Below are 56515 nucleotides of genomic sequence, written 5' to 3' on the forward strand. Positions count from 1 at the left end.
CTCTGTGCACCTCCACCAAACAGAAGGAGTAAAATGTGGGAAAAAGTGACCTTGACAAAAAGCCCCATACAAGGTGGCCGAAGGCCGGATGAGGGCTCTTTCGTAACAATGTGCTCAAATCTCGACGAGAATCCCTCGCTGAGACAAAGAGCCCTCACCCGCCCTTCGGGCACCCTCTCCCATTGCTTCGCAACGGGAGAGGGGGAAGGACTGGAGAGGGCTCGCCTATTTAGAAATCGAATTGGCCGACATTCTCCTTGGTGAAGACGAAGGGCGCGCCGAGCAGGATCTCCGAGCCGTTGATGACCTGGAGATCGCCAAGCTTGCCGGCCTTGACCGAGGTGGCGCCGGCCTTCAGATCGCCATCGGCGACGGCGCGCAGCACATGCATCGCGGCGTAGCCTAGATCGACCGGGTTCCACAGCACCACCGACTTGACGCAGTCCTTCTCGACATAGGGCTTCATCGCATTGGGCGTGGCGAGGCCGACCACCGCGATCGTGCCGCACTTGTTCGCCTGCGTGACCGCTTCGGCGGAAGCCGGTGTCGCGACGCTGGTCATGCCGAAGATGCCTTTCAGCTCATCGCCATGCTTGTTGATCAGCGTCGTCGCCTGGTTGAAGGACAGCACATTGTCTTCCTGCGCCTCGACCGTCTCCAGCCATTTCATCTTGGGATGGCACTTCTCGGCATAGGCCCCCATCTCGGCGATCCAGCGCGCCTGGTTCGGCGTGGTGAAGGTCGAGGTGACGATGGCGAAAGCGCCCTCCTCGCCGATCTCCTTGGCCATGTTGTCGACCATCGCCTTGGCGATGCCGTTGAACTCGGCCTGGTTGACGAACCACTGGCGGGCCGAGGGCTCGGAATTCGCGTCATAGCCCACGACATTGATGCCCTTGCTCAGCGCCTTCTTCAACACCGGGGCGATCGCGACGGGATCGTTGGCGGCGAACAATATGCCGTCGACGCCGCTCGTTATGTAATTGTCGATGAAGGTGATCTGCTGGTCGATATTGGCCTGGGTCGGACCGTCGGTCTTGGCATCGACATTGCCGAGCTCCTTGGCCGCATCGGCGATGCCCTTCGAGGTGGCGTTGAAATAGCCGATGCCGATGAGCTTCGGTATATCGACGACGGTGATCTTCTTGCCCTTGCGGTCGGGGGCGCCGGTCGGCTCGCCGCCGTCATAGGGCTTGGCCACGGCGGCACCGGGCGTGCCGTCGCAGGCCAAGGGATTGGTCGGCAAATCGTCGCCCCCGGTCCAGGCCGAGGCGGCAAATGCGCTCCCCGTCATGGCGGTCAAGGCGACAGCGGCAATCAATGTCTTGTGTATCATGTCATGCTCCTTGCGCTTCACATCCGGACCTTGATTCTGCTGACGGCCCTGAGATCCGGACTCTCCCTTTTGGTCAACCGTCTGCATCCTTGCGAAACATATTGCTGATGAGGATCGTGCCGATGAGCACGGCGCCGATCACCACGATGGTGCCGTCGCCCTTGACGCCGGCGAGGGCAAGCCCGTTCTTCAGCGCCTGCATCAGGACGAGGCCGAGCAGCGTGCCGATGATCGTGCCGCGCCCGCCGAAGATGCTGGTGCCGCCCAAGACCACGGCGGTGATGACGTCAAGCTCGAGCCCGGTGCCCATGTCGGAGCGCGTGGTCGAGACTCGCGACACGAAGATCACCGCGGCGAGCCCGGCGATGAGGCCCGAGGCCGTATATATAAGAAGCAGCGTGCGATCGACGCTGAGGCCCGAAAAGCGCGAGGCGACGGCGTTGGAGCCGATCGCATAGGTGGCGCGCCCGAAGGTCGAGAGGCCGAGGATGATGGCGGCGATGAAAGCGAGGATGGCGAAGACCCACAATTGCGTGGGCACGCCCAGGAACTCACCCTGGCCCAGCGCGAAGAACCAGTCGGGATAGCCTCGCACCGAGCGCGCCTGGCTGATGCCCTCGGCGAGGCCGCGATAAAGCGCGAGCGTCGCCAGCGTCGCGATGAGCGGCGGCACGCCGAAGCGGGTGATGATGAGGCCGTTGACGAGGCCCGCCACCCCGCCGACGACGATGCCGAGCACCATGGCGAGCGGCAGCGGCAGGCCGAGCTTCTGCCAGAACACGCCGAGCAATATGGCGACGAGTCCCAGGATCGAGCCGACCGAGAGATCGATGCCGCCGGTGACGATGACGAAGGTCATGGCGAGCGCCACGAGGCCGACCTCGGCCATGAGCCGCCCCTGATTGAGCAGGTTGTCGGCGGTGAAGAAGCGGTCGGACTGGAAGGCGAGGATGACGAGCGCCGCGATGAGCAGGACGCCCAGGATCGCCTCGTGCCGCAGCAGCAATGATCGCAATGCGGCGGTCATGGGACGAGGCTCCGGCGCCGCCGCGCCATGTCGGCGAGCACGGTGGCGAGGATCAGGAGGCCCAGCACCGCGCGCAGCCAATAGGCCGACACATTGAGGAAGATCAGCGCCGAGCCGATGCAGGCGAAGAGGATGGCGGCGAGCGTCGAGCCGATCACCGTGCCGGTGCCGCCGAGGATCGAGACGCCGCCGATCACCGCCGCGGTGATGACGGTGAGTTCGAGATTGGGCGGCACGGTCGACTGGATGACCTGCAATTGCGTGGCGAAGAGCAAGGCCGCGATGCCGGCGAACAACCCGTGCAGCGCGAAGACGAGGACGCAGGTGCGCTCAGGGGAAAGCCCCGAGGCGCGCGCCGCTTCGGCATTGCCGCCGACCGCATAGATCGAGCGCCCCATCGCCGAATAGCGCATCCACAGCGCCATGACGATGGTGAGGATCACCATGAAGTAGACCGGCGCCGGAATGCCGAAGAGCCGCGCCTGGGCGATGAAGAATCCGGGCGGCATGCCGGTGATCCAGGTGCCGCCGGTCAGGCTGATGAGCCCGCCTTTGAGGATCGACAGCATGCCGAGCGATGCGACGATCGAGGGCACGCGCATATAGGCGATGAGCGCGCCGAGGAAAGTGTTGATGACGATGCCGACCAGGATCGGGACGATCCACGCGACCCAGATCGGATAGCCCTGGACCGCGAGCGTCCCGGCGATGGTGGCGAGCACGCCGATAAGCGAGCCGACCGAGACGTCGATATGGCCGGAGATGATGACCATCGCCATGCCGATCGCCGCCACCGCGATATAGGCATTGCCGGAAAAGATGCTGGTGAGGTTGGTGTCGGAGAGGAAGCGCGGATTGTAGAGGCCGACGACGATGAACAGCACCACGATGGCGGCGAGGACGACGATCTCCTGGCCATAGGCTTCGAAGAGACGCGCGAAATAGGCGGGGCGGCGCCGCGGCAGGGCGATGTCGCTCATGCCGCCTCCTCCGCTTGCGCCAGCGTCATGGCGGCGCCGACCGTTTCGGCCGTGGCATCCTCGCGCGCGATCTCGGCGACGATGCGCCCGCCATTCATCACCAGCACCCGGTCGCTCATGCCGAGCACTTCCGGCAGTTCGCTCGAGATCATCAGGATGGCGAGGCCGCTTTGCGCCAGCTTCGACATGAGCGCATGGATCTCCGACTTGGCGCCGACATCGATGCCGCGCGTCGGCTCGTCCATGATGAGGATCCGGGGCTCGGCCGCGAGCCACTTGGCGAGGACGACCTTCTGCTGGTTGCCGCCCGAGAGCTGGCGCGCCGCTTGTCCAGGCCCCCGCGCCCTGATCCCCAGGCGCTTGATGAAATCGCGCGCCAGCCGGTCTTCCTTGCCGCGATCGACGATCAATGCGCGCGCCAGCTTCTTGAGCACGGTGAGCGAGATGTTCTCGGCAATGGTCTGCGGCCTGACCAGGCCCTGCAGGCCGCGGTCCTCCGGCACATAGGCGATGCCGAGATCGCGCGCCTGGCTCGGCGACTTGATATGGACTGGCTTGCCGTCGATGAGGATCTCGCCCGACGTCTTGGGCGTGATGCCGAAGATGGTGAGCGCCGTCTCGGTGCGCCCCGAGCCGACGAGGCCGGCAATGCCGACGATCTCGCCGGCGCGCAAGGTGAAGGAGACATTGCGCACCCCCTTGCCATGCGACACGTCGCGAAGCTCGAGCCGCGGCGGCCCGATCTTCGCCTCTTCCTTGGGGAAGAGCTGGTCGATCGAGCGCCCGACCATCATCGCGACCAGCGAGCGCTCGCTGACGTCCTTGATATCCTTCGTGCCGACATGGTTGCCGTCGCGCAGGACCGTCACCCGGTCGGCGAGCGCGAAGATCTCCGGCAGCTTGTGGCTGACATAGACGATGCCGACACCCCTGTCGCGCAAGCGCCGGATGATGGTCATCAATTGCTGGACGTCGGCTTCGGCGAGCGACGCGGTGGGCTCGTCCATGATGACGACGCGGGCATTCTGCGACAGCGCCTTGGCGATCTCGATGCGCTGCCGGTTGGCGACCGACAGGGATCCGACCTTGGTATCGACATCGAGATGATGCGAATCGAGATCGTCCAGGAGTTGCCGCGAGCGCTCGCGCATCTGCGCCCAGTCGAGGCCGCCCCAGCGATTGCGCGGCGCGTGATTGAGGAAGATGTTCTCGGCGACCGAGAGCTCGGGGAAGAGAAGCAGTTCCTGATAGACGATGGCGATGCCGGCTTTCACCGCCTGGCCGGGATTGGCGAATTTCACCTGATCGCCGCCGATCCGGATCTCGCCTTCATCGGGCGCATGCACCCCGGCGATGATCTTGATGAGGGTCGACTTGCCCGCACCATTCTCGCCCAAGAGCGCATGCACCTCGCCCGGCCTGACGTCGAAATCGACCGCATTGAGGACGCGCACGCCGACGAAGGATTTGGAGATGTTTTTGAGCTCGACCAGCGCGGTCATGGCGGGTTTCTCCGCCCAGCGCAGCCATGATCACAGTGAGCGAGATTAATCAACTCTCTCAGGTCGGGAGCCGGGAATGCGATCGGGGCGATCCCGCAGAATGCTTTCCGGGAAATACCGCCAATGCAGTCCATCCGCATCTTCCTCCCACCCGGATATGTCCGTTTTTATTGATTTCCCGCGGGGCTATCCGGCGCCGCCGCAGAGGGCTTCGAGACCAGGCTTGCCATTGCCTGAGGGCCTCATCATGATTAAGATTGAACAATGATGAGCAATTATGGTCAAGCCATGAATCGCAATCATCTGACAAATAAGCGTGAGTGCACGCTCACGCCTGTGATCATCGCTGATCAAACTTGCGGCCCTCCCCAGGTTTCCCCCTCTCCCGTTGCGCAGCAATGGGAGAGGGTGCCCGAAGGGCGGGTGAGGGCTCTTTGTCTCAGCAAGGAGTGCTCTCCGAGATCAGAGCACACTGCACGAAAGAGCCCTCATCCGGCCTGTCGGCCACCTTCTCCCACGCTGCGCGCGGGAGAAGGGGCAACTTTCCAGCAGCACCATCATGGATGAGAGCGAACGTCACCGTCTCATCCTCGATGCGCTGAAGGAGCGGCCTTTCGCGACGGTGAAGGACCTGCTCGACGTCCTGAGAGTGTCGCCCGCCACCATTCGCCGCGACATCGCCAAGCTGCATGCGGCGGGCAATGTGCGCAAGGTCTTCGGCGGCATTGCCTCAGGCCTGCATGATTCATCGCCCGAGCGTCTGGCCGCGCGCCCCTTCGAGGAGAACCGCATGCTGGCGGTCGATGCCAAGCGCGCCATTGCGCGCGAGGCCGAAGCCCTGGTGCGCGACGGCGACGCCCTCATCATCCATGGCGGCACCACCTGCTATCTCTTCGCGCTCAGGCTCGCGCGCCGCAATGTGAAGATCTACACCAACTCCATGCCGCTCGCGGCGCGCCTGTGGGAGGACGGCTCCTGTCATTTGACCCTTGCCGGCGGCGAGCTCTATCGCGAGCCCGGCATCATCTATGCGCAAGGCTCGGGCCCGCCCGATTTCTATGCCTCGAAATTGTTCCTCGGCGCGCAAGGCATCGGTCCCAACGGCATCATGGAATCGCATCCTTTGATCGCGCGCGAGTCGGAGCGACTGCTGTCCCGCGCCGATGAATTGGTGCTCCTCGCCGACAGCCGCAAATTCGCGATCCGCACCCGCTATAGCGTCCTGCCGCTGTCGCGCATCTCGACTCTCATCACCGATGACGGCCTGTCGGGCGAGCATGCCAGGATGCTGGAAGACGCCGGCATCCGCACCATCATCGCCAAGGTCGGCAAGGATGATACCCTCGCCCCGCGCAGCGGGGAGAGGGAGGGGCCCGGTGCGTAGCACCGGGAGGGTGAGGGGCGCCTTTACTTCTTCACTGGGATCCAGATCTCGAAGCCGCCGAGACCGGAATGGGGATCGAATTTCGCGTCATAGCGCTCGAAGCCCGGCGCGTCCGCGGCCTCGTATTCCGATTGCGGCAGCCAGCTGTTCCAGATGGCGTTCATCGTGCCGCGGATGGTCGAGATGTGCCCCTCATGGGCGAATACCGCATAGAGATGCTGCGGCACGCGCAATCGCGCGAAAGTCTTCGGCAGGTCGGAGAAATCGGCGACTTCGACGCCGGTCATGTAATCCATATTGCCGCTGTCGTCGGTATTGTAGAAGACGCCATAGGCGACATTGCCGATCTGGCCGGGCACATGGCCGATATGCGGCTGGAACTGCTGCCATTGCGAGGGAATGGCGGCGCTCGACGCATGCGTATAGCGTTCGCTCAGTCCGGCGATGAGCAGGGTCTTGCCGGTTTCGATGCGCGGCGGCTTGAGGGCGTTGGGCGGTGTATCGTTCATGGCAATGGGCTCCACGAGTTGGACGATGTCGAGGATGCGCCCTCCCCGCAGCTGTTCCGGCGTCAGGCCGAACTGGTCGCGGAAGGCGCGGGTGAAGGCTTCGTGGGACCCATAGCCCGCCTCGAGAGCGACGGTGAGGATGTCGGGGGCACCGTGGCTGAGCTTCTTCGCCGCCTCGCTCAGGCGCCGCGCCTTGGCATAGGCAATGACCGACATGCCGGTCGCCGCCGCAAAAGCGCGCGTCATGTGATAGCGCGAGACGCCGCCGACCGCCGCTACCTCGTCGAGGGAAATGTCCTGGGCGAAGTGGCTTTCGACGAACCAGAGCGCTCTTTCCGCGGGATTCATGGCAATCCTCACAAAGCCTGGCCGGCATCATGCCCGCTGAGCCAAGCGCTTGTTTGACCGATATTGCGCTTTTCTTCCAATTCGACCCACCGCTTGTGCATCGCGGTCGAGGGCGATGGACCTTGGTCCAACTATATAGAGGCGTTGGGCGAAGGTTTAATGCCGGGAGGGTCCGCCGACGGGCGGGCAGGCCGGCAAGGGTCTCGACGATCACCGAAAGAGAAGCTGACGACAATCCCCACTCGCATCGTCAGTGACGCATTGCTTCCGGGGCTGGGGGCAATGCCGGTCGCCGAGGCGCCTGCCGCGGAATCGGCGTTGGGCATGTATGGGCCCGGTTTCCGCCATGGCTTCGCCGGGCTCATGCCCGTGGCCCGGCGCCTTTTCGTGAGTTATCCTTGCGCCCGCTGTCGGGCATCCCGCCCTTGATGGACTTATCCGATGTCGACAAGACTTCCGAATACCCTTCCGGCCATCGATGCCCCGGCTGGATATCGCCGGCGCGATGTTGTCCTTGGTGCCGCTTCATTGACGGCGAGCGCCTTCATGCCGATGACGGCAAAGGCGCAATCCCTCTCTCCGTCCGCAGCCAGGCCGATTACCCAGGAAGCCTATATCTACGGCTTCCCGATGGTGGACAGCTATCGCGTCCAATATTCCTATTTTGTCGATCGGGGCGGACCCGAATTCAAGGCGCCGTGGAACACCATTTTCAACAATGCGCGCGTCTACACGCCCGACGACAAGGCCATCCAGACGCCGAATTCGGACACGCCCTATTCCTATGTCGGCGCCGATCTCAGGGCCGAGCCCTTGGTGTTCACGGTGCCGGAGATCGAGAAGGACCGCTACTATTCGCTCCAGTTCATCGACATGTACACTTTCAATTTCGCCTATGTCGGCAGCCGCGCCACGGGAAATGCGGCAGGAAATTTCATCCTCGCCGGCCCTGGCTGGAAAGGCGAGACGCCGCCTGGCATCAAGGCGGTGATACCGTGTGAGACGCAATTCGCCTTCGTCCTTTATCGCACCCAGCTCTTCGGCCCCGACGACATCGAGAACGTCAAGAAGGTCCAGGCCGGCTACAAGGTTCAGCCGCTATCGTCCTTTCTGAACCAGCCGAAGCCCGCCCCGGCACCGAAGATCGATTTTCTCAAGCCCTTGAGCCCGGAAGCGGAGAAGACGTCGCCCGCCTTCTTCACGGTCCTGAATTTTCTGCTGCAATTCTGTCCGACACATCCTTCCGAAACCGAGCTGATGGCGCGCTTCGCCACGCTTGGCATCGGCGCCGGCAAGACCTTCGATCCGCAGGCGCTTTCCCCCGAGCTTCGCGCTGCCGTCACCGACGGGATGGCAGATGCGTGGAATACCTTCAAGCAATTCAAGAGAACCCAGCTCGACACCCACAAGCGCAGCGCCGATTGCTTCGGAACACGCGAGCATCTGAAGGGCAGCTATATCGACCGCATGGCGGGAGCCGTCCTCGGCATCTATGGCAATTCGAAGGAAGAAGCCATCTATCCGGTCTACTTCGTCGATTCCCAAGGAAAGCCACTGAGCGGGGCCAAACAATACACCTTGCGTCTCGCCCCCGGACAATTGCCGCCGGTCAACGCCTTCTGGTCATTGACGCTTTACGCGCTGCCCGCAAGCCTTCTTTCCGCCAATCCGCTCAATCGCTATCTGATCAATTCGCCGATGCTGCCGAATCTGAAGACGGACGCGGATGGCGGGCTCACGCTTTACGTCCAGAACCAGACTCCCGGCATGGACAAGGAGTCGAACTGGTTGCCCGCACCTGCCGGACCGTTTTTCCTCGTCATGCGCCTCTATTGGCCGAAGCCCGAGGCGCTTGACGGCAAATGGGAAACGCCACCGCTTGAGCGCGCGAAATGAGCAAGAGGACAGCCGATGATGGTTTGCGCGCTGACTGTTGGCATCGGCATGTCAGGCCTTGCGGCCCGGCTCGTGCGGTAACTGGATAACAGGATGATGATCTTACAAACTGCATAAAAACCTGCGCTTGTTGGCTATCCTTCAAATATAGCGCTTGGTAAATGAGGAACCCCTCGCCTAGAGTTACCCTCGCCAGAATCGGGATGGCATATTTTTTGAGAGGGTATTCCATGGTTGTCTGTTCAAGCCGCTTCGTGCTGGCCGTTTCTCTTTCGGCCTTGCTCATCGTTGGACCTTCCATCGCCGGTCATTCGGATCTGTTGTCCTATGATCAGGCTTTCGCCGAAAAGGGCGGAAATGGCGGGGGCAATGGTGGTGGCAAGGGTGGTAGCGGCGGAAACGGCGGCGGCGGCAGCGGTGGCGCGCAAGGCAATGCCGGCGCAAGCAGTGCCGGCGGGGGAAGCCAGTCGGCGAATGCCGGCCAGGCGGGCAAGTCGTCATCGAGCAAGGCGTCCGAAAAGAGCAAGGACAAGAGCCTCGCCAACGAGCTCGGCGCCTTGAATGCGGCGCATGCATCGTCGAAAGCCCTGGCCAATGCCTCGCCCAATTCGCGCGTCGGCAAGATCGCCGCTTATAAGGCTGCGAATGACGCCGCGATCGACGCCCAGGCGGAGGCGGACGAGGCCGCTGCCGCGGCCATCGCGGGCAATCCAGCGGCGGTGGCTGCGGCCGCGGAGACCAAGCTGGCTGCCGACGATCTCGCGGCCAAGCAGCAGACCCTTACGGGCCTGCAGGTCGCCGGCGCAGATCAGACTGAGATCGACGCCGCGCAACAGGCGGTCGATGACGCCGCCGATGCCTTGGCCGCGGCGCAAGCGACCCAAGCTGCGGCGGAGGCTGCCGCTATAGCGGCCGACCCAGCCGCGCAGCAGGCGCAAGCCGAAGCCGATGCCGCAGCCGAGGTCGCGAATACCGCGCTCGAGACGGCGGCGAACAAGCCGGTAACCCCGGAAGTCAAGGCTGCCGTCGACGCGCTTCTCGCAGGCAAATAAGCCGCGACATCCGAAAAGCTCCGTTGTCCCGCGATGCGACCATCGCGGGACAATGCTGTCCGGCATGTCCTACGCTGTTCATCCCGGCCGCCTGAGGTATAGTCTTTCCGTCGGGGGCGAGACCAGGCTGATGCCGATCCCAAGGGAGGATGAAATGCAGCGCCGTCTCCTCAAACTACTTTCCGTGTCGCCGGCCGTTTCCTTCGTCATTTTCGCAGCCGGCCTGTTCGCCGTCACCTTGCCTGCCGGCAGCGCGAAGACAACCCGCCTCGACGTCATCGAGCATGCGACGACCGACACCGTCACCGATACTGGCGCCAAGGGCGACAGCGTGGGCGACCTCCTGACCTTCGCCAATGAGGTCTTCGACGCGAAGGATGCCCAGAAGGTCGGCACTAGCACCGGCTGGTGCATCCGCACCGTCGCCGGCAAATCCTGGGAATGCTTCTGGACGCTGACGCTCGCCGACGGCCAGATCACCGTCGCGGGTCCTTTCCTTGATGCCGGCGACTCCGTGCTGGCGGTCACCGGCGGCACCGGCAAATATGCCGGCGCTCGCGGCGAAATGGCGCTCCACGCACGGGACGCCAAGGGCAGCGCCTATGACTTCAAATACAGCCTGATCAAGTAAAGCGCCTAGCCCCAGTCCTGCGCAAACCTATTTCAACTTGGCGAGCACCGCCGCCTTGCCGTCGCTGCCGTCCCAGGCGGTGACGCCCGCGAGCCACTGGTCGAGCACGCCCGGATTCGCCGTGAGCCACATCGTCGCCGATTGCGCGGCATCCTTGTTGGCGAGGATGTCCTCCATCACAGCACCTTCCATCTCGACGGTGAACTTCAGGTTCTTCAGGAAGCGCGCCACATTGGCGCATTCCTCGCCATAGCCGGAGCGGACCAGCGTATGGATGGTCGCCGGCCCGAAACCGTCCTTCTCGAAACCTGAAAGATAGCTGATCGGCATCTTGCCCATCACCGGATGCGGCGTCCAGGCGAGGAAGATGATCCAGTTCTTTTTGCCGAGCTCTTTTTCGGCCTGCGCCAGCATGCCCTGTTCGCTCGACTCGACGAGGCTCCAGTCCTTGAGCCCGTTAGCCGGATCATCGATCTTGCCTTGCAGGATTCGATTGCCGTCATTGCCCGGCTCGATGCCATACATCTTGCGGCCGAATCTCTCGCCTTGCGCCGCGAGGTCGGCGAGCGACCTGACGCCGGCCTCCGCCACATAGGCGGGCACCACGGGACCATAGCCCGCTCCCTCGAGGTTCACGGCAAAGCTCTCGATCGTCTTGGCGTCGAGATAGGGGCGCACCTCGGTGGTCTGGCTTGGCATCCAATTGTCGAGCCAGATGTCGATCTGCTTGTTCTTGAGGCTTTCAAGGATGACGGGCACGCTCAAGAGCTGGTCCTTCGGCTCATAGCCGAGATGGCGCAGGACCGTCATCGCCAGGGCGTTCTGCGCGGTATTGTCGGTCCAGCCGCCATCGGCGATGCGCGGCGCGCGGCAGCTGTCGGGCTCCTTGCCGGCGGCTGCCGATGTGAGAAGCAGAAAGGAAATACCGGCGAGCATGATGAGTTTGAGCATGGCTGTCTCCTCCTGTGCCAGAGCATCGGACCGAAAAGTGCGAAGCGGTTTTCGGGTAATCCGATGCGCAAACAAAAAATAGAGCGCCGGGGCGATTCTATGAGAATCGCCAGGCGCTCTATGTGGCTGTTTCCCAGTGTTTTGGCCAGTTGCCGGGCACTCTGAGATCCACTCCCGCCTGTTGCTCGATGGCCCGGCACACGCTGAGTTCGCCTTCACTTCCGCCATAGCGCCGCCGGGCCGCCTCGAACTTGGCGCGCACGAGGCGCGTCAGATCCGCATCGACTGTCTGTTCCTCGGCAAGACCGGCGATCAGCGCCAGGTCCTTGCAGCACAGATCGAGCGTGAAGGAGGGATCATAGTGGCCGGCGAAGATCGACGGGACGTCATGCCGGCAAACGAAACTGTCGGCGGCGCCTGATTTCATCGCTTCCCACAAGGCAAGCAGATCCACGCCGGCCTTGCGCGCCGTCACCATCGCTTCGCCGATTGCCGCGGCATGAATGAACCACAACTGATTGGTGACGAGCTTGACGACACCTCCCGAGCCGAGGGGCCCGACGAAGATGATACGTCCTGCCGCGCCCAGGATGGGACGGACGCTTTCCACCAGATCGGCGGAACCGCCGGCAAACAAAGTGAGCTCGCCCTTGATCGCGCCGTCGATCGCGCCAGTGACCGGTGCGTCGATCGTGGAAACTCCCTTGTCGCCGAGAAGTGTTGCCAGATGCCGGAGAAGGCTCGGGCGGTTGGTCGTCATGTCGACCCAGACGAGACCGTGCCGCGCCGCTGACAGCAGTCCGTCCGGTCCTGTCACGATGGCCTCCACTTCGGCCGGGCCAAACACCATGGTGATCACGCAATCGGCATGGGCCGCGCACTCTGCCGGGCTTGCCGCCCATCGGGCGCCCTCCGCGACGAGGGTGTCAGCGGCTTCGGGACGGATGTCGTGGACGGTAAGCTGATGGCCAGCCCGCAGGATATTGCGCGCGACCGCGCAACCCATCCTGCCCAGCCCAATGAAACCGACTTTCATCTGCGTCGCGCCGCCTCTTATTTGCCGGCGAGCCTGACCCATGGCTATAGTGAGCACAAGCAAATTGCGTTGATGCCCACCATAAGAGGCGATGATGCGATGAATATCGAAATCAGGCTGTTGCGCAGTTTTGTCGAGATCTACGAGGCGGGGTCGCTGTCGCGCGCCGCCGTGGCGCTCGGCTGCACTCAGGCAGCGATGAGCATGCGTCTCAAGATGCTGGAAGACGAGTTGGCGCGCCCGCTCTTCATCCGTCGCCATCATCGGCTGGACCCGACCCCGTTTGCCGCCGATTTCTACGCCAAGGCGCTGGTCGTGCTCGCCTCTTATGACGAGTTGATCTCGGCCAGCCGAAGCCGCGCCGTCGTCGAACGCGTGCGGATCGGCATACCGGACGATTATGCGCTTGGTTTTTTGCCGGATGTGATCGCCGCTCTGCTCGGCGCCCAGGCCAGGATCGACTTCGATATCAGATGCGATCTGAGCGCCAATCTTGCCGCCGCCGTAGAGAAGCAGGATCTCGACATAGCCATTGCGACTCTCGCCAATCCTCCGGAAACCGCGATCCTGCTCGGCGAGCCGGCGCTCTACTGGGTCGGCAGCGCCGCGCGGGTGATGGATGTGTCACCACCCATCGCCCTTGCCGCCTATCCTGAGGGCTGTGTCTTCCGCAAGGCGATGATCACCGCTCTGGAAGCCGCCGGTCTCGGCTGGCGCGTCGCCATCCAAAGCCGCAATCACGCCGGCATCATTGCCGGCATACGCTCTGGGGCAGCGGTGACGGCCATGGCGCAGGGCACGATACCTGCAGGCCTCGTCTGCATCGACGACCCCTACTGTCTGCCGCCGCTCGGCCATGCCCCGATCTACGCGCTGAGAGGCCGCACCGGCATCCGCCACATCGATGAGTTGGAAGCGGCATTGCATAAAGTCATATCGGCATTCTCCGGCGACGACACTCCCGCCGATCTTACTCGTGATGGAACACTTCCTCCATCGGCGCCCACCATTCGCTTTTCTTGCGCGACGACAGCGGCACCTGCATCGGGTCGGTGATGCGCCACCAGTCCTGCATGCGGGGATCGGCGCGCATCAGCGCCATGTCGGCGGCGAAATCCTCTCCATGATATTCCCAAGATGCGAAAAGCAGGTTCTCGGGCTCGCGCAGGAAGATCGTATAGTTGCGGATATTGCAGCGGCTGATCAGCGCCAGGATCTCGGGCCAGACTTGCGCATGGATCCTCTTATATTCGGGGATGACCTCAGGCCTGAGGCCGATGACGAGACCCATTCGCTGCATGCGCTGTTCCCTTCCGTTGCACTATGTTATTGTAACACAAATGGAAACGAGCGGTCAGGGAGTGAGACACGATGACGATGACGCATGCTGAGGAGAAAACGATGGCCAAGGCTCTGCCTTTCGATCAGGCAAAGCTCGACGGTCTCATGGACAAGGCCGGGATCGATGTCCTCCTCCTCACCTCCAAGCACAATATCCAGTATCTGCTCGGCGGCTATCGTTTCTTCTTCTTCGATTTCATGGATGCGATCGGCGTCAGCCGCTATCTGCCGGTGATGATCTATCGCAAGGGCCGCCCCGATCAGGCCGCCTATTTCGGCAATGGGCTCGAGATTTATGAGCGCCAGCTCGACAAGTTCTGGCCTTCGACGGTCGAGACCAAGTCCTGGGGCACGCTCGATGTGATGCGGCTCGCCGCCGACCACCTGAAGAAGCTCGGGCCCATTCGCACCTTGGGGGTCGAGATGGGCTTCCTCCCGGCCGATGCCCATGCCGCCCTGCGTGACGCGGCGCCCAATGTCGAGATCGTCGATGCGCTCTTCCCGCTGGAGCGGCTGCGCGCGGTCAAGACGCCGGAAGAGCTCGAGCTCCTCAAGAAGGCGTCGGAAGGCGTCGTCTCATCCATGCTCGCGGTCATGGGCGCGCACGGGCCCGGCTCGACCAAGAAGCAATTGGCGGAGGCCTTGCGGCTCGAAGAGGTCAAGCGCGGCCTCACTTTCGAATATTGTCTCATCACCGTGGGATCGAGCCACAACCGCTCGCCCTCGCCCGACAGCTGGAACAAGGGCGAGGTGCTCTCGCTCGATTCCGGCGGCAATTATAAAGGCTATATCGGCGATCTCTGCCGCATGGCCGTGCTCGGCGAGCCCGACCAGGAGCTGAAGGACCTGCTCGCCGAGGTCGACATGATCCAGCAGGCGGCGCGCAGGCCGATCCGGGCCGGCGCCCGCGGCGGTGACATCTATGTCGAGGCCGACAAGGTGTTCAAGACGGCGCCGCACCGGAACATCATGCATTTCTGCGCCCATGGCATGGGCATGATCCCGCATGAGGCGCCGCGCCTCACGGGCTCAGGTCCCGTGCCCTATCCCGCCTATGACGAGGATCTGCCGCTCGAAGAAGGCATGGTCATCTCGATCGAGACCACTCTGCCCCATCCCAAGCGCGGCTATGTGAAGCTCGAGGACACGGTCGCCGTGACCAAGACGGGCTATGAGCCCTATGGCGATGGCGGCCGCGGCTGGAATCGCGGCAAGGTCTGACCCCTTGCAATCGTGGGCCAAGCCGTGAGATTTGGGAAATATCAGCGTGGAACATTGCGCTTGGCCGTGTGACGCTCTGACGTGCAAATTCCCTGCTCGAATTGGCAAATTCCCTGCTCGAGATTCTAACCCCTTGATATTGCTGGAGTGGGTAATTTTTTCAAAAATTCCCTGATATTCCCTGCAAATCCCTGAAACGGGCCGTCCCTAGCGGCGATGCATCACTTGCGGCGTCGCCTCGGGAAGTCTGAGCGCCAGCAGGCCTTGCCGGCGCAGCGTGTCGAGCCTGGCGAGCTTCTCCGGCAATCGGGCCGGGCGCTCGCCCCATTCCTCGTAGAGCGCCTGCGCATTGCGCAGCAGCCTTTCGGGCGAATCCCAGGCAGCGAAAGGCGTGGCCTGGAATTTGGCGCTGAGCAGGAGATCGGCAGCCGCCGCATCGGCGCGCCTGCCCTGCCTGCGGCGGCGATCGAGCTCCTCCTGGATGAGCTCCCAATAAGCGAGCTGCAGCTCGACATCGGCGCGCGTCGCGAGCGGCCCGTGGCCGGCGACGATGACGTCGGCATCGAGGCTCAGCACCTTGCGTAAGGCGCCGGTGATGTTGGCGACCGGCCCCGCCCAGACCACCGGCGTTGAGGAGGTGAAGACGATGTCGCCGGCATAGAGCACTTTCTCGCAAGGGACGAAGATCATCGCATCGCCCGGCGTATGCGCCGGTCCCATTTCCATGAGCACGACGTCGATGCCGTTGAGCGTGATGGTCCTCTCGCCGGAAAAGCCCTGGTTCGGCGCGACGATATGGATGCCGGTGAAATCGTAAGGCGCCACCATCGCGCTCACATAATGGCCAAGGACGTCGATGCCCGCCACCGGCAGGATTTTCATCACGCGCGCCGCCCTGGCGAGAAGCTGCATCGTCTTGGGCTCGACATGATGCATATGGCCGATGCAGGCATGGGTGGCGATGATCGGCACATTGCCGAAGAGCTGGTTGCCCCAGCAGTGATCGCCATCGGCATGGGTATTGATGACGCTGTCGACCGGCGAGCGCGCCAGAAGGTCGGCCGCGCCGTCGAGAAATTCATGCGCGCAACGGAGGTCCCAGCCGGTGTCGATCACGATGCTTTTACCGCCGCAGTCGATGAGGCCGAAATTGGTTTCGCCCCACGAACCGTTCGGCACCATCCAGGCATAGGTCTTGGGACTGAGGCGATAGAGGCCTTCGCGGAATTTCGCGCGTTCGCCGAAGCGCGTCACGTTGCGGTCGGGGCCGTTGAGCCAGGCAGCCTTGCGCATCGCCTCGCTCATCAGACGATCCGGTGGACGATCTCGCCCACCTCCTCGATGACGAGCCGCAATTCATCGCCGCTCTCGAGGAGGCGGCCCGCTTCCAGGCCGGAACCGCCAGGGAGCGTGCCGCTCGCGATCAATTCGCCCGGATGCAGCGGTTCGTCGCGCGAGAGATGCGCCAGCACTTCGCCGATGGAATAGCGCATGCCCGCGGAGCCCGGCGTCGAGACGAGTTTGCCATTGATCTCGACGCGGGCCTTGAGTGCATCGATTTTCGGTAAGATGGCGTCGGCCGTGACCATTGTCGCCGACATGGAGTTCAGGAAATGCTTGCTCTTCTGCGGTCCGAAGCCCGAGCGCATTTCGGCGCGCTGCACGTCGCGGGCGGAAAAGTCGTTGACCACGACGAAGCCGCCCACCGCCGCGAGCGCCTCTTGCGGTGTCGCGTTGAGCAAGGGTTTCGCCAGCACCCAGCCGAGCTCGAGCTCGTAATCGAGCGCCTTTGTGTAGGACGGTATTTTGACCGGCGTGCCGCTTGGCACAATGGTGAGATGATTGCCGAAATAATAGACCGGTTGCCGGGCGAGGAGCTTCGGCGGCCGGAAGGCGGGAAAGATCGTGCCGGTCAGCTTTTCGTAGAGTGCCGTCACCTGGAACGCCGCCGGCATGAACCGCCGGACATAGCCGCGCGAGGACTGGACCCAATGATCTTCGTAGAGCAGCACGTCGCGAAAGGAGCGCGGCCCGAAGGGCAGGATCTCCGGCCCTTGCGTGAGCGGTGGCGGCAAGGCCGTGAGCCAGCCGAGCTGCAACGCCGCGGCCTCGCTTTCGGCCAGTTCGGCCCAGGCGCCATCCCTCTCGATCTGAAGGACGCTGCCACCTGGCCGATATTCGCGACGTATCTTCATTTCACTGTCGGCTTGAGGATGCGTGTCAGGATTTCGCGCAAGACCGGTCCCTGATCGGTTGGATCGAAATGTGGATCGAGCGCCGCGCGGCCGAAGGCGCCGTCGATCATGGCGGCAATCCAGGTCGCGTGCTTGTTCATGTCGAGCGACGCATCGATCTGGCCGCGCGCCCCCGCCTTCTTGAGGAGATCCATCAAGGCGGCATTAGCCTCTGCGTCGCGGCGCGCTGCAAGCCGGCCGATCGCCGGATTGCGCATCGCCTCGGCGAAGATTTCGATGCCGATCTGGCGATGGACCGGTTCAACCACCTTGGCGAGACGTTTTTCCATGAGCTTGCAGATTTCTTCGAAGAGATCCTCGGCCTGGCTGGCTTTCTCGTGGAGTTCCGCCGTCTCGCGCCGATCCCGCTCGACGATCGCTTCGATGATGGCATTCTTGGTCTTGAAATAGTGGAAGAGATTGCCGGGGCTCATTTGGGCCTCGGCGCAGATCTCCGCGGTGGTCGTCTTGTGGAATCCGCTCTTGGCAAAGCAGGTGACGGCGGCGTCCAGGATTTGGCGTTTCCTGGCCTCGTATTTCTGGGAGTCGACTTTTCGCATGATCTGCTTGCGGGCTAAAGCTCGGTCCGGACGTCCCACAATTCGGGGAACAGCACGACTTCCAGCATGCGCCGCAGATAGGCGACGCCGGATGTCCCGCCGGTGCCGCGCTTGAAGCCGATGACGCGCTCGACCGTCGTCACATGATTGAAGCGCCAGCGGCGGAAGTAATCTTCGAAATCGACCAGCTTCTCGGCGAGCTCATAGAGCTCCCAATATTGCGCCGGATCGCGATAGACCCTGGCCCAGGCCGCCTTGACGCTGTCATTGCGCTGATAGGGCTCGGCCTTGTCGCGCTCGAGCACCGTTTCGTCGATGGTGAAGCCGCGCCGCGCCAATATGGCGATGGCTTCATCATAGAGGCTGGGCTTGCGCCTGATGCCGTCGAGCCAGTCATAGAGCTCTTGCCGGTGCTCATGCGGCTTCAGCATCGCAACATTCTTGTTGCCGGCGAGATATTCGATGGCGCGATATTGATAGGATTGGAGCCCCGAGGACTGGCCGAGACTCGAGCGGAAATGCGTATATTCGCTGGGCGTCATGGTGCGCAAGACATCCCAGGCGGAATTGAGCTGCTCCATGATGCGCGCCACGCGCGCCAGCATCTTGAAAGCGGGCTGCAGATCATCACTGGCAATGGCGCGCGCCGCGGCGCTCAATTCATGGATGGCGAGCTTCATCCATAATTCGGAGGTCTGGTGCTGGATGATGAACAAAAGCTCGTCATGCGCCTGCGACAAGGGCTCTTGCGCGTTCAATATCCGGTCGAGCTTGAGATAGTCGCCATAGGACATCCGGCTCGTGAAATCGGTGAGCGCCCCGTCCTTTTTCGGATCGAAGGGCTCGGTGCTCATGTGACTTGGGCCTTCTTCTTGAAATCGGCGCGGTCCCACAGGCCTTCGGCCAGCACGCGCTCGAGGATGTGGGCGGCGTCCCATACATCGGCGAAGCCGATATAGAGCGGCGTCAGGCCGAAGCGGATGATGTCGGGCGCGCGGAAGTCGCCGATGACGCCATGGGCGATGAGCGCCTGCATGACGGCATAGCCGTCGGTGCAATGGAACGACACCTGGCTGCCGCGCCCCGCGGCGTCACGCGGGCTCGCGAGCTTCAGCCCATGGGAAGCGCAGCGGCCCTCGACTTCGGAAATGAAGAGATTGGCCAGGCGGACGGACTTGTCGCGCACCGCCTGCATGTCGACGCCGTCCCACACATCGAGGGCGGAATCGAGCGCGATCATCGACAAGACGCCCGGTGTCCCGGCCCTGAGGCGATCGATGCCTTTGGCCGGGCGATAATCGAGATCGAAAGCGAAAGGTGCCGCATGTCCCATCCAGCCGGCAAGCGACGGCTCGACTCTGTCCTGGAGATCGGGCCGCACATAGACAAAGGCCGGCGCCCCCGGCCCGCCATTGAGATATTTGTAGCCGCAGCCGACCGCGAAATCGGCATGGCCATCCGTGAGGTCGACCGGGAAAGCACCGGCCGAATGACAGAGATCCCAGATCGCGAACGCGCCCGCCTGATGCGCCTTGGCTATGAGCTTCTTCATGTCGTGCCGGCGTCCGGTGCGGTAATCGACCTCGGTGAGCATGAGCACCGCGAGATCGTCGCCGATGGCGCCTTCGACCGATTCCGGCTCAACGATGCGCAATTCCCACGCGCCGCCCAAGGCCTTGATGACGCCTTGCGCGACATAGAGATCGCTCGGGAAATTGCCGCTGTCCGAGAGGATGACATGGCGCCCCGGCTTCAGCTTGAGCGCCGCGGTCAGCACTTTCACCAGGTTGATCGAGGTCGAATCCGCAGCGATCACGGTGCCGGGCCTGGCGCCGATGAGCCTGCCGATCCGGTCGCCCAGCGTGCGCGGCAGATCGAACCAGCCATGCGCGTTCCAGCCGCGAATGAGGCTCTGGCCCCATTCCTCGCTGACCGCGTTGCCCAAGCGCTTCGCCACATGGCGCGGCAAGGGGCCGAGCGAATTGCCGTCGAGATAGATGGTGTTTTGGGGAATGACGAAGAGCTCACGCCGCGCGCCGAGCGGATCGGCTCGGTCCAGCGCCTCGGCTTCCTCGCGGGTGATCATTTGCGCGCCTCTTCGTCGCGGAGGGCGAAGCGCTGCAATTTGCCGGTCTGGGTCTTGGGCAGCGTGTCGCGGAACTCGATGCGGCGCGGATATTTGTAGGGCGCGATTTCTCTTTTCACATGGTCCTGCAACGTCTTCACCATTTGCGCATCCCCCTTGTGGCCGGATCTCAGCACGATGAAGGCCTTGGGCACCATGCCGCGCTCCTCATCGGCAACGCCGACGACCGCACATTCGGCGATCGCCGGATGGGTCAGAAGCGCATTCTCGATCTCGGGTCCGGAGATGTTATAGCCGGCCGAGATGATCATGTCGTCGGAGCGGGCCTGGTACCAGAAATAGCCCTCTTCATCCTGGGTGAAGGTGTCGCCGGTGATGTTCCAGCCCTTTTCGACATAGTTGCCCTGGCGCGGATCGTCGAGATAGCGGCAGCCGATCGGACCTTTGACGGCGAGGCGTCCGGGCGTGCCGCGCGGCACCTCGTTCCCCTCGGAATCGATGATCTTCGCCTGATAGCCCGGCACCGGCAGGCCGGTCGAGCCGGCGCGGATCTTCTCTTCCGGCGCGCCGATGAAGATGTGCAGCATCTCGGTGGCGCCGATGCCGTCCATGAGCTTGATCCGGGTCGCTTCGTGCCAGGCCTCGTATACCGCCTTGGGCAAAGTCTCGCCGGCCGAGACGCATTTGCGCAACGAGCCGCAGGATCCGGGCTTGAGCCTCGCCAGCATGGCGCGATAGGCGGTTGGCGCGGTGAAGGTGACCGTCGCCTTGTGCTGGTCGATGGCGGCGATGAGATCGTCCGGTGTCGCCTTTTCGAGGAGGATGGAGGAGGCCCCGACCCGCATCGGGAAGACGACGAGGCCGCCCAGGCCGAAAGTAAAGGCGAGTGGCGGCGAGCCGATGAACCGGTCGCTGTCTCGGGCCTTGAGCACATGCTTGCCATAGCCGTCGGCGATGAGGAGCACGTCGCGATGGAAATGCATCGTGCCCTTGGGCTCGCCCGTCGTGCCCGAGGTGAAGCCGATCAGGCAGACATCGTCCGCCGCCGTATCGAAAGCGGTGAACTCGGGCGAAGCTTTGCGCATCAAGGCTTCGAGCCCCCGGTCTTCGGGGCTGTTGAAATAGACGATGCGCTGGAGAGCGGGCGCCAGCGTTCTCGCCTTTTCCATTTCCTCGGCGAGCCTGACGTCGCACAAAGCGAGCGTGATCCAGGCCTTGTTGATCGGGTAGGCGAGCTCCTTGGCGCGCAGCAACGGCATGGTGGCGACGGCGATGCCGCCCGCTTTCATGACGGCGAGATAGGCGGCGACGAATTGAGGGTTGTTGGCCGAGCGCAGGAGCACGCGGTTGCCGCTCTCGAGGCCGAATTCCTTGACCAGCACATTGGCGATGCGGTTCACGCGCTCCGCCAGCATGCCATAGGTGACGGTCTCGGCTCCGGTGATCAGGCAGGGACGATCTTGCCAGTCTTTGGCGAGCCAGCGGTCGAGGAGCTCGGTCACGCAATTGAGCCGCTGGGGATAGCGATAGTCGGAAAGCTCGAAGATCAGATCAGGCCATTGCCCAGCCGGCGGCAGATGATCGCGGGCGAATGTATCGACATAGGCACTTGGAATCATTGCATCCAATCCTCGCGGGTTTAGTGCGAATAATCGCGGCCGCTTCGATAGTTTAATTCTAAAATAATTGCCTTCAATGTCAATCGCGCTATCATAAACCATAACGATGATCATGGAGGGGACTACCGATGGCCCGCAGGCCCAACCGCATGTTCGACAAGGATCAGTTTCTCCTGGGCACATTCGCGTCCAACTGCTCGAGCGGCATGACCGTGACCAAGGTCGAGGAGCGCTGGGACAACAGCTGGGACAACAATCTGAAGCTGGCGCGGCTCCTCGATCAGGCGGGGATCGACTTCATGCTGCCGATCGCGCGCTGGATCGGCTATGGCGGGGAGACGAACTTCCATCACAATGTGCTGGAGACGATCACCTGGGCGGCGGGCCTCCTCAGCTCTACACGCGACATCACGGTCTTCGCCACCATCCACACCGCCGCCAATCACCCGGTGGTCGCCGCCAAGCAGCTCGCCACCATCGATCACATCAGCAATGGCCGCATCGGCATCGGTCTCAATATCGTGGCGGGCTGGAACAAGCCCGAATATGAAGCGCTCGGACTCACTCTGCCGGACAAGCATGAGGTGCGCTACGGCTATGCGCAGGAATGGTTCGACATCGTCAAGGCGCTGTGGCGCGAGGACCAGAGTTTTGACTGGGACGGCACCTATTTCCAATTGAAGCAGGTGCTGGGCGCGCCAAAACCCTTGAGCCCGGTGCCGATCATCAATGCGGCGGGATCCGGCGAAGGGCGAAACTTCGCCACCCGCAATGCCAATTTCCTGTTCACGCCCGCCATCGATCTCGCCCGCTCGAAGGACGAGATCGCAGAGCTCAAGGCGATGGGAGAGAGCAATGGCCGCCATATCGACGTGCTCACCTTCTCGCATGTCGTCTGCCGGCCGAAGGAAGAGGACGCCAAGGATTATCTCGAGCACTTCGGCCGCAAGCACGCCGATTGGGAGGCCGTCGACAATTTGGTGCGCCTGCAATTCGCCCATGCGCAGTCCTTTCCGCATGACCTGCTGGCTTTGATCCGCGACCGCATGGCGGCGGGCCATGGCGGCTTCCCGCTCGTCGGCACGCCCGAGCACGTGGCGGAAGGCATCATCTCGCTCCATGAAGCGGGCTTCAAAGGCACGACCTTGTCCTTCGTCGACTATGTCGAGGAATTCCCCTATTTCCGCGACACCGTTTTGCCGATCCTGGCCGAGCGGGGCCTGCGCCACGCGCATCAGGAGGTCGCCGCGGCGTGAGCGGTTTGACGGAGCGGAATGGCCGCCATTGGAAATCGCTTTAGACTTGAAATAATTTCCGTCTCGCCCCTACAATCGCCAAAAGCGAGCGATTGGAATGTCGGAACAGAGAGCACTCGTCACAGGCGGCAGCCGGGGCATTGGCCGCGCCATAGCGCTGGCGCTCTCCGCCTCGGGCTATGAGGTGACGATCATGGGCCGCTCGGAAGAGGCTTTGGCCGGAGCGATCGCCGAAGGCGTGGCGCGGAAATCGCGCGCCGTCGATGTCACGGACGAGGCTGCCTTGCGCCAGGCGGTGGCGGAAACCGGCCCCTATCACGTGCTGATCAACAATGCCGGAGCGGCCGAATCGGCGCCGCTCGCGGCAACCGACCTCGCCCTCATCCGCCGCATGATGGCGGTCAATGTGGAGAGCGCTTTCACCGCCTCGCGCGCGGCTCTGCCCGGCATGAAGAAGCTCGGCTCGGGCCGCATCATCAATGTCGCTTCGATCGCCGGCCTCAAGGGCTATGCCTATGTCTCGGCCTATTGCGCGGCGAAGCATGCCGTCATCGGGATGACGAAGGCGCTGGCGGCCGAGCTCGTCAAGTCGAACATCACCGTCAACGCCCTTTGTCCGGGCTACACTGACACCGATCTCATCGCCAATGCGGCCGACGCCATAGCCCAGAAGACCGGTCGCGGCACCGCCGAGGCGATCGACCATTTTGCCAAGACCAATCCGTCCGGCCGATTGGTCACGCCGGAGGAAGTCGCCAATGCGGCTTTATGGCTCGTCTCCGAGGGCGCCTCTGCCGTGACCGGCCAGGCGATCACCATCGCCGGAGGTGATCCATGACCGACGAGCCCCTGTGGATCGATGCCGAAACGACGGTCTCGGCAAGGCCCGCCGATCACAAGATGGAGCTGCGCCTGTGGCTCAGGCTCTTCTCCTGCTCGCGCCTCATCGAGAACGACATCCGCCGCCATCTCAATGGCGAATTCGAATTCAGCCTGCCGCGCTTCGACATCTTGGCGCAGCTCGACCGCGCCGATGACGGCCTGGTGCTGGGCGAAGTGTCGAAGCGGCTGATGGTCTCGGCCGGCAATATCACCAGCCTCGTAGACGGCCTGGTGAAGTCGGGCCACATCACCCGCACCACCTCGAGCGGCGACCGCCGGGCGCAGGTCATCCGCCTCACCGATAAGGGCCGGCGGGAATTCCGCCGCATGGCCAAGGTGCACAGCGACTGGATCGCCGCCTATTTCGAGCATATGTCGCAAAAGGACATCGACAGGTTGATGGACCTTCTGGCGGTGCTGAAGGAGTCGGCGCGCCGCAGCATCATAGCGAAGCAGGATTCATGAACCGCACACATGCGATAGCGCCGCCCTTGCGCGACTACACAGCCCGCCATGTGCTGCTCGCCGTCGAAGGCGGCATCGCCCATATCACGCTCAACCGGCCTGAGAAAAAGAATCCGCTCACTTTCGACTCCTATGACGAGCTCACGGCGATCTTTTCGGCGGCGCGCAAGGACGACGGCGTCCATGCTTTCGTGATCTCGGGCTCAGGCGGCAATTTCAGCTCCGGCGGCGATGTCTTCGAGATCATCGGGCCCCTGACCCAGATGAATGTGCCGCAATTGCTGCGCTTCACCGAGATGACCGGCGATCTCGTCAAGACGATGCGCGCCTGTCCCCAGCCGATCATTGCCGCAATCGACGGCATTTGCGCCGGCGCCGGCGCCATCATCGCCATGGCGTCCGACATCAGGCTCGGCACCGCTGAGGCGAAGGTGGCCTTCCTGTTCAACCGTGTCGGGTTAGCCGGCTGCGACATGGGCGCTTGCGCCATGCTGCCGCGTCTCATCGGCCAGGGCCGCGCCTCGGAACTGCTCTATACCGGCCGGTCCCTCGGCGGCGCCGAGGCCGAGCGCTGGGGCTTCTTCAACCGGCTCGTCGAGCCTTCGGCCATTCTCGAAGAGGCGCTGAGGCTCGCGGGCCAGATCGTCCAGGGCCCGACCTTCGCCAATGGCATGACCAAGCGCATGCTGCAGGCCGAATGGGCAATGAGTATCGACGATGCGGTGGAGGCGGAAGCCATTGCCCAGGCGCTGTGCATGAAGACCGAGGATTTCAAGCGCGCCTATGAGGCATTCGCGCAAAAGCAGAAACCGGTCTTCAAGGGCGATTGAGCGATGGCCGATCAAAGCTTCCTCACCTGGCCGTTCTTCGAAAAGCGGCATCGCGACCTCAGAAGCGAAATGGAGGATTTCGCCAAAAGCGTCGTCCCGCCGCTCATCGACCACCACGATCCGGATGCCTCCTGCCGCAAGCTGGTCAAGGCGCTCGGCAAGAGCGGCGTCTTGCGCCATGCGGTGACGGCACCCCATGGCGGGCTATCGGAAAAGTTCGACGTGCGCTCGCTCTGCCTCATTCGCGAGACATTGAGCTACGCCGACGGACTGGCCGATTTCGCTTTCGCCATGCAGGGCTTGGGCACCGGTCCCGTCACTTTGTTCGGCACCGAGGAGCAGAAGCGCCAGTGGCTTCCGCCCATCGCCGAGGGCAAGGCGATCTCGGCCTTCGCTCTGTCTGAGCCGGAAGCAGGCTCCGATGTCGCAGCGCTTGCCTGCAGCGCCAGGCCGGACGGCAATGACCATGTCGTTATCGAGGGCGAGAAGACCTGGATATCCAATGGCGGCATCGCCGATCGCTATGTCGTCTTCTGCCGCACCGGCGAGGCGCCGGGCGCCCGTGGCCTCTCGGCTTTCATGGTCGAAGCCGGCACGCCCGGCCTCACCATCGCCGAACGGCTCGAGACCATCTCGCCTCACCCCTTGGCAAGGCTTCGCTTCGAGAATTGTCGCGTGCCCATTGCCAACCGCATCGGCCAGGGCGGCGAAGGTTTCAAGATCGCCATGGCGACGCTCGACATCTTCCGTTCGAGCGTCGGCGCCGCCGCTCTGGGCTTCGCCCGCCGCGCCCTCGATGAAGCCCTCGCCCATGTGACGAGCCGGCGCATGATGGGCGGCGTGCTCGCCGACCTGCAGATTGTGCAGGGCCAGCTTGCCGATATGGCGCTCGATGTCGATCAATCCGCCTTGATGGTCTATCGCGCCGCCTGGACCAAGGATCAGGGGGCGGAGCGCATCACGCGTGAGGCCGCCATGGCGAAATATACCGCGACCGAGGCGGCGCAGCGCGTGATCGACACGGCGGTGCAGCTTTTCGGCGGGCTCGGCGTCAAGAGCGGCTTGCGGCCCGAACAGCTCTATCGCGAGATCCGCGCCTTACGCATCTATGAAGGCGCGAGCGCCGTGCAGAAGGTCATCATCGCCCGCTCGCTTCTTTCCGGCAAAGCCTGAGATCATGACGACATCCCCCGTAACGCTCACGCGTGAAGACGGCATCGCCGTCATCACCATCGACAACCCGCCGGTGAATGCCCTTTCGCAAGCCGTGCGGCAGGGACTCTTCGACGCCGTTCAGGCGATTGCCGCCGATGCCGCGATCAAGGGCGTCGTCCTCGCCTGCGCCGGCAAGACTTTCGTCGCCGGCGCCGATATCCGTGAATTCGGCAAGCCGCCGGTGCCGCCGATGTTGCGTGACGTGATCGCCGGCCTCGAAGCCCTCGACCGGCCGGTCGTCGCCGCCATCCAGGGCACGGCCTTGGGCGGCGGATTTGAACTGGCGCTCGGCTGTCATCATCGCGTGATGGACGCGCGCGCCTTTGTCGGCCTGCCGGAAGTGACGCTCGGCATTATTCCGGGCGCCGGCGGAACCCAGCGCTTGCCGCGCCTCATCGGCATGGCGGCCGCCATCGACATGATCACGTCCGGCCGGCGCGTCGATGCGGCGGAAGCATTGAAGCTCGGCATCGCCGATGCCGTCGCCGAGAATGACCTTCTGTCAGAAGCCAAAGCAAAATTGGCTTTGCCCGCTTCACGTCTCTCCAAGCGCACGCCGCCGGCAACATCACCCGAGGTCTTCGCGCAGGCGCGCAAGCAGATTGCCGCCAGGTCGCGCGGACAGATCAGCCCCTTGCGCGCGCTCGATCTTTTGGAAGAAACAGCCACGGCGAGCTTCGATGCCGGCATGGCGCGCGAGGCCGAGGTCTTCGTGGGCTTGCGCAATTCGGACCAGGCCCAGGCACTGCGCTATGCCTTCTTCGCCGAGCGCGAGATCGCGAAAATCCCCGAGGCCGACGCCAAGCCCATGACCGTTGCGCAACTGGGTGTCGTCGGCGGCGGGCTGATGGGCACCGGCATCGCCGCCGCAGCCCTTCTCGCCGGATTGCCGGTCACGCTGGTCGAGCGCGATCAGGCCTCGGCCGATCTCGCCAGGGAACGAGCCCTGGGCTTGCTCAAGGCCTCGGTCGAGCGCGGCAAGCTCAAAGCGTCCGACTATGATGCCATCGCGGCGGGCCGGCTCCGCACCACCGCCGCCTATGCCGATCTCGCCTCCGCCGATCTGGTGATCGAAGCGGCTTTCGAGGACTTAGGCGTCAAGCAGGCGATTTTCCGCGAGCTCGACAAGGCCGCGAAGCCGGAGGCGATCCTCGCCAGCAACACATCCTATCTCGATGTCGGCGCGATCGCCGAGGCGACAAGGCGGCCGGGGAAAGTCATCGGCCTGCATTTCTTCTCGCCCGCCCATATCATGAAATTGCTGGAAGTGGTCGTGCCTGAAGGTGCTACGCCTGAGACCGTGGCGACGGGCTTCGCGCTTGGTCGCAAGCTCGGCAAGATCGCGGTCAGGGCGCAAGTCTGCGACGGCTTCATCGGCAACCGCATCCTCTCGGCCTATCGCAAGCAGGCCGAATATCTGATGGAGGACGGCGCGGCGCCGGCGGAGATCGATAAGGCTTTCCGAAATTTCGGCCTGCCCATGGGCGTGTTCGAGATGCAGGACATGGCAGGGCTCGACATCGTCTGGGCCAATCGCAAGGCGCTCAGCGTCAGGCGCGATCCCCGGGAGCGCTATGTCCGCATCGTCGATCTCATTTGCGAGCGCGGCCGCTTCGGCCGCAAGACCGGCAGCGGCTATTATAACTATGCGAACACGCCTCCCACGCCGGACGAAGAAACCCTCGCCATCATCGCCGAGGAGCGTCGACGCAAAGGCATATCACCGCGCAAATTCACCGCCGATGAGATCATGGACCGCATCCTGCTGGCCATGATCAATGAAGGGGCGCGCATCCTCGATGGGGGCATCGCGCTGCGTGCGAGCGACATCGATGTGGTCATGGTCAACGGCTATGGCTTCCCGCGCTGGCGCGGCGGGCCGATGTTCATGGCCGACGAGATGGGCATGGCTGAGGTCCTGCGCCGCATCGAAGCTTACGTAAAGGACGATGCTTATTTCTGGAAGCCTTCCGCTCTGCTCAAGCGTCTTGCGCAAACTGGCGATGGTTTTCGCAGCACAGCGATCCGCTTGACCGCGAATTAGATGTGTTCCTGGCCACCTGATTGTGCGATAGTGCGCTATCGTCAGAATCATGCATTCGACGACTGAGAGCAGACTTCGCTCCCGCTATGCAGAAGGAGCGGAGAGAATGGTAAGCCGCACGGCCAGGGAATCCAAAGCGCAGTCAACCCATGTTGCGGCGATGCGGATCATCGAAGCCGAAAAGGCGCAGCAGCAACTGAAAACTGCTCGCTTGCGCAAATTGCGACTGGCGCGGCAGGGGGAAGCCGATAAGAAGGACAGATCACCAGAAGCAGGCACTGCCTTGAGCGGCGGGGCCGTCCGAGATTGATGGCGCCTCTCGGAATCTCTTAGGATTGGAACAAGAATGATTGAACCTGTCACGAAGGATATAGGGCGCGAGGTGCTTTACACGGGCACGCGGGGACGCGATCGAACCGCCAAAGTAGGTGTGATCACCAGCTTCGATCTGCATTGCGTCTATGTGCGCTATGGCCAGCACACCACATCCGAGGGCAATCGTCGTCAGGATCTCGAATGGGTCGAGACACAACCAAACTGGACCGCGCCACGAATTAGTGCCGCCTGACAATTATTTGTGCTTGCACATCTGGGTGAAAGCGCCCATATGGGGTGCTTCGAGTTTCGGCCGCATTGATTATCGGTCGCGCGCAGAGGGCAAAAGCCCGGCGCCAACTGACGACCTCTCTCCTGAACATCGATCGTTTAAGCGGACGCGATGATGCGTTCCCGCGACGCCTGTCTTATGAAAGGTACAATCATGCAGGTAGGAACTGTTAAGTTCTTCAATACTCAGAAAGGCTTCGGCTTCATTCAGCCCGAAGACGGAAGCAAGGACGTTTTCGTCCATATCAGCGCCGTCGAGCGGTCCAATATGGGCACGCTCAGCGAAGGCCAAACGGTTCGCTTCGAGCTGGTCACCGACCGCCGAACGGGCAAGACCTCCGCCGGCAATCTGGAAAGAGCGGCTTAGAGCATCGGCCCGAAAAGTGTGCACGGTTTTCGGATAAGCCGATGCGCAAAACGCTCTAACGCTGCTGTTGGCAGGGCAGACCGCGGATGTACCGGCTGTTCTGCCACTTGCTTCCTTGGTGATTTGATGGGGCTCGAGCCCGAGAGGTGCGCATGCAGGTGTTCGTACGCGACAACAATGTCGACCAGGCGCTCAGGATCCTGAAGAAGAAAATGCAGCGCGAGGGTCTCTTCCGCGAGATCAAGAAGCGTGCTGCCTATGAGAAGCCGTCCGAGCGGAAGTCGCGCGAGAAAGCCGAGGCGATACGACGGATAAGAAAGCTGGCGCGCAAGAAAGCCCAGCGTGAAGGGTTGCTGCCGGCGCCCAAGCCGAAAGAGAAGCCGGCACGGCCGCGCGACATCTTCCGTTCACCGCAACCCGCCAAAACTGCCGCGGCCCCAGGCACACCGCCCGAGGCGGCGACCTGATCTGCGCCACGGCCCCGTTGGGTCGATCTCGTGCGCTCACACTCCTCGCGCCGGGCGAAATTCCAACGGACCATGCGCGAGGCGCTCCACACCAATCATTCGATGCGTCGGGTCTTGCCGGATCGAAGCCGATCTGCGCTTCCCGCAGAAACGCCTATCTGAGCAGTTCATCGGGAACCATGTTTCCCTCGCTATCCGGTCTCGGCTCCAGAGCACCAATTTAGAGAGGAACGACGTTTGGCACCGCTACCCAACTACAGGCAAAACCGGATGGACCGGACACGCGCCAAGAACAGAAAGGCGCAGGAAAAGCAGGCGCGCCGCGATGAGCGGCGCAAATCGCATCAGGCCGAAGAAGAAAAGCCGGACGCCAGCGAGAAAACGGCGAAGGAGCCGGAATAATGGGAAAGCGAAGAACGCGTGTCACGAACGACTTCATACTGTTCGACATAGTCTATGAGGACGGCACCAGGTCGTCTCGGCGCAAGATACCCGCTGCGCATGTCGGGGGATTTGACGGCGACAAGGCCGTTGGTGCGCTGATCGAAGAGCAGGATCGCAAGATTGCCGAGATGTCCGGTGTGAGGCGCGGTCCGGTCAAATCCTTCGTCAGATCGCCCGGCCAGTGATTCTACGAGATTTGCCCAGGAAGGGACATGACATGTATGATGTATATCGGCACGCCGTGCGGAAGCAATTCCACCTGACGGTGCTTCAGGGTACCGAACTGCCGGAAAAGGCATCTGGTGCAATGTGGCTGCTGCTTGCCAATCGCAAGCTGGTCCCAAAGATTGTCCGTGATGAGATCGGCCGGGCGGGCTACTGCGTCACCAGACCGAAGCGACGGATGGGATAATCCGGAAGATCGCAATCTGGATCCATAACCTCGGGGCCTCATCGCGCTTTAGCTGCGGCTGCGCAGAGACTCGGGATCATAGGGCGACTCTGCGATCACCTGGGCCTTGCGCCTTTCCGCAAGGATGGGCACTTCGAGCTCGGTCCCGACCGTGCACAGCTCGACCGGCAGCAGAGCCAACGCCACATCATGACCGAGCGTGTGGGCGAAGCCGCCGGAGGTTATCCGCCCGACCAGCCTGCTCTGATGATAGACGCTCTCATGCGCCAGCGTGCTTGCGCCTTTGGTCTCGATCTTGAGCGTCACCAGCCGTCGCACAATGCCGCTCAACTTTTGCTGGACGAGCGCATCGCGGCCGATGAAGTCGCCTTTGTCGAGGGCAATGAAGCGGTCGAGACTGCTTTCCCACGCCGTCAGCTCCGGGTTCATGTCGCGATACATGGCCCTGAACGATTTTTCGAGTCTGAACGATTCGAGCGCGTAGAGTCCGACCAGCCGGAGTCCATGCACTTGTCCGGCGGCCATCAGCTCATCCAGCAGATGCCGCTGATAGCTGAGCGGATAATAGAGCTCCCAGCCGAGCTCACCTTCGTAGTTGACACGCAGGATGCGTACATCGCTGGCAAGCCCAACCGTGCCTGAGCGCAGGCTGAACCACGGAAATGCCTCGTTGGACAGATCGATTTCCGTCACTGCCTGCAACACGTCGCGGGCCTTGGGCCCGACGATGGTGAAGCAGCCGCGATCATTGGTGACATTGCGGAGCTCTACGCCGCCGTCGTCGGGCACGAGTTTCGACAGGTCGTCGAAATTCCAGCGCTCAGCGCGTGGTGTAGAGATGAGGTAGAAAACATCGTCGGCGAGGCGCGCCACCATATATTCCGCCTGGACGCCGCCGCTCTTCGTCAGCTGATGGCAGAGCTTCGTCCTGCCGGCCTTCGGAAGGCGATTGGCGAGGATGCCATCGAGCCATCTTTCGGCAGCGGAACCACTGACCTCGAATTTGGTCATCGGCGAAATATCGACCAGGCCGACGCCGTTCCTGACCGCATGGACCTCCTCGCCGATATATTTGTCGTAAGGCGTCCAGCGCCAGCTATAGCTGTCGGGCAATTCGACGCCTTTGGGCGCATACCAATTGGCGATCTCCCAGCCATTGAGGACGCCCCATCGGGCGCCGAGCGCCGTCAGGCGGTCATAGGCGGGACCGGTCTTCTGCGGCCGCGCCGCCGGCAGGCTTTCGCCGGGATAGTGGAGAAGAGCATGCGTGCCCCAAGCCTCGCGCACCTTCTGCCGCGTCCAGTTCTTGTTGGCATGATCGCCGAAGCGGCGTGGATCGAGGTCCGACACATCGAGGCTGTTGCCGCCTTCGACGATGCGCTCGGAAAGATAATAGCCGATGGCCCCGCCCCACAGGATTCCGCCGGGCACACCCTCGGCGAGCCACACATTCTTGAGGCCCCAGGCCTGCCCCATCAGGGGCAACTCGTCCGCCGTCATCTGGAAGGGACCGCGAACATTGGCCTTGATACCGGCCTTTCCGAGGACGGGCAGCAATTCGACGGCGCGCTCCCAGTTCACCGAGACGGAATCGAAATCCTCTTCCAGCAGATCGGCGCCGAACCACTCGGGCACGCCGTCTTCGGCGAAGAGCTTCAGCTTTTCGGTGCGCTCATAGGGCCCGAACATCAGCCCGTCGCCTTCCTGGCGGACATAGCCTTCGACATCCTCGTCCCTGAGGATCGGCATTTCGGGAAGGCCCTTCTGCTTGCGCTCGATAAGCTCGGGGATGGCGTCGGTGATCCAATATTGATGGATGATGGGGATGGCCGGAATGTCGAGCCCCAGCATGGCACCCGTCTGCCGCGCATAGTTGCCGGTGGCGCAGATGACATGCTCGCAGGTGATGTCGCCCTTGTTGGTCTTGATCTTCCACTCGCCGGAGGGCGTCCTCTCGAAGCCGCGGACCTCTGTCTCGAGATAGACCTTGGCGCCGCGGTCGCGCGCCCCCTTGGCCATCGCCTGCGTCACATCGGCCGGCGCGATGTGGCCGTCATCGGGATTGTAGAGCGCGGCCAGCATGCGCTCACCGGTGACGAGCGGCCAGAGCTTGCGCGCCTCCTCCGGGCTCATGAGCTCGGCCCTGGTCCCTTGCGCTTCGCAGACGCTCATATAGCTCTTGAACTCATCGAGCCTTTCGCGGCTGTTCGCCAGGCGAAGCTGGCCGCATTTGTGCCAGCCGACGCTCTGCCCCGTATCGGCTTCGAGACCCTCATAGATCTCGATCGTCTTGGCGATCATGCGGCCGATATTGAAATTGCGCGTATAGGACGGCACCAGGCCGGCGGCATGCCAGGTAGAGCCCGCGGTCAGCTGCGTCCGTTCGAGGAGGGCTATGTCCGACCAGCCTCGTCGTGCGAGACCATAGAGGATTCCCGCACCCACGCACCCGCCGCCAATGACCACCGCTCTTGCATGCTGCTGCATCAGATTTTTCCCACACTGCTCCTGGTTTGCCTAGCCAATCTCAGCATGGCCGACAAGGCATGGAAAGCTAGGGAACGACCGCCGTCGCCTCGATCTCGACCAGCGCCTTGGGCTCGACCAGGCGCGTGACCTCGACGGTCGCCATCGCCGGGTAGTGTTTGCCGATGATCTCGCGATAGGCGGCTCCCAGGCCTTGCGGATCGGCGAGATATTGCTCGACCGAGGTGACATACCAGGTGAGGCGCACCAGATGTTCCGGTCCCGCGCCCGCTTCCTCCAGCACCGCCCTGATATTGAGGAGTGTCTGGCGTGTTTGCGGCACGAAGCCTTCGGGGAACACGCCCGCTTCGTTCCAGCCGACGAGGCCGCCGGTGAAGATGAGCCGGCCTTCCGCCAGGATGCCATTGGCATAGCCCCGGGGTCTGGGCCATCCCTTAGGCTGCAGGATGCGATGCAAGGGCGCTGCGCCCGCATGCTTCTTCACGTCGTTCATGTCACGCGCTCCCTTCATCCAGCGCATGACGTTTCGGCCGCGCCTTGGTCTGCAATTCCATCTGTTTCTGCCGGGTCCGCTCCTGCTCGCGGAAGACCTGATTGCGTCCCGGCAGATATTGCTTGGGCCAGCCCTGCTCGCGTGCGCCATACCAGGCCTGCGCCTGATGGGCGAAATAGGGGTTCCACAGATGCGGCCGCGCCAGCGCCACCAGATCGGCGCGACGGGTGTGGAGGATGGTGTTGACTTGTGCGGGCTCGGTGATGGCGCCGACCGCCATGGTCGCCATCTTCGGCACATTGCGGATCGCCTCGGCGAAAGGCACTTGATACATGCGGCCATAGACGGGCTTCTGGTCGGGCACCGTCTGGCCGGACGAGACATCGATCAGGTCGCAGCCCGCCGCGCGGAACGTCTCGGCAATGACGAAGAGGTCGGCCTCGCTGACGCCACCCGGCTTCCAGTCGGAGGCCGAGATGCGCACCGACATCGGCCGTTCAACGGGCCACGCCCTGCGCATCGCCTGGAACACTTCCAGGGGGAAGCGCAAGCGGTTCTCGATGGTGCCGCCATATTCGTCCTGGCGGTGATTGGTGAGCGGCGAGATGAACGAGGCGAAGAGATAGCCATGGGCGCAATGGAGCTCGAGCATATCGAAGCCGGCGCGCGCGGCGCGCTCCGTGGCGGAAACGAACTCGCACCTGATGCGCTCCATGCCGGCGCGATCGAGCTCGGCCGGCAGATCGCTGATCGCTTCGAAATAGGGGATGGGCGAGGCCGAGACCAGGGGCCAGTTGTCTTGCGCGTCGGGCAGCGGATGATCGGCATCTTCCCAGCCCAGTTGCGTCGAGCCTTTGCGCCCGGCATGGCCGAGCTGCATGCAGATCTTCGCATCGGAATTCGCATGGACGAATTCGACGATGCGCTTCCATTGCGCCTCATGCCCGTCCGTCCATAGACCGGTACAGCCGGGCGTGATCCGCGCATCGGGCGACGGACAGGTCATCTCGACGAAGATCAAGCCCATGCCGCCCAGCGCATGCGAGGCATAGTGCACAAGATGCCAGTCGGTCAGATTGCCCTGGGCATCGGCGGAATATTGCGCCATGGGCGACATCACCACCCGGTTCACGACCTCCATGTCGCGCAGGCGGAATTTGGTGAACATCGGCGTCGGCCGCGATTCGCGGTAGTCATAACCGGTCTCGCGGTAATAGCGCTCATACCATTCGGTATCGGCCTTGGCGACGAAGCCCGGGTCGCGGACCAGGAGATTGTCATAGGTGATCGTCTTGGCGCGGCACATGACCACCATGGCGAATTGCATCGGCTCCATGTCGAAGGAGCGTTTCATATGCTCGAACCAGGCAAGCGACACATCGGCATTGTGCTGGACGATCTGGCAGGGCGTGCGGCGCGCCGCGTCATAGGCGGCGAAGGCCTCCTTCACGCTTGTCTCCGCATGCTTGACGGTCGCTTCGGACAGGCCGATGGCGCATTCCATGGCGAGCTTGGTGCCGGAGCCTATGGAGAAATGCGCCGAGGCCTTGGCGTCGCCCAAGAGCACGATATTCTTGTGCGACCAGTTCTCGCAGAAGATGCGCGGGAAGCGCCGCCAGTGCGAGCGGTTGAGCAAGAGCCCGTGCCCGTCGAGCTCTTGGGCGTAGAGAGCTTCGAGCTTGGCCCTCGAATCCTCTTCATCGGTCTCCTTGAAGCCGTGGCCATGCCAGCAGGCTTCGTCCATCTCGAAGACCCAGGTCGATTTGCCCTTCTCATATTGATAGGTATGGGCGCAGATCACGCCATGCGGCGTCTGCTTGAAGAAATAGTTGAATTCGTCCATCGGCCGGGTCGAGCCCATCCAGCAGAAGCGGTTGGCCTTGAGCGACACCGTCGGCTGGAAATGCTCCTTATAGTGCTCGCGGATCACCGAATTGATGCCGTCCGCCGCCACCACGATATCGGCCGATGAGCACAGCTGCTCGATCTCTTCCGGATCGATGCGGCGGCTGAAGGTCAGATGGACGCCCTCCTCGCGGCAGCGCGCATGCAGGAGCTTGAGCAAAGTGATGCGCGACAGGCCGCAGAAGCCATTGCCGCCGCAGCGCGCCTCATGGCCTTTGTAATGGATCGCGACATCGTCCCAATAGGCGAACTGCTTGCGGATGCGCGCATAGGATTGGGGATCATGGCACAGGAATTCATCGAGCGTGTCGTCGGAGAAGACGACACCGAAGCCGAAGGTGTCGTCATCCCGGTTCTGCTCGATGACCTCGATGTCCCAGTTGGGCTTCGCCTTCTTGGTCAGAAGGGCGAAATAGAGGCCGCCGGGTCCACCGCCAATCACCTTGATCCGCATCATTCAGTCTCACGCGTTCGGGCTTATTTCGCCGGATCCTTGGGCGACCATAATATCGTGCCGCCGTCTTTTTCATACGCCATGCCCTTGGGATAGCTGATGGCCTCGAACTGCAGGCCCCAGGGCGCCATGAAATAGAGAATCGACTGGCCGGCCGCCGGACCCTGATCGACCGGCAAGGGTCCCATCATGGTCTTCACATTGTTGGCCTTGAGATAGTCGGCCGCCGCCTTGATGTCATCGACATAGAAGGCGATGTGATAGCCGCCGATATCGCTGTTCTTCGGTGTTGCGTCCTTCTGGTCGGGCGATGAATATTGGAAGAGCTCGATATTGGAGCCATAGCCGCAGCGCACCAGCGAGATCTGCTCGATCTTGGCGCGCGGATTAACGTTGAGCAGATCCTGCATGAAGGTGCCCTTGTCGTCGGAAAAAGGCCCGAAGGTCATCGCATGCTGGCAGCCCAGCACATTGGTGAAGAAATCGAGCGCCTGCTTGATGTCGGGAACCGTGACGCCGGTGTGGTCATGGCCGCGAAGGCCCGGCAGCGATCCGGCCATCGCAGGCGTGATGAGGTAGAAGGCAAGCGACAAAGATGCGGCAAATCTTTTCAGCATGATGCTTCCTCCGGGACAGGCCGGTGCCGGGCCGGTCCGTTGTCTCGCGAACGGCACCTGGGAAATTACTATAGAACTAAAATAATTCCCGAACAATGCTATAGGTCTAAACTAATTCTTGCGCGCGCCGCCTCACCACCGCATTTCCCCTACCCTTGCGGGGAGGGTAAATTCCATCAAAGGCTCTCCACCGTCTTGAGCGCGCCTTCGAGGGCATTGCCGTTCTCGTCCTTCAGCGCCGCTTCGCGCAGGCGGCGCAGCCATTCGGCGCCGTCATCGCGCCCCTCCAATATCGGCAGCGCCGAGAGCACGCGATCATAGCGCGACAGCCCGCGTACATGGGTGTCGCTGTAGCCCTTGATCAGCCTCCGGCAGCGCAGCACCTCGACGGCGAGATCGTAGTTTCCCCGCGCCAGCCTTTCGACCTCACCGAGCCAGTGCGCGAGATGCGCCTGCTCCACTTCATGGCGCAGCAGCTTGCGGCGGAAGCGTGAGAAGCCGCCCAATATATAAAGTATGGTGAACCAGAAGATCGAATCGGTGCGTACTTGGCGGCCGCGATTGACCAGACGATCCATCGCCTTGAACAGGCGCGGCCGGTTTTCGATATAACGACCGAGGCGGGCCGGCAGCATGCCGCACACTTCCTCCATGCGCGGATGCATGAATTCGGTGAGCTTGAGCAGCTGGCCGTCGCGCAGCCGCATCTCCTTGCGCACCTGCGCAAAGCGGCGACTCTGTGTTTTTATCCGCGCGACTCGGATGACATCGTCATAGGCCATGGCATTGGCGATGTATTTCGCGGCCTCGCGCGTCAAGGCGCGACCCTTGCCGTCGCCGCCGAGATCGTGGTCGAGGGCCGAGATCCGCACCAGGCGGCTCAGATATTCTTCGCCATAGGCGATGTCCTGGAACTCCACCACCTTGGCGAGGCCGGCGCGGGCCATCTCCTGGGCCTCGGGCGGCATCGCGTCCTTGACGCGCAGCACGAGGTCCTGGTAGCGCGCCGTGAGCTGGTCGGGCCCTTTGGTGATGGAAAGCTTGGGCTTCTTTTCGGGCGGTGCCGCCGGCACCGGCGCCAGGGCCGCATCGAAGGCTTCATGGAAGGCCCTGAGGCTCGCCTCGATGCCCTTGCCGCCGCTCCGGATCGTCGCTTCGAAACCGTCGCGGCTGAAGGGCAGCACGCCCGAGGCCGCCAGCGCGCCAAACAGGCTTGCCGAGATCACGCTGCCGTTTCTGACCGCGATCCGCTCGAGATCGGCGGCGATGAAGCGCCGCGCCGTCTTGCGCGCCGTCTCGATGACCTGGCCGCCATCGCTGATGCCGTCACCCGGTACGACTTTCTCCGACACGGCATAGGCGCGGTGCGACGAAGCGATCAGGGTGGTGCGCTCCGGCGTCACCAGGCCGCGCATCATGGCGCGCCCGGCCTCCATGAGCTCGGCGGCAAGCACGATGTCGACATCGCCGGGCGACGGCATCAGCGCGAGGATCGGCGTCTTGCCGCGATCGGGCACCATCTCGATATAGTAGATCGTGGCGCCGGTGCGCTGCGCGACACCCGGCACCGAGGTCGCCTGCGCATACCAGCCGTTTTCCTCGGCGAGATGCACGATCCAGTCCGACACCACGCCGCCACCTTGCCCGCCGACCGCCAGGATCGCGAGTTTGATGATCTGATTCTGGCGTGACGCCTGAATATTCACGGGGCTTGCCCCACTTTCGCGAAGCTGAGCGACTTCCGGTCGCGCCGTCTCTGCAGCCAGGAGATGACTGTCCGCCGCATTAAGGACACGAAACGCTCGAACAATCCCGGATTGTTGACGACATCGGCGCGATAGAAGGAGGGACACAGCACCGCGGCGTCGGCGACCTCGCCGCAATTGCCGCAGCCGACGCAGGACTGGTCGATCGATGCCACCGGATCGTCACGCAAAGGGTCATCGAGCTTCTTCACGCTGAGCGAGGGACAGCCTGACAGCCTGATGCAGGCGTGATCGCCGGTGCACACATCCTCATCGACGCCGAAGCGCGGCTTCACCACCCGCTTGCCGTCATGGATCGCCTTGGCTAACAACGGCCTCTCGCGCCTTTGCTTGTTGAGCATGCATTCCGACGAAGCGACGATGACCTTGGGCCCTTTCTCCTTGGTGGTCAGCGCCTCGCGCAAAGTATCGCGCATGCGTGTGACGTCATAGGTGCGATCGATCCGGCGCACCCAACTGACGCCCACCCCTTTGACTGCATCCTCGATCGGATGTTTCGTCGAGCGTGTCCGGTTGTTGGCGCGCGAGGACAATATGTCCTGCCCGCCGGTCGCCGCCGAATAGTAATTGTCGACGACCAGGATGACGCCGTCGCTCTTGTTGAAGACGGCGTTGCCGACGCCCGACGCAAGACCATTATGCCAGAAGCCGCCATCGCCCATGATGGCGATCGAGCGCTTCTTCGCCGGCACGTTGAAGGCGGAGGCCGAGGCGGGACCCAGGCCATAGCCCATGGTGGTCGCCCCGATATTGAAGGGCGGCATGATCGAGAACAGATGGCAGCCGATATCGGCCGCGACATGGTGGGGCCCGAGCTCCCTCTCGACCAGCTTCATGGCCGAGAAGATCGGCCGCTCCGGACAGCCGGTGCAGAAGCCGGGTGGGCGCATCGGCACGACCTGCGCCAGATGCGAGACATCGGGCGGCGCTACCGGCGCATTGGGCAGACGGATCTTGGCGATGAGGAGCTCCGGCGCATGGGCGCGCAGGAATCCCGACAGGCCGTCGAGCATCACCTGCCCGGTATATTCGCCGGCCATCGGCAGGAAATCCTTGCCATGGAGCCGGGTCGGGGCGGCGGCCTTGTGCAGCATATGGCCGAAGGCCTGCTCGAGATGATCGGGCTGGCCCTCCTCGACGACCAGCACCGCGTCCTTGTCCGTGCAGAAGCCGAGGAACTCGTCATCGACCAGCGGATAGGTGACATTGAGGATGTAGAGCGGCACCATCGATGTGCCGTAGAGGTCGGCCAGTCCCAGACGCTGCAGCGCCCGGATCACGCTGTTATACATGCCGCCCTGCAGCACGATGCCGACCTTGCCGCGCTTCGGTCCTGTCATCTCGTTGAGCTTGCGCGATTTGATGAAGTCGATCGCCGCCGGCCAGCGCTTCTTGACCTTCTCCTGCTCATGCAGGAAGGACGCGGGCGGCAGCACGATGCGCTGCGTGTCGCGGCGCGGCGCCTCGAGCGCTTCCGCCACCGACATGAGGGGGCGCTGATTGTCCTTGGCGATGAAGCGGCCATGCACATGGCAGGACCTGATCCTGACTTCCAGCATCACCGGCGTGTTGGTCGCTTCCGAAAGCGCAAAACCGTCTTCGACCGCCTTCACGATCGCTTCCAGATTGGGCTTGGGATCGAGCAGCCAGATCTGCGATTTCATCGCGAAGGAATGGCTGCGCTCCTGCATGATGGAAGAGCCTTCGCCGTAATCCTCACCGACGATGATGAGCGCACCGCCAGTGACGCCGCCGGAAGAGAGATTGGCGAGCGCGTCGGAGGCGACATTGGTGCCGACCGTCGATTTCCAGGTCGCCGCCCCGCGAATGGGATAGTGCACGGAAGCCGCGAGCGCCGCCGCGGCTGCCGCTTCGCTGGCGCTCGCTTCGAAATGGACTCCGAGCTCGCCCAATATGTCCTGCGCATCGGCGAGCACGTCCATTAGGTGCGAAATTGGCGCGCCCTGATAGCCGACGACATAGCCGACACCGCATTGCAGGAGCGCCTTGGTGATGGCGAGGATGCCCTCGCCGCGGAACTCCTCGCCGGCGCCGATCTTGAGTTGCTGGACTTCTTTTGCGAAGGAACGTTCGGCCATAGTGAGCCTCCGTCAATCTTGGTTCATATTCTGCAGCATCTTATGCAGGACGGAAATGAAGCTTTCATATTCGGCCTCGCTGACGCCGGCGAACACGTCGGAATAGCGCCGATACATGGCGGGCCAGAATTTGGCGAAGAGCTGCCGGCCCTCTTCCGTCAGATAGACCTCGCGCACGCGCAGATCCTCCTTGCGCGGCCGGCTCTTGATCAGCCCCTGCTCCTCCATCGCATCGAGGGTGCGGCTCATGGTCGACTGCTCGGTGATCGTATGCAGCGCCAGGTCGTTCGCGGTCATGCCGGGCGTGATCGAGAGCACGGCGAGGGTGCGCATCTTCGCGGTGGTGAGGTCGAAGGACTTCAGCACCTCCAGCATGTCGGCATTCCAGCGCGCCGAAACGCGGTTGATGAGATAGGGCGCGAAATGATTGAGCCCGATCTCGCCGATCGATGGCGTAGCGTCCTGATCGGCATTGGCCGGCTTGAGCAAGGCAGTTCCGAAGCGCCCGACCATGGTGATCACCTCAAAGCTTGCGCCAGCATGAAACCCGAGCCGCCGCCGAGGCCGGCGCCGGGATGGGTTGACGCGCCAATATGATAGAGATTGGGAATGAAGGTGCGGTGATTGACCGAGGACTTGAACGGCCGCCACAGGAAGGACTGGTCGAGGCCGCAGAAGCCGCCATAGGGATCGCCGCCGACGAGATTGATGTTCAGCCTTTCGAGATCGGCCGGTGAATAGGCCTTGCGGGCGAGCTTGTTGGCCCTGAAATCGGCGATGTGCCGGGCGAGGATCGCTTCGATGCGCTCCGCATAGGCTTCGCGCACGGTCTCGGTCCATTGACCGTCGGCCGGCACGGCGATCTCGCCCGCCGCATCGCCCTTGATATGCCGCGGCGCTTCCGGCAGCTGCAGCCAGAGTATGGCGGTCCCCTCGGGGCAGCGGCTCGGATCGAGAGCATGGGGCTGCCCGACACAAATGGTGGGCACTTCCGGCAGCATGCCGCGCTCGGCTTCATTCGCGGCCTTGGACACGCCGTCGAGGCCCGGCGTCAGATGCAGGAGCGCCACTTTCTCGAGACCGGCGGTCAGCCATCGAGGCGGCGATTTCAGCGCGTAGTGAAGCTGGAAATTGCCTTTGCCATAGCGGTAATTGCGCAGCGCGGTCTTGAGCTCGCCCGGCACCGTCCAGCCGTTGAGCAGCCGGTCATAGAGCTGGTTCGGCGTGACCGAGCAGATGACGCCTTGGCGCGCCACGATCTCCGCGCCGTCGGCGAGCTTCACGCCCCGCGCCGCGCCACCAGAGCCGGCGAGCACCGCGGCGACATCGGCCTTCGTCCTGATCTCGCCACCCGCCTCGCGGATGAGAGCGGCAAAGGCATCGAGCAATTTCTGCCCGCCGCCTTTGACGATGGGGGCACCCGCCGCCTCCAGCGCGAAGGCGATCACCTTTGCCATTTGCGCCGAATAGGCGCTTTCGGGCGAGAGGCCGGTATGCAACACCCAGGGCGCCCACAAGGCGCGGGCGACATCGGACTGGTAGTTCGATTCGAGCCAGGCCCGCGCCGTGGTGAGCGCTTCGCCGAAGAACTGCGCGAGCTGCCGGGGTCCCCGTCCCCAGGCCTCGCGCGCGAGGAGCTTGGCGGTCGGCCAACTCCACAGCTGGCCGCCGAGAAGCGCGAAGAGCAGGTGAGCATTGCGCTCGACCCCGCCGACATCGGCAAGATGCTGGGCGCCGTCGCCGGGGCTCAGCCGGTCGAGGGCTAAGCCATTGTCGGCACGCTTCATGCTGACGATGGCCGAGCGCCCGTCCGGCAGGAGCACCCCCGAAGGATGCTCGCTGTGGCAGAATTCGAGCCCATGCCGGCCGAGATCGGCGGCGAGCGCCGCATAGCCCGGCGATGTGATGAAGAGGACGAAGGTCGTCGCCATCACATCATGGATATAGCCGGGGGCGGTGATCTCTTCGGTGCGGATGCAGCCGCCGATGCGATCATTGCGCTCGAGCATCAGGACGCGCTTGCCGTTCTTGCCGAGCATGGCGGCGGCGACCAGCGCGTTGATGCCGCTGCCGATGATCACATAGTCAGGATCGGACATGTCCTCCTCCTGAGCGATGGGCGTCGCCCCTAGCGCGCCACCAGCGCCAGCACGCGCAGCGGGCTGCCGGTGCCGTTCACGATCTTGAGCGGTGCCGCGATGAGGATGGCGCCCTTGGGCGGCAGCTTGTCGAGATTGCACAGGCTCGCCAAGCCGTAGCGATTCGACTTGTGCATCAGATTATGCGCCGGGAAGGGCGGCGTCATGCCGCCGGCGGAACCCGCATCGGTGCCGACCGTCTCGCTGCCCCAGCCGATGGCGCCCTTCGACAGGATATATTCGATGCAATCGACGGTCGGTCCCGGCGAATGCGGGCCCTTGTCATCGGCATTGAGGAACTCCTTCTCGCTGCCATTGCGGGTGTACCAGTCGGTGCGCATCAGGACCCAGCTGCCCTTTGCGATGTCGCCATGCTTTTTCTCCCAGGCGCGCACGCCGTCGGCCGAGAGCAGGAAGTCCGGGTTCTTCTTCACTTCGGCGCTGCAGTCGATGACATTGGCCGGCGCCACGAAATTCTTCGGATTGATCTTGTCGGTCGAGCCGTCGGCATAATCCTTGCCACTGATCCAGTGGATCGGCGCATCGAAATGCGTGCCGGAATGCTCGCCGAGCTTGAGCCAGTTCCATGACCAGAAGGGTCCGTTCTTGTCATAGTTGGAGATGTTGTGGATCTCGATCGCGGGCGTGTTCTTGGCGAAGTCGGGCGGCAGCTTGATGAGCGGCGTCTGGGGCCCGAGCGGTGCCGAGAGATCGACCACCTCGACCGAGCCCGACAGAAGGGCTTCGGCCAATGAACTCAAATCTGCTTTCTGCGCCATGATTTCCTCCGCTGCGGCTTGCTGTTGTTTGCCTCATCCTATGCCCAATACTTGCAATTGCAAGTAAGATTTAGGGCATTTGACTGCTACAGTGGAATCTCATGGACAGATTATATGCATATGCCAGTATGTGCGTCAGGGAAGGAAGCGCGCATGACCTATGACGCCATCATCGTGGGCAGCGGCCATAATGGTCTGGCCTCGGCCATCCATCTGGCGAAGCAGGGCTGGAAGGTCTCCGTCTTCGAGCGCAACAAGGTGGCGGGCGGCGCCGTGCAGACTCGCGAAGTGACGCTTCCGGGCTTCCGCCATGATCTCTTCGCCATGAATCTGGGTCTCTTTGCCGGCTCCCCGTTCATGCGCATGCATGGCGAGGCGCTGATGCGGCACGGGCTCGCTTTCGCCGCGGCGAGTGATTGCTTCGCGACACCTTTTGCCGATGGCTCCTGGTTCGGGGTCTCCAAGGACATGGAGAAGAACATCTCCCGCGCCCGGTCCTTCTCCGAAGAGGATGCGGAAAGCTGGCGCCGGATGAGCGAAGCTTTCGGCCAGGATGCGCCGCACATATTTTCCCTTCTCGGCAGCCCAATGCCGTCGCGCGACCTCATCTCCATCGGCTGGAAAGCCTGGCGCGCCCGGGGACTGCCCTGGATCATCGACACGCTGCGACTCCTGGTGTCGTCCCCACGCGCGTTCCTCGATGCGAACTTCGAGTCCGACAAGATCAAGGCGACGCTTGCCGCCTGGGGAATGCATCTCGATTTCGCCCCCGACATAGCGGGCGGCGCCCTCTTTCCCTATCTCGAAGCTATGGCCGATCAGAGCTTTGGCATGGCGCTGGGCCGAGACGGCGCCGATGTGATGATCAAATCCATGACCGCCTATTTGAAAGAGCTTGGCGGCGAGATCCATCTCGACGCCGAGGTCGCGCGCATCGACAAGGCGAATGGCCGCGCCGCGGGCGTCACCCTCACGGATGGTCGAAGCTTTGCCGCCAAGCGCGCCGTCATCGCCAATGTCGTGCCGCAGATCGTCTTCGGAAAACTTCTCGCCGGCGGCAGCGGCAATGCGGAAGCCGACCGGCAGATGACGTCCTTCCGTGCCGGCCCGGGCACGATGATGATCCATGTCGCTGCCGATGGGCTTCCCGACTGGGCGGCGGGGGCCGAGCTTCAGCGTTTCGCCTATGTCCATCTCGCCCCCTCGCTCGACATGATGAGCCGCGCCTATCATGAAGCGCTCGCCGGATTGCTGCCGGCAGAGCCGGTGCTGGTGGTGGGCCAGCCGACCGCCGTCGATCCGAGCCGCGCGCCCGAAGGCAAGCACATCCTCTGGATTCAAGTCCGTGTGCTTCCCGCGACTGCGGACTGGAGCCAGATCAAAGAGACCTATGCCGACCGGGTCATGACCATTCTCGAAAGCTACGCGCCGGGCTTCAGCAAGAAGATCCTCGGCCGCGCCGTCTTCTCACCACTCGATCTGGAAAAGGAGAATCCCAATCTTCTGGGCGGTGACAATCTCGGCGGCAGCCATCATCTGAGCCAGAATTTTCTGTTCCGCCCGGCGCCCGGCTGGTCGCGCTACAAGACACCATTGGACGGGCTCTATCTCGTCGGCGCGTCCACCTGGCCGGGTGCTGGCGTTGGGGCGGGATCGGGCTTCATGCTCGCGAAGATGCTGACCAGATGATCTTGCGGTGGTTTTATTTTAGACCTAAAGTATCTTGATAAATACAGAACGACAGGGAGAGGAAACATGACGACATCCAGGCGGGAAGTATTGAAACTTGGGGCGTTTGGCGGTGCGGCGCTGTTTGGCGGCCTTGCCGCCACGACTGTCTCGGCGCAAGGCTCCGAGCTCACCATTGCCTATAATGTGAACCTACCCTCCTGGGATCCGACCGTCGGTCCTTCCGCCGTCAATCCGACGATCCAGGCGATCTACCGGTCGGTCTTCGACATGTATATCGCGCAGAATCCCGACCTCTCCTTCGCGCCGGGCCTCATCACCAAATGGGGCTGGAACGACGACAAGACGCAGATCATGTTGGAGGTGCGGGACGGCGTCACCTGGCATGACGGCTCGCCCTTCACGGCCGAAGACGTCGTCTGGTCGCTCGAGCGCGCCGGCAAGCCCGAGACCGGCAATCCGATCCAGTTCGTGTGGAGCAAGATCGGCAATTTCAAGGTCGACGGCAACAAGATCACCGCCGATGTGAAGGAGTTCGAGCCGGTCCTGTTCAAATGGATGGCATTCCTCACGGGCTATGTGTTGCCCAAGGCCTATTATGAGAAGGTCGGCGCCGAAGGCTTCGAGAAGGCGCCGATCGGCACTGGCCCCTATATGATGGAGAAATTCGAGCGCAACGCCTTCATGCGGCTCAAGGCCAATCCGAATTACTGGGGCGGCAAGCCTGCCTATGACACGGTGATCATCAAATTCGTGCCCGATGCCTCGAGCCGCGTCGCCGAGATCGAATCCGGCTCCTCGCAAGTGACGCTCGAAATTCCTTATGACGAGTTCGATCGCCTCAAGGCCAAGGAGGGGCTTGCCGGTGTCACCACGCCGATCTCCGATATCGGCATGATCTTCCTCAACGACATCGACGTGATGCTCGACAAGAATGTGCGCCTCGCCGCCCATCATGCGATCGACAAGCAACTCATCATCGACCGCCTGCTCAACGGCTATGGCATCGCCATCGACACGCTCCAGACGCCGCAATACACAGCCTATGATCCCTCGATCAAGGTCGGCTACGACCCCGAGAAGGCGAAGCAGCTCCTCGCCGCCTCGGGCTACAGCCCGGACAAGCCGGTGAAGTTCAAGATCCAGACCACCAAGGGCTTCAAGTCCAAGGATTACGAGATGATCCAGGCCATTGTCGGCATGTGGCGCAAGGTCGGCATCGAGGCCGAGATCGAGATCTACGAGATCGCGAAGCATTTCGAATTGCGCGCCGCCGACACGCTGGCGCCGGCCGCCTTCTACAATTGGGGCAATGCCCTTGCCGATCCCAGCGTCTCGACCGGCTACGCCATGTTCGGGCCGAGCCCGCATTCGGTGTGGGATTCCAAGGACCTGATCGACAAGATCATCCCGCTGTGGGGCGAGAAGGACGAGACGAAGCGCATCGAGGGCTGGAAGGCGGTCGACAGATACATCGCCGAGGAAGGCTATGTCATTCCGCTCCTGCAATATGTGCAGCCGATCATCCATGTCAAAACGGTCAAGGTCACGCCGAATGTATCGGGGGCGCTCTTGCCAGCGCTGATGTCACCGGCCTAGGTGTAGCGGAGAGGATCGCCTCGGCGATCCTCTCCGACTGCTCTGGCAAGGTTCTGAGTTGGCATGGGCCGAAACCTCCTGATCCGCCTCGGCTCGACTGTGGTCACGCTTTTCGGCGTGGCTCTCATCGTCTTCATCCTGGTGCGCGTCGTCCCCGGCAACCCCATCGCCATGATGCTGCCGCCCGGCGCCTCCGACGCCGACATCGCCCTACTCACCGCCCATTACGGCCTCGACAAGCCGATCATGACGCAGTTCTGGATCTGGCTCGGTCGCGCCTTGCAAGGCGATTTCGGCACTTCCATCTCCTTGCGCCAGGATGTGATGGGGCTGATCTTCGGCCGTCTGCCGGCGACGCTCGAGCTCGCGACACTGGCGCTCGTCATCGCCGTGGCCTTGGGGGGCAGCCTTGCCGTCATAGCGGCGCGCTATCGCGGCACGGCGGCCGAGACCGGCATCGACCTCTTCAATGGCGCAAGCCTCGCCATGCCGGATTTCCTCTGGGGTCTCACCCTCATTTTGCTCCTCGGCGTCGCCTTTCCGGTCTTTGCCATATCGGGCCGCGTCTCGCCGACCCTCGATCTCAATTTCGTCTCGGGCTTCTATCTCATCGAAAGCATCCTGCGTCTGCGCTTCGACATCTTTCTCGACCTCATGCGCCATATGCTGATGCCGGCCCTGGCGCTGGCGCTGCCTCTGGCGGCGGTCATCGCCCAGCTCCTGAAAACCTCACTCAAGGAGGCGATGCAGCAGGATTATGTGATGCTCGCCCGCACCAAGGGCTTTTCCGAGACCCGCGTGCTCTTGTCGGAAGCGCTGCGCAACGCCGTCATCCCCACCCTCACTCTGGCCGGCGTGCAATTCACCTTCCTCATCGGCGGCACGGTGATCGTCGAGCGGCTCTTCTCCTATGAAGGCCTCGGCAATATGGCGATCGATGCCGTGATCAATCGCGACCTGCCCTTGATCCAGGGCATCGTCCTCGTTTTTGCGTTGATCTTCGTCATCATCAATCTCCTGGTCGATCTGAGCTATGCGCTGCTCAATCCGAGGCTCCGGCATGGCTGAGGCCCGCGCCATCACGGTGAGAACCGGCCCCAGGCTCTGGCTCTCCGGCCTGTGGCTGATCCTCATGGCGCTGGCGGCGATCTTCGCACCCCTCATCGTGCCGCATGATCCTCTCGCTCAGGATCTCATGCTCGGCAAATTGCCGCCCGCCTGGATCGCAGGCAGCGAGCCCGGCTATCTTCTCGGCACCGACAGCCTCGGCCGCGATGTGCTGTCGCGTCTCATCTCGGCGGCGCGCCCGGCTTTCATCGTCGCCATAGGAGCGGGCCTCGCCGCCTGCCTTCTGGGATCGGCCCTCGGCCTCCTCTCGGGCTTCTTCGGCGGCTGGACCGACCGCATCATCTCGCGCATCGTCGACATCTGGATGGCCTTTCCGCCGGTCCTCCTCTCCATTCTCCTCGTCGCCTTCTTCAATCCGAGCCTCACCTCGGTCATCCTCGCCATCGCCATTATCGACTGGACCCGCTTCTGCCGTGTGGTGCGCGCCGAGACGATGCAGCAGCGCCGGATGGATTATGTCGAAAGCGCCCGCGCCATGGGCCTTTCCCGCATGGCGACCTTGCTCAAGGAAGTGCTGCCCAATGTGCTGCCGGCCATCACGGTGCTGCTGTCGCTCGAAATGGGCATCGCGGTGATCGTCGAAGCCATCCTGTCCTATGTCAATCTGTCGGTATCGACCGATCAGGCAACCTGGGGCAGCATGATCGCCGAGGGCCGCGGCATCATCTACCAGGCTTGGTGGGTGCTGCTTTTCCCGATGATCGCTCTCTTCCTCACCGTCCTTGCCTTCAGCCAGTTCGGCGAAGGCTTGAAGGAACGCTTCGATCCGGTGCTCAGATGACGGCGCCCTATCTCACGATCGCCAGCCTGAGCGTCGCCTTGAAGCAGGGCGGCCGTCTGTTGCGCTCCGTGTCGCTCACCGTCCATCCGGGCGAAGTCCATGCGCTGGTCGGTGAATCGGGCGCCGGCAAGAGCATGATCGCGCGCGCCGTGTTCGGCATCCTGCCCCGGGCGGTCGACATCGTCGAGGGCCAGGTGACGCTGGCCGATCAGGATCTGGCAGGGCTGCCGGAAAGCGCCCGCCGCCTCTATATCGGCAAGCGCGCCGCCTTCATCCCGCAGGATCCCTTGACCGCGCTCAATCCGGCAAAGCGAATCGAGCAGCAGATCTGCGACCGGCTCATCCATATTCTCGGCATGCAGAAAGCCGAGGCGCGAGCCCGCGCTCTGGCGCTCCTCGCCGAGGTGAAGATCGCCGAGCCGGAGCGGGTGATGCGGCTTTACCCGCATGAGCTCTCGGGCGGCATGCGCCAGCGCGCCCTCATTGCTTCGGCCTTCAGCGCCGAGCCGCGCTTGATCGTGGCGGATGAGCCGACGACGGCGCTCGATGTCACGGTGCAGAAGCAGATCTTAGGGCTCATCGCCGACATGCAGGCGCGCCACGGCACGGCCTTGCTCTTCATCACGCATAATCTCGGCGTCGTCGCCAAGCTCTGCCAGAGCGCCACCGTGCTTTACGCCGGCAAGGTGGTGGAGCAGGCGCCGGTCGCTGAGCTCTTCGCCAGGCCGAAGCATGCCTATACGCGGGCCTTGATGGCGGCGACCCCGCGCTATGACCGGCCGGAAGACTCGCTCAAACCCGCCTCGCCCGAGCTGATCGCGGAACTGGCGCGCGAGGTCGCCCTGACCGACGCGGCCTGGACGAGGAGACCGGCCCATGGCTGACGCCTTGTTCACGGTCGAGAATCTGCATCTGTCGCTGCCCGACATGACGAAGAAGCCTCTGCTCGGAGCAGCACCCCGCATCGAGATCCTGAAAGGCCTGAGCTTCACGCTCAAAGAAGGCGCCATCACGGGCATTGTCGGCGAATCGGGCTCGGGCAAGACTTCGTTGGGGCGCACGCTGATCCGTCTGCTGAAGCCCGATGCCGGCAGGATCGTCTTTGCCGGGCGCGAGATCGCCACGCTCACCGACGACGACTTGCAACCTTTGCGGCGCGATCTCCAGATCATCTTCCAGGACCCGTTCTCGTCTCTCAATCCGCGCAAGACGGTGGGCGCGATCATCGCGGCTCCGCTCTCACTGCACGGGTTGGCCCATAGCCGTCAACGGATAGCCGAAGCGCTCCGGCAAGTCGGCCTGCCGGAAAGCTTCGCATCGCGTTATCCCCATGAGCTGTCGGGCGGACAGCGCCAGCGGGTCGGCATCGCCCGTGCCGTCGCCTTGAAGCCGCGCTTCATCCTGGCGGACGAGATCGTCTCCGGCCTCGATGTGTCGAGCCAGGCGCAGATCCTCGATCTCCTGATGACCTTGCGCGCGCAAATGAATTTCACCATGGCCTTCATCAGCCATGATCTCTCGGTGGTGCGGCGGCTGTGCGACCGGGTGATCGTCATGCGCCAGGGCGAGATCGTCGAAGACGCCGAAACAGCGGCACTTTTTGACAGACCGCAACACGCCTATACAAGGCTCTTGCGCGATTGCATTCCCTTGCCCGAAGTCAGCGATGGCTGGCTCAAGGAGGCCTGACTTGGAAGCCTATATCGTCGATTTTATCCGCACGCCGATCGGGCGCTATGGCGGCGTCCTCGCCTCGGTGCGCACCGATGATCTCGCCGCCCTTCCTGTTCGCACCTTGGTCGAGCGCCACAAGGGAATCGATCCTGCCGCGATCGACGAGGTGATCCTCGGCTGCGCCAATCAGGCGGGCGAGGACAACCGCAATGTCGCCCGCATGGCGGTTCTGCTCGCGGGCCTGCCCGAAACCGTGCCGGGGATGACGGTCAACCGGCTGTGCGCTTCGGGTCTCGACGCCGTCATCGCCGCTTCCCGCCAGATCAAGACCGGCGAGGCCGATCTGGTGATCGCCGGCGGTGTCGAGTCCATGTCGCGGGCGCCCTTCGTGATGCCGAAGGCGGAAACGGCTTTCGCCCGCGCGCCCGAAATCCACGACACGACCATTGGCTGGCGTTTCGTCAATACACTGATCAAGGCGCAATATGGCATCGAGTCCATGCCGGAGACGGCGGAGAATGTCGCCGCCGAGCATCAGATCTCCCGCGCCGACCAGGACGCCTATGCGGCGCAGAGCCAGGCGCGCGCCGTGACGGCGCAAGGAAACGGCCGCTTCGCGCAAGAGATTGTCGCGGTGACGGTGCCGCAGAAGAAAGGCGAGGCTCTGTCGGTTGCTACGGACGAGCATCCCCGCGCCGGCACCACGGTCGAGAAACTCGCCAAATTGCCCACACCTTTCCGCAAGGACGGAACGGTGACGGCCGGCAATTCATCGGGTGTCAATGACGGCGCCGCCGCTTTGCTGCTCGCCTCGGAGAGGACGATCGCGAAATATGGCCTGACACCCCTCGCCCGCATCTTAGGCGCAGCGAGTGCCGGCGTAGCGCCGAGGGTCATGGGCATGGGACCCGTTCCCGCCGTCGATAAATTGCTCGAACGGCAGAAGCTGAAGCTCGCCGATTTCGGCGTGATCGAGCTCAATGAGGCCTTCGCCGCGCAAGTCCTCGCCGTGACGCGAGCCCTCGGCATCGATGCGGCGGATGAGAACTTCAATCCCAATGGTGGCGCCATCGCGCTCGGTCATCCGCTCGGCGCTTCGGGAGCCCGCATCGCCGGCACCGCGGCGCTCGAGCTCAAGCGCCGCAACGCCAAACGCGCTTTGGTGACGCTCTGCGTCGGCGTCGGCCAGGGCGTGGCGCTGGCGATTGAGGCGGTCTAGTCCAACAACGGACCCTTTGTGCAACGCGCTGGCTGACATTGGTCGCCCTTCGCTCAGCTGAGTTCTTGGGCGAGTCCGATGAGAAGCCCTTCAGGCCCGCGGATGTAGCAGAGCCGATACGCGTCTTTATACTGGACGACTTCGCCTACGAGCTGCGCGCCGCGATTGCGGAGCCTTTCCAGCGTCGCGTCGATGTCGTCCACGGCGAACATGATGCGGAGATAGCCTAGAGCGTTAACCGCGGCGTTGCGGTGATCCTCGACGGCAGGCGGCGTGAGGAAGCGGGATAGCTCGAGCCGGCCATGGCCGTCCGGCGTGCGCATCATGGCAATCTCGACGCGCTGATCGCCCAGTCCCGTGACACGTCCAGCCCATTCTTCTTCGATCGTGGCCCGCCCCTCGAGTTCAAGGCCGAGTTCGCGAAAGAAATCAATCGTCTCTCCGAGATCATCGACGACGATTCCTATGTTGTCCATCCGTTTGAGCGCCATGTGTCAAACCCGCAAGGTGTCGCCTAGATCAGGATTGGCCCGAGCTCGAGCTTGGTCAGGACCTCGGGACCAGTCTCGGTCAGCAATACCGTATTGGACAGGAAGTCGTCACCCCTCCCGCTTCCCATCAACCATGACAATATGTGAAAGCTCATGCCGGTCCTGATCTCGAGGTCGGAATCATGCCTGAGCCCGGTCACCGTATTGCCCCCGGTCCAGGAGGGGGGCTGCCCGATGCCGACGCAATAGCCGCAATGATGCCGCCGGTAATGCGCGAGACCGGCCTCATCGACGACCTTCTGCCAGGCGGCATAGACGGCCTTCGCGGTCGTGCCCGGCCTGATCGCCTCGACCACGGCATCGAAGGCCTGCCGCACGATGCCGGCGATCCTCGCATCCTCCTCGCGAATGGCGCCGATATGGACGAGCCGGCCCAAGGGCGCATGATAGCGCGAGACACAGCCTGAAAGCTCGACGAAGACCGGCTCGCCTTTCCGGTATTGGCCGTCGCCCCAGGTCGCATGCTCTTCACCGAGCCGGCTGCCCGGGCGGATGAAAGGACCGAATCCCGGCGGATGGCCGCCGGCCTTGATCATCGCCGCGCTGCAGAGAGCGGCCACATCTCTCTCCCTGGCGCCATCGGCAATGGCCGCGACCGCCGCTTTCGCCGCCGCATCGCTGATTTTCGCGGCGCGGCGCATCAGCGCCTGCTCTGCGGCGCTCTTCACCAGCCGGAGCCCGTCGGCGAGACCGGTTATGTCGGACCATGTGGCCGTAACTTGGCTTTGCAGCGACGACGCCAGGCCGAAGCTCAAGCCCGAGGTCCAATATTCGAGGCCGATCGATTTATCGGTGAGGTTCAGATCCTTCAGCACGCGGGCCGCGATGTCGGCGGCGGTCTCGCTGTCCGGATGGCCGCGGAACTCAGCCGATCTCACCTGCTTCTCGACCGAGACGCGCTCCATCGCGCGGGTGATGAGAATATTCGCACCCGCAAGCGGCACGATGAGGAGATGCGGCGCGAAATAGCCCCAATGATCGAGGCCGGTCAGATAGAAGACATTTTCGGGTGAAGCGAAGATCGCCGCGTCGAGCTTGCGCTTCGCCAGCTCCTGCCGCACCCGCGCCAGGCGCTGCCTTATCTCGCCATCGCTGAAGGGATTGTCATGCATGGGTGGCTCAATCGATGACGATCAGCTCGCGCGCCACATCGGTGAGGCGCTCGCCACCCTTGTCGGTGACGACGAAGGATTCCGAGATCGCGACACCGAAATCCGCGAGCCACACACCCGACTGGATATGGAAGCACATGCCGGCGTCGAGCACGGTCTCATCGCCGGGCCGGAGTGACGCGGTGCGCTCGCCCCAATCGGGCGGATAGGCAAGGCCGACCGGATAGCCGACCCGGCTTTCCTTCTTGAGCCCATGCTTGCGCAGGACCGCTTGCCACGCGGCTTCGACCTCGGCAGCCGTGTTGCCGGGCCTGGCCTTGGCGAGGCCGGCATCGACGCCCTCGACCACCGCCTTGGCGACGTCGCCGATCTCCTTGGGCGCCTTGCCCAGATGCATGGTGCGCGTCAAAGGCGCATGATAGCGCCGCCGGACGCCGGCGATCTCGAGCATCACCAGGCCCGAATTCGGCAAAGGCTCGTCGGTCCAGGTGAGATGCGGCGTGCTCGTGCCTTCGCCGACCGGCATCAACGGGCAGATCGCGGCATAGTCGCCGCCAATGCCGCCGACGCCCATCGTCTGGGCATGATAGATCTCGGCGATCACCTGATATTGCGGCACGCCGGGCTTCATCTTCGCAATGGCGCTGTTCATCGCATGGGTGCAGATGCGCCCCGCCTCGCGCATGAAGGTGAGCTCGGCTTCCGACTTGACGAGCCTTGCCCAATTGACGAGGTCGCCATTGTTGCTGAAGCGCGCTTCGGGCAATCCCTTGGTCAAATGCGCATGGCAGCGCGCGGTATAATAATGAGCGTCCATCTCGACGCCGATCCGCGCTTTGCCCCAGCCGCGCGCGCGGATGAGCTCGGCCAACTCGTCATAGGGATGGCCCACGGGATGCTGGATGAGCTTCTCCGAGAAAGGCACGATATTCCGCGCCGGCAGATAGGTGGTGAAATGGGCGCTCTTGGCATCCTGGGCGCGGCCGAACCAGATCGGCGTCTCCTCCTCCTGATGCACCAGAACGCATTGCGGCACATAGAAGGACCAGCCGTCATAGCCGGTAAGCCAGCCCATATTGGCCGGATCCTGGCAGATGATCAGGTCGAAGCCCGCTTTGTCCATGCGGGTTTTGACTTGCGAAAGTCGTTGCGCATATTCCGCGCGGGAGAATGGCGTGCTCACATGGGCCTCTTCAGCTTTTGATCATGGTGCCGATGCCGGCCTTTTGGGCTGAGGCATAGGCGTGGGATGCGATGGCGGTGTCCTGCGCGCCGGTGCCGGTGAGATCGCAGATCGTGATGGCGCTTTCCAAAGCCCGGCCGGGATGAAGGCCTGCGACGATCTGGCCGAGCTCGGGCGGGGTGTTGCCGTTCATGAGGCCCAAGGCGCGCGCGGCGCGCAATTCGCCAAGGGCTGCCGCCTGCGCGACGCGGTCGCAAGAATAGAGATCGGCAAGTGCCACGGCGCGCGGGTCGATCTCGTTCTTGCCGGCCTGATCGGAGCCCATGGCGGTGATGTGCAGGCCTTTATGCAGCCATTCGGCGCGCAGGATCGGCTTCTTCGCCGAGGTCGTGGTCACCACGAGCTGCGCCTCGCCGACGGCTTGCGCCGCATCCGTCACCGCTTCCGCCTTGACCTTGAGCGCCTTGGCGATGTCCTTGGCGCAAGCCTCGGCCTTGGCCTTGTCGCGGCCCCAGACCAGCACCTTGTTGAACGGCCGCACCAGATGCGCGGCGATGATCTGCAGGCGGGCCTGCATGCCGGCGCCGAGCACCGCCGCGGTCTCGACCTTCTTCGGCGCCAGATATTTGGCGGCGACGGCGCCCGCCGCCGCGGTGCGGATGTCGGTCAGATAGCCATTGTCGAGGAGGAGCGCCGTGACCAACCCGGTCTTGGCCGAGAACAGGATCATCAGGCCGTTGAGGCTCGGCAGCCCGATCTTCGGATTGTCGAAGAAGCCCGGGCTTACCTTGATGGCGAAATTGTCGAAGCCCGGAAGATAGGCGGTCTTCACATCGACCTCGCCATGGGCGTCTTTGATCTCCATCGACAGGATCGGCGGCATGATCACCTTGCCAGAGGCGAGGAGCCGGAAGGCCTCCTCGACGACGGCGAGGACGCGCACATCGAGCGTCACGGCCTGGCGCAGGTCTTTCTCGGTCAGGATCGCGATATCGGCCATGTCTATCCTCTCACCAGGCGATCGCCGAGCATGACCGCATCGCCCCGGACGACGCCCAGGAACTGATCCATGTCGACATTCTGGCCGGAGACGATCATGGCGGTCGGCCCGTCGAGCTTGATCTTGCCGGCAAGCAGTGCGGCGATGCCGACGGCGCCGGCACCTTCGGCGACGAGGCGCTCCTTGAAGAAGAGGGCGCGCATGCCGCGATAGATCTCCTCTTCGCTCACCAGCACTGTTTCATCGACATGCTTGCGGCAGAGGTCGAAGGTCCATTGATTGGCGAGATTGATACCGCCGCCAAGCGAATCGGCGAGCGAGGGGACTTCGGTCACGGCAATCGGATGTCCGGCCTTGAGGCTCTCATGCATGGCTGCCCCCTCTTCCATGCTGACGCCGGTGATCCGGATCGAAGGCTTCAAGGCTTTCGCCGCGAAGGCGATGCCGCCGATGAGGCCGCCGCCCGACAGCGGCACGACGATCCGGGTGAGGTCGGGCCGTTCGCTCAAGAGCTCGAGCGCGATCGTCGCCTGTCCTAAGATCACGTCGCGATGATCGAAGGGCGAGATATCGGTCAAGCCTTTCTCGCCGACGAGGCGATCGGCATCCGTTTGCGCGTCGTCCTGGCTGGAGCCGCAGCGCCGGACCGTGGCGCCAAGGGCAGCGATCGCATCAACCTTGATCTGCGGCACCAGATTCGAGAGGCAGATGGTGGCGGGAATCCCGAGACGGCTCGCGGCATAAGCGACCGCGCGCCCATGATTGCCGGTCGAGCAGGCGACGACGCCGCGGCGCTTGGCCTGATCGTCGAGGCGTAAGAGCGCATGCGCAGCGCCCCTGATCTTGAAGGCGCCAATGGGCTGAAGGGTCTCGAGCTTGAGCAGCAGCGGCTGGCGGGCATCGGCGCCGATGCCGCGGGCCTCGATTAGCGGGGTCCTTCGAGCGAGCCCGGCAATGAGGCGGTGAGCCTCCATGACCTCGGCAAGAGCAAACCCCATCGGATCCTCAAATGTGCACAACAACGAGACGAGCGGCTATGCCGCACGCCAAAACTGCTTATTTTCAGATAAAATACATCTTCCCTTGCAGCATGTCCAGATAAGTTGTATACAACAAAGCGTACCTGGCAGGAAGCCTCAG

The 56515-nt window shown here is 63.1% G+C and carries 54 protein-coding genes; 26 read left to right on the plus strand and 28 right to left on the minus strand.

Annotation, left to right across the window (positions count from 1 at the left end):
* Nucleotides 1-229: 229 nt before the first annotated feature.
* The 4 genes from DS839_RS34190 to DS839_RS34205 form a co-directional block, all read right to left on the minus strand.
* Entirely contained in the window at nucleotides 230-1336 is a 1107-nt protein-coding gene (locus DS839_RS34190) for an autoinducer 2 ABC transporter substrate-binding protein (RefSeq protein WP_119275040.1), read from the minus strand.
* 73 nt (nucleotides 1337-1409) lie between these two features.
* Nucleotides 1410-2363: an ABC transporter permease gene (locus tag DS839_RS34195; RefSeq protein ID WP_119275041.1), complete on the minus strand. Its 954-nt coding sequence runs from the start codon at nucleotides 2361-2363 to the stop codon at nucleotides 1410-1412.
* Complete coding sequence (locus DS839_RS34200) at nucleotides 2360-3343, minus strand: ABC transporter permease (RefSeq protein ID WP_119275042.1); 984 nt, start codon at nucleotides 3341-3343, stop codon at nucleotides 2360-2362. Before DS839_RS34200 ends, DS839_RS34195 begins: the two co-directional genes overlap by 4 nt.
* Nucleotides 3340-4845, minus strand: coding sequence for a sugar ABC transporter ATP-binding protein (locus DS839_RS34205; RefSeq protein ID WP_119275043.1), 1506 nt, complete (start codon nucleotides 4843-4845; stop codon nucleotides 3340-3342). Before DS839_RS34205 ends, DS839_RS34200 begins: the two co-directional genes overlap by 4 nt.
* A gap of 559 nt (nucleotides 4846-5404) precedes the next feature.
* Between DS839_RS34205 and DS839_RS34210 the strand changes: the two genes are divergently transcribed.
* Nucleotides 5405-6229 (plus strand): DeoR/GlpR family DNA-binding transcription regulator, encoded by an 825-nt coding sequence (locus tag DS839_RS34210; protein WP_119275044.1) that lies wholly within the window; start codon nucleotides 5405-5407, stop codon nucleotides 6227-6229.
* A gap of 23 nt (nucleotides 6230-6252) precedes the next feature.
* Here DS839_RS34210 and DS839_RS34215 read toward each other — a convergent pair whose 3' ends face one another.
* Nucleotides 6253-7086 carry an AraC family transcriptional regulator gene (locus tag DS839_RS34215; RefSeq protein ID WP_119275045.1) on the minus strand — a complete coding sequence of 278 codons (834 nt, stop codon included), beginning with the start codon at nucleotides 7084-7086 and terminating at the stop codon, nucleotides 6253-6255.
* Between the two features lie 441 nt (nucleotides 7087-7527).
* On the opposite strand from DS839_RS34215, the gene DS839_RS34220 reads away from it, so the two are divergent.
* The 3 genes from DS839_RS34220 (at nucleotide 7528) to DS839_RS34235 (ending at nucleotide 10665) form a co-directional block, all read left to right on the plus strand.
* Nucleotides 7528-8982: a DUF1254 domain-containing protein gene (locus DS839_RS34220; protein WP_119275046.1), complete on the plus strand. Its 1455-nt coding sequence runs from the start codon at nucleotides 7528-7530 to the stop codon at nucleotides 8980-8982.
* A 230-nt stretch (nucleotides 8983-9212) separates the two neighbouring features.
* A complete protein-coding gene (locus tag DS839_RS36765) occupies nucleotides 9213-10034 on the plus strand; it encodes a hypothetical protein (RefSeq protein WP_162918993.1) in 822 nt (273 codons plus the stop codon).
* Nucleotides 10035-10188: 154 nt separating this feature from the next.
* On the plus strand, nucleotides 10189-10665 hold the full coding sequence (locus DS839_RS34235) for an allene oxide cyclase family protein (RefSeq protein ID WP_119275049.1): 477 nt from the start codon (nucleotides 10189-10191) through the stop codon (nucleotides 10663-10665).
* Between the two features lie 27 nt (nucleotides 10666-10692).
* Here DS839_RS34235 and DS839_RS34240 read toward each other — a convergent pair whose 3' ends face one another.
* Both DS839_RS34240 and DS839_RS36770 read right to left on the minus strand, forming a co-directional pair.
* Nucleotides 10693-11616, minus strand: a complete 924-nt coding sequence (locus DS839_RS34240) for a glycine betaine ABC transporter substrate-binding protein (RefSeq protein WP_119275050.1) — start codon at nucleotides 11614-11616, stop codon at nucleotides 10693-10695.
* 118 nt (nucleotides 11617-11734) lie between these two features.
* Nucleotides 11735-12652 carry an NAD(P)-dependent oxidoreductase gene (locus tag DS839_RS36770; RefSeq protein WP_162918994.1) on the minus strand — a complete coding sequence of 306 codons (918 nt, stop codon included), beginning with the start codon at nucleotides 12650-12652 and terminating at the stop codon, nucleotides 11735-11737.
* A 72-nt stretch (nucleotides 12653-12724) separates the two neighbouring features.
* On the opposite strand from DS839_RS36770, the gene DS839_RS34255 reads away from it, so the two are divergent.
* Nucleotides 12725-13708 (plus strand): LysR family transcriptional regulator, encoded by a 984-nt coding sequence (locus DS839_RS34255; RefSeq protein ID WP_162918995.1) that lies wholly within the window; start codon nucleotides 12725-12727, stop codon nucleotides 13706-13708.
* Here DS839_RS34255 and DS839_RS34260 read toward each other — a convergent pair.
* Nucleotides 13623-13952, minus strand: a complete 330-nt coding sequence (locus tag DS839_RS34260; RefSeq protein WP_119275053.1) for an L-rhamnose mutarotase — start codon at nucleotides 13950-13952, stop codon at nucleotides 13623-13625. The genes DS839_RS34255 and DS839_RS34260 overlap by 86 nt on opposite strands.
* Nucleotides 13953-14053: 101 nt before the next feature.
* Here DS839_RS34260 and DS839_RS34265 point away from each other — a divergent pair, with 101 nt between their 5' ends.
* Complete coding sequence (locus DS839_RS34265; protein ID WP_368912079.1) at nucleotides 14054-15214, plus strand: M24 family metallopeptidase; 1161 nt, start codon at nucleotides 14054-14056, stop codon at nucleotides 15212-15214.
* Nucleotides 15215-15421: 207 nt separating this feature from the next.
* On the opposite strand, the gene DS839_RS34270 is transcribed toward DS839_RS34265, so the two are convergent.
* Genes DS839_RS34270 through DS839_RS34295 form a run of 6 tightly spaced genes read right to left on the minus strand, consistent with a single transcriptional unit; the run spans nucleotide 15422 to nucleotide 21713 of the window.
* Nucleotides 15422-16519: an MBL fold metallo-hydrolase gene (locus tag DS839_RS34270; RefSeq protein ID WP_119275054.1), complete on the minus strand. Its 1098-nt coding sequence runs from the start codon at nucleotides 16517-16519 to the stop codon at nucleotides 15422-15424.
* Nucleotides 16519-17409: a fumarylacetoacetate hydrolase family protein gene (locus DS839_RS34275; protein WP_119275055.1), complete on the minus strand. Its 891-nt coding sequence runs from the start codon at nucleotides 17407-17409 to the stop codon at nucleotides 16519-16521. Before DS839_RS34275 ends, DS839_RS34270 begins: the two co-directional genes overlap by 1 nt.
* Nucleotides 17406-18008: a TetR/AcrR family transcriptional regulator gene (locus DS839_RS34280; RefSeq protein ID WP_119275056.1), complete on the minus strand. Its 603-nt coding sequence runs from the start codon at nucleotides 18006-18008 to the stop codon at nucleotides 17406-17408. Before DS839_RS34280 ends, DS839_RS34275 begins: the two co-directional genes overlap by 4 nt.
* Nucleotides 18009-18022: 14 nt before the next feature.
* Nucleotides 18023-18862, minus strand: a complete 840-nt coding sequence (gene kynA / locus DS839_RS34285) for a tryptophan 2,3-dioxygenase (RefSeq protein WP_119275057.1) — start codon at nucleotides 18860-18862, stop codon at nucleotides 18023-18025.
* Nucleotides 18859-20094 carry a kynureninase gene (gene kynU, locus DS839_RS34290; protein WP_119275058.1) on the minus strand — a complete coding sequence of 412 codons (1236 nt, stop codon included), beginning with the start codon at nucleotides 20092-20094 and terminating at the stop codon, nucleotides 18859-18861. Before kynU ends, kynA begins: the two co-directional genes overlap by 4 nt.
* Nucleotides 20091-21713, minus strand: coding sequence for a benzoate-CoA ligase family protein (locus tag DS839_RS34295; protein ID WP_119275059.1), 1623 nt, complete (start codon nucleotides 21711-21713; stop codon nucleotides 20091-20093). Before DS839_RS34295 ends, kynU begins: the two co-directional genes overlap by 4 nt.
* 128 nt (nucleotides 21714-21841) lie before the next feature.
* Between DS839_RS34295 and DS839_RS34300 the strand changes: the two genes are divergently transcribed.
* The 13 genes from DS839_RS34300 to DS839_RS34350 all read left to right on the plus strand — a co-directional run bounded on the left by DS839_RS34300 (nucleotide 21842) and on the right by DS839_RS34350 (nucleotide 30701).
* Nucleotides 21842-22969: an LLM class flavin-dependent oxidoreductase gene (locus DS839_RS34300; protein ID WP_119275060.1), complete on the plus strand. Its 1128-nt coding sequence runs from the start codon at nucleotides 21842-21844 to the stop codon at nucleotides 22967-22969.
* Nucleotides 22970-23066: 97 nt separating this feature from the next.
* Nucleotides 23067-23807, plus strand: a complete 741-nt coding sequence (locus DS839_RS34305; RefSeq protein WP_119275061.1) for an SDR family NAD(P)-dependent oxidoreductase — start codon at nucleotides 23067-23069, stop codon at nucleotides 23805-23807.
* The gene (locus DS839_RS34310) at nucleotides 23804-24316 is read left to right on the plus strand and encodes a MarR family winged helix-turn-helix transcriptional regulator (protein WP_368912080.1); all 513 of its coding nucleotides are present in this window, start codon (nucleotides 23804-23806) and stop codon (nucleotides 24314-24316) included. The genes DS839_RS34305 and DS839_RS34310 overlap by 4 nt, the downstream gene beginning before the upstream one ends.
* A complete protein-coding gene (locus DS839_RS34315) occupies nucleotides 24313-25146 on the plus strand; it encodes an enoyl-CoA hydratase family protein (RefSeq protein WP_119275062.1) in 834 nt (277 codons plus the stop codon). The genes DS839_RS34310 and DS839_RS34315 overlap by 4 nt, the downstream gene beginning before the upstream one ends.
* Nucleotides 25147-25149: 3 nt before the next feature.
* Nucleotides 25150-26319 carry an acyl-CoA dehydrogenase family protein gene (locus DS839_RS34320; protein ID WP_119275063.1) on the plus strand — a complete coding sequence of 390 codons (1170 nt, stop codon included), beginning with the start codon at nucleotides 25150-25152 and terminating at the stop codon, nucleotides 26317-26319.
* A gap of 4 nt (nucleotides 26320-26323) precedes the next feature.
* Nucleotides 26324-28405, plus strand: a complete 2082-nt coding sequence (locus DS839_RS34325; RefSeq protein WP_119275064.1) for a 3-hydroxyacyl-CoA dehydrogenase NAD-binding domain-containing protein — start codon at nucleotides 26324-26326, stop codon at nucleotides 28403-28405.
* Nucleotides 28406-28511: 106 nt separating this feature from the next.
* A complete protein-coding gene (locus DS839_RS34330) occupies nucleotides 28512-28715 on the plus strand; it encodes a hypothetical protein (RefSeq protein ID WP_119275065.1) in 204 nt (67 codons plus the stop codon).
* 36 nt (nucleotides 28716-28751) lie between these two features.
* Nucleotides 28752-28973, plus strand: a complete 222-nt coding sequence (locus DS839_RS36775) for a hypothetical protein (protein WP_162918996.1) — start codon at nucleotides 28752-28754, stop codon at nucleotides 28971-28973.
* Between the two features lie 192 nt (nucleotides 28974-29165).
* Complete coding sequence (locus DS839_RS34335) at nucleotides 29166-29378, plus strand: cold-shock protein (protein WP_119275066.1); 213 nt, start codon at nucleotides 29166-29168, stop codon at nucleotides 29376-29378.
* 152 nt (nucleotides 29379-29530) lie between these two features.
* The gene (rpsU, locus tag DS839_RS34340) at nucleotides 29531-29845 is read left to right on the plus strand and encodes a 30S ribosomal protein S21 (RefSeq protein WP_119275067.1); all 315 of its coding nucleotides are present in this window, start codon (nucleotides 29531-29533) and stop codon (nucleotides 29843-29845) included.
* Nucleotides 29846-30115: 270 nt separating this feature from the next.
* The gene (locus tag DS839_RS37105) at nucleotides 30116-30247 is read left to right on the plus strand and encodes a hypothetical protein (protein ID WP_368912081.1); all 132 of its coding nucleotides are present in this window, start codon (nucleotides 30116-30118) and stop codon (nucleotides 30245-30247) included.
* Nucleotides 30247-30474 (plus strand): hypothetical protein, encoded by a 228-nt coding sequence (locus tag DS839_RS34345; protein ID WP_119275068.1) that lies wholly within the window; start codon nucleotides 30247-30249, stop codon nucleotides 30472-30474. The genes DS839_RS37105 and DS839_RS34345 overlap by 1 nt, the downstream gene beginning before the upstream one ends.
* Nucleotides 30475-30506: 32 nt before the next feature.
* A complete protein-coding gene (locus DS839_RS34350; RefSeq protein WP_119275069.1) occupies nucleotides 30507-30701 on the plus strand; it encodes a hypothetical protein in 195 nt (64 codons plus the stop codon).
* A gap of 48 nt (nucleotides 30702-30749) precedes the next feature.
* Here the strand turns inward: DS839_RS34350 and DS839_RS34355 are convergent, their stop codons facing one another.
* The 9 genes from DS839_RS34355 to DS839_RS34395 all read right to left on the minus strand — a co-directional run bounded on the left by DS839_RS34355 (nucleotide 30750) and on the right by DS839_RS34395 (nucleotide 43439).
* Nucleotides 30750-33188, minus strand: a complete 2439-nt coding sequence (locus DS839_RS34355; protein ID WP_119275070.1) for a GcvT family protein — start codon at nucleotides 33186-33188, stop codon at nucleotides 30750-30752.
* A 67-nt stretch (nucleotides 33189-33255) separates the two neighbouring features.
* A complete protein-coding gene (locus DS839_RS34360) occupies nucleotides 33256-33681 on the minus strand; it encodes a RidA family protein (RefSeq protein ID WP_119275071.1) in 426 nt (141 codons plus the stop codon).
* A gap of 1 nt (nucleotide 33682) precedes the next feature.
* A complete protein-coding gene (locus tag DS839_RS34365) occupies nucleotides 33683-36040 on the minus strand; it encodes an oxidoreductase (protein WP_119275102.1) in 2358 nt (785 codons plus the stop codon).
* A 23-nt stretch (nucleotides 36041-36063) separates the two neighbouring features.
* Nucleotides 36064-36657, minus strand: coding sequence for a VOC family protein (locus tag DS839_RS34370; protein ID WP_119275072.1), 594 nt, complete (start codon nucleotides 36655-36657; stop codon nucleotides 36064-36066).
* A gap of 176 nt (nucleotides 36658-36833) precedes the next feature.
* A complete protein-coding gene (locus DS839_RS34375; protein WP_368912083.1) occupies nucleotides 36834-38363 on the minus strand; it encodes an indolepyruvate oxidoreductase subunit beta family protein in 1530 nt (509 codons plus the stop codon).
* A complete protein-coding gene (locus tag DS839_RS34380) occupies nucleotides 38360-40522 on the minus strand; it encodes a thiamine pyrophosphate-dependent enzyme (protein ID WP_119275073.1) in 2163 nt (720 codons plus the stop codon). The genes DS839_RS34375 and DS839_RS34380 overlap by 4 nt, the downstream gene beginning before the upstream one ends.
* 12 nt (nucleotides 40523-40534) lie before the next feature.
* Nucleotides 40535-41035, minus strand: a complete 501-nt coding sequence (locus DS839_RS34385; RefSeq protein WP_119275104.1) for a MarR family winged helix-turn-helix transcriptional regulator — start codon at nucleotides 41033-41035, stop codon at nucleotides 40535-40537.
* A gap of 5 nt (nucleotides 41036-41040) precedes the next feature.
* Nucleotides 41041-42621 carry a phytoene desaturase family protein gene (locus DS839_RS34390; RefSeq protein ID WP_119275074.1) on the minus strand — a complete coding sequence of 527 codons (1581 nt, stop codon included), beginning with the start codon at nucleotides 42619-42621 and terminating at the stop codon, nucleotides 41041-41043.
* Between the two features lie 29 nt (nucleotides 42622-42650).
* Nucleotides 42651-43439 (minus strand): cyclase family protein, encoded by a 789-nt coding sequence (locus DS839_RS34395; protein WP_119275075.1) that lies wholly within the window; start codon nucleotides 43437-43439, stop codon nucleotides 42651-42653.
* Nucleotides 43440-43592: 153 nt separating this feature from the next.
* Between DS839_RS34395 and DS839_RS34400 the strand changes: the two genes are divergently transcribed.
* The 7 genes from DS839_RS34400 (at nucleotide 43593) to pcaF (ending at nucleotide 51529) form a co-directional block, all read left to right on the plus strand.
* Complete coding sequence (locus DS839_RS34400; RefSeq protein WP_119275076.1) at nucleotides 43593-45128, plus strand: phytoene desaturase family protein; 1536 nt, start codon at nucleotides 43593-43595, stop codon at nucleotides 45126-45128.
* Between the two features lie 66 nt (nucleotides 45129-45194).
* Nucleotides 45195-46727 carry an ABC transporter substrate-binding protein gene (locus DS839_RS34405; RefSeq protein WP_119275077.1) on the plus strand — a complete coding sequence of 511 codons (1533 nt, stop codon included), beginning with the start codon at nucleotides 45195-45197 and terminating at the stop codon, nucleotides 46725-46727.
* Between the two features lie 63 nt (nucleotides 46728-46790).
* A complete protein-coding gene (locus DS839_RS34410) occupies nucleotides 46791-47795 on the plus strand; it encodes an ABC transporter permease (protein WP_119275078.1) in 1005 nt (334 codons plus the stop codon).
* The gene (locus tag DS839_RS34415; protein ID WP_119275079.1) at nucleotides 47788-48636 is read left to right on the plus strand and encodes an ABC transporter permease; all 849 of its coding nucleotides are present in this window, start codon (nucleotides 47788-47790) and stop codon (nucleotides 48634-48636) included. Before DS839_RS34410 ends, DS839_RS34415 begins: the two co-directional genes overlap by 8 nt.
* On the plus strand, nucleotides 48633-49520 hold the full coding sequence (locus tag DS839_RS34420; protein WP_119275080.1) for an ABC transporter ATP-binding protein: 888 nt from the start codon (nucleotides 48633-48635) through the stop codon (nucleotides 49518-49520). The genes DS839_RS34415 and DS839_RS34420 overlap by 4 nt, the downstream gene beginning before the upstream one ends.
* On the plus strand, nucleotides 49513-50325 hold the full coding sequence (locus DS839_RS34425) for an ATP-binding cassette domain-containing protein (RefSeq protein WP_119275081.1): 813 nt from the start codon (nucleotides 49513-49515) through the stop codon (nucleotides 50323-50325). The genes DS839_RS34420 and DS839_RS34425 overlap by 8 nt, the downstream gene beginning before the upstream one ends.
* 1 nt (nucleotide 50326) lies before the next feature.
* Nucleotides 50327-51529, plus strand: a complete 1203-nt coding sequence (gene pcaF / locus DS839_RS34430) for a 3-oxoadipyl-CoA thiolase (protein WP_368912084.1) — start codon at nucleotides 50327-50329, stop codon at nucleotides 51527-51529.
* A 53-nt stretch (nucleotides 51530-51582) separates the two neighbouring features.
* On the opposite strand, the gene DS839_RS34435 is transcribed toward pcaF, so the two are convergent.
* The 5 genes from DS839_RS34435 to eutB are packed head-to-tail and all read right to left on the minus strand — an operon-like array spanning nucleotide 51583 to nucleotide 56373.
* On the minus strand, nucleotides 51583-52020 hold the full coding sequence (locus tag DS839_RS34435) for a VOC family protein (protein WP_119275083.1): 438 nt from the start codon (nucleotides 52018-52020) through the stop codon (nucleotides 51583-51585).
* A 23-nt stretch (nucleotides 52021-52043) separates the two neighbouring features.
* Nucleotides 52044-53192, minus strand: coding sequence for a M24 family metallopeptidase (locus DS839_RS34440; protein WP_119275084.1), 1149 nt, complete (start codon nucleotides 53190-53192; stop codon nucleotides 52044-52046).
* A 7-nt stretch (nucleotides 53193-53199) separates the two neighbouring features.
* Nucleotides 53200-54375: a M24 family metallopeptidase gene (locus DS839_RS34445; RefSeq protein ID WP_368912085.1), complete on the minus strand. Its 1176-nt coding sequence runs from the start codon at nucleotides 54373-54375 to the stop codon at nucleotides 53200-53202.
* Between the two features lie 10 nt (nucleotides 54376-54385).
* The gene (locus DS839_RS34450; RefSeq protein ID WP_119275086.1) at nucleotides 54386-55375 is read right to left on the minus strand and encodes a cyclodeaminase; all 990 of its coding nucleotides are present in this window, start codon (nucleotides 55373-55375) and stop codon (nucleotides 54386-54388) included.
* A 2-nt stretch (nucleotides 55376-55377) separates the two neighbouring features.
* Nucleotides 55378-56373, minus strand: coding sequence for a hydroxyectoine utilization dehydratase EutB (gene eutB / locus DS839_RS34455; protein ID WP_119275087.1), 996 nt, complete (start codon nucleotides 56371-56373; stop codon nucleotides 55378-55380).
* Between the last annotated feature and the right edge of the window lie 142 nt (nucleotides 56374-56515).

This window comes from Taklimakanibacter deserti, assembly GCA_003574785.1.

Coding starts and splice junctions, on each gene's coding strand:
- DS839_RS34330 (WP_119275065.1), top strand. CDS start 28,512: ATGGTAAGCCGCACGGCCAGGGAATCCAAAGCGCAGTCAACCCATGTT.
- eutB (WP_119275087.1), bottom strand. CDS start 56,373: ATGGGGTTTGCTCTTGCCGAGGTCATGGAGGCTCACCGCCTCATTGCC.
- DS839_RS34235 (WP_119275049.1), top strand. CDS start 10,189: ATGCAGCGCCGTCTCCTCAAACTACTTTCCGTGTCGCCGGCCGTTTCC.
- rpsU (WP_119275067.1), top strand. CDS start 29,531: ATGCAGGTGTTCGTACGCGACAACAATGTCGACCAGGCGCTCAGGATC.
- DS839_RS34325 (WP_119275064.1), top strand. CDS start 26,324: ATGACGACATCCCCCGTAACGCTCACGCGTGAAGACGGCATCGCCGTC.
- DS839_RS34320 (WP_119275063.1), top strand. CDS start 25,150: ATGGCCGATCAAAGCTTCCTCACCTGGCCGTTCTTCGAAAAGCGGCAT.
- DS839_RS34370 (WP_119275072.1), bottom strand. CDS start 36,657: ATGCTGAAAAGATTTGCCGCATCTTTGTCGCTTGCCTTCTACCTCATC.
- DS839_RS34425 (WP_119275081.1), top strand. CDS start 49,513: ATGGCTGACGCCTTGTTCACGGTCGAGAATCTGCATCTGTCGCTGCCC.
- kynU (WP_119275058.1), bottom strand. CDS start 20,094: ATGATCACCCGCGAGGAAGCCGAGGCGCTGGACCGAGCCGATCCGCTC.
- DS839_RS34450 (WP_119275086.1), bottom strand. CDS start 55,375: ATGGCCGATATCGCGATCCTGACCGAGAAAGACCTGCGCCAGGCCGTG.
- DS839_RS34275 (WP_119275055.1), bottom strand. CDS start 17,409: ATGAAGATACGTCGCGAATATCGGCCAGGTGGCAGCGTCCTTCAGATC.
- DS839_RS34335 (WP_119275066.1), top strand. CDS start 29,166: ATGCAGGTAGGAACTGTTAAGTTCTTCAATACTCAGAAAGGCTTCGGC.
- DS839_RS34350 (WP_119275069.1), top strand. CDS start 30,507: ATGTATGATGTATATCGGCACGCCGTGCGGAAGCAATTCCACCTGACG.
- DS839_RS34355 (WP_119275070.1), bottom strand. CDS start 33,188: ATGCAGCAGCATGCAAGAGCGGTGGTCATTGGCGGCGGGTGCGTGGGT.
- DS839_RS34310 (WP_368912080.1), top strand. CDS start 23,804: ATGACCGACGAGCCCCTGTGGATCGATGCCGAAACGACGGTCTCGGCA.
- kynA (WP_119275057.1), bottom strand. CDS start 18,862: ATGAGCACCGAGCCCTTCGATCCGAAAAAGGACGGGGCGCTCACCGAT.
- DS839_RS34415 (WP_119275079.1), top strand. CDS start 47,788: ATGGCTGAGGCCCGCGCCATCACGGTGAGAACCGGCCCCAGGCTCTGG.
- DS839_RS34270 (WP_119275054.1), bottom strand. CDS start 16,519: ATGAGCGAGGCGATGCGCAAGGCTGCCTGGCTCAACGGCCCCGACCGC.
- DS839_RS34195 (WP_119275041.1), bottom strand. CDS start 2,363: ATGACCGCCGCATTGCGATCATTGCTGCTGCGGCACGAGGCGATCCTG.
- DS839_RS34255 (WP_162918995.1), top strand. CDS start 12,725: ATGCCCACCATAAGAGGCGATGATGCGATGAATATCGAAATCAGGCTG.
- DS839_RS34410 (WP_119275078.1), top strand. CDS start 46,791: ATGGGCCGAAACCTCCTGATCCGCCTCGGCTCGACTGTGGTCACGCTT.
- DS839_RS34315 (WP_119275062.1), top strand. CDS start 24,313: ATGAACCGCACACATGCGATAGCGCCGCCCTTGCGCGACTACACAGCC.
- DS839_RS34400 (WP_119275076.1), top strand. CDS start 43,593: ATGACCTATGACGCCATCATCGTGGGCAGCGGCCATAATGGTCTGGCC.
- DS839_RS34380 (WP_119275073.1), bottom strand. CDS start 40,522: ATGGCCGAACGTTCCTTCGCAAAAGAAGTCCAGCAACTCAAGATCGGC.
- DS839_RS34210 (WP_119275044.1), top strand. CDS start 5,405: ATGGATGAGAGCGAACGTCACCGTCTCATCCTCGATGCGCTGAAGGAG.
- DS839_RS34405 (WP_119275077.1), top strand. CDS start 45,195: ATGACGACATCCAGGCGGGAAGTATTGAAACTTGGGGCGTTTGGCGGT.
- DS839_RS37105 (WP_368912081.1), top strand. CDS start 30,116: ATGGACCGGACACGCGCCAAGAACAGAAAGGCGCAGGAAAAGCAGGCG.
- DS839_RS36775 (WP_162918996.1), top strand. CDS start 28,752: ATGATTGAACCTGTCACGAAGGATATAGGGCGCGAGGTGCTTTACACG.
- DS839_RS34200 (WP_119275042.1), bottom strand. CDS start 3,343: ATGAGCGACATCGCCCTGCCGCGGCGCCGCCCCGCCTATTTCGCGCGT.
- DS839_RS36765 (WP_162918993.1), top strand. CDS start 9,213: ATGGTTGTCTGTTCAAGCCGCTTCGTGCTGGCCGTTTCTCTTTCGGCC.
- DS839_RS34435 (WP_119275083.1), bottom strand. CDS start 52,020: ATGGCGCTCAAACGGATGGACAACATAGGAATCGTCGTCGATGATCTC.
- DS839_RS34280 (WP_119275056.1), bottom strand. CDS start 18,008: ATGCGAAAAGTCGACTCCCAGAAATACGAGGCCAGGAAACGCCAAATC.
- DS839_RS34215 (WP_119275045.1), bottom strand. CDS start 7,086: ATGAATCCCGCGGAAAGAGCGCTCTGGTTCGTCGAAAGCCACTTCGCC.
- DS839_RS34190 (WP_119275040.1), bottom strand. CDS start 1,336: ATGATACACAAGACATTGATTGCCGCTGTCGCCTTGACCGCCATGACG.
- DS839_RS34395 (WP_119275075.1), bottom strand. CDS start 43,439: ATGGCGCAGAAAGCAGATTTGAGTTCATTGGCCGAAGCCCTTCTGTCG.
- DS839_RS34260 (WP_119275053.1), bottom strand. CDS start 13,952: ATGCAGCGAATGGGTCTCGTCATCGGCCTCAGGCCTGAGGTCATCCCC.
- DS839_RS34440 (WP_119275084.1), bottom strand. CDS start 53,192: ATGCATGACAATCCCTTCAGCGATGGCGAGATAAGGCAGCGCCTGGCG.
- DS839_RS34305 (WP_119275061.1), top strand. CDS start 23,067: ATGTCGGAACAGAGAGCACTCGTCACAGGCGGCAGCCGGGGCATTGGC.
- DS839_RS34365 (WP_119275102.1), bottom strand. CDS start 36,040: ATGCGGATCAAGGTGATTGGCGGTGGACCCGGCGGCCTCTATTTCGCC.
- DS839_RS34420 (WP_119275080.1), top strand. CDS start 48,633: ATGACGGCGCCCTATCTCACGATCGCCAGCCTGAGCGTCGCCTTGAAG.
- DS839_RS34265 (WP_368912079.1), top strand. CDS start 14,054: ATGGCCAAGGCTCTGCCTTTCGATCAGGCAAAGCTCGACGGTCTCATG.
- DS839_RS34385 (WP_119275104.1), bottom strand. CDS start 41,035: ATGGTCGGGCGCTTCGGAACTGCCTTGCTCAAGCCGGCCAATGCCGAT.
- DS839_RS34360 (WP_119275071.1), bottom strand. CDS start 33,681: ATGAACGACGTGAAGAAGCATGCGGGCGCAGCGCCCTTGCATCGCATC.
- DS839_RS34300 (WP_119275060.1), top strand. CDS start 21,842: ATGGCCCGCAGGCCCAACCGCATGTTCGACAAGGATCAGTTTCTCCTG.
- DS839_RS36770 (WP_162918994.1), bottom strand. CDS start 12,652: ATGAAAGTCGGTTTCATTGGGCTGGGCAGGATGGGTTGCGCGGTCGCG.
- DS839_RS34220 (WP_119275046.1), top strand. CDS start 7,528: ATGTCGACAAGACTTCCGAATACCCTTCCGGCCATCGATGCCCCGGCT.
- DS839_RS34240 (WP_119275050.1), bottom strand. CDS start 11,616: ATGCTCAAACTCATCATGCTCGCCGGTATTTCCTTTCTGCTTCTCACA.
- DS839_RS34205 (WP_119275043.1), bottom strand. CDS start 4,845: ATGACCGCGCTGGTCGAGCTCAAAAACATCTCCAAATCCTTCGTCGGC.
- DS839_RS34390 (WP_119275074.1), bottom strand. CDS start 42,621: ATGTCCGATCCTGACTATGTGATCATCGGCAGCGGCATCAACGCGCTG.
- DS839_RS34295 (WP_119275059.1), bottom strand. CDS start 21,713: ATGATTCCAAGTGCCTATGTCGATACATTCGCCCGCGATCATCTGCCG.
- DS839_RS34345 (WP_119275068.1), top strand. CDS start 30,247: ATGGGAAAGCGAAGAACGCGTGTCACGAACGACTTCATACTGTTCGAC.